Genomic DNA, 57083 nt, shown 5'->3' with positions numbered 1-57083 from the left:
TGTCGAGTGCAAGGTACGGCGACAGCGCCCCGCTCAGTCCCGGTCGTCGACGCGCAGCACCAATGCCACGAAGGCGTCGGTGCGACGCTCCTCGGGCGTGCGCGGCTCCCCGCCCTCGACCGTGACGAGCTCGGCATCGTGCAACAACAACTCTGCCTCGACCCGCATGACAGCTCGGATGAATGGCGGTGCCACCTCCGGGGGAAGATCGCCGTTGACGATGTACTCGCCGTCCGGCCCCGACTCGGTGGACACGTAGGACAGCGCATGTATCAGGTCAGCGCGCCGCTCCCCTGCCACTAGGTCGGAATCCGTGTCATCCGCCATTGCTATAGCTTAGCGGCCGTCGATCTTGACCGCCGTCCCGATCGTGCGTCGGCGCGCCGTGCCCGAGGCAAGGCGCGCGCAAGAAAGCCCAGGTCGCCCGGCCCACTGTCCGAAGCCGACCGCAAACCGCTGGCCACCAACGCCTTCCGATTGCGCGCGACGCGCCGGGTGGACGACGCGGAACTAGAGTGGCGAGGTGAGTGAAGCACCGGGCTGGGACGCCATCGACGGCGCCCTCGCACAGTTGTACGACGGCGCCGAACCCGCCCATTGGGCGTCGGAACTGCCCTGGTCGCTCGGCGGTCCCGATCCGCTCGACGGCATCAGCGTGTATCCGCGCACCGACCCGGTCCCACACTGGCACTACCTCAGCTATGGCATGAGCGAGCTGTACGAGAAGGAGTGGGACAACCCCGCCGAATCGGGCTGGGGATTCGAATTCACCTTCCGGCTGGTACGCCTGCCCACCGATACCGCGCCACCGGTGTGGCCCGGCGACTTCATGCAGAACCTCGCCCGCTACGTCTTCCAGTCGGGCAAGTGGTTCGAGACCGGCCACACCATCAAGTCGAACGGGCCCATTGCCGCAGACCGCACGGACTCGACCGTGCACGCCGTCGGATTCGCCGTCGACCCGGAACTCGGCGGCATCGACACCCCGAACGGCAGGCTCCAGTTCCTACAGATCGTAGGGCTGACCATGCCCGAGTACCGGGCCGCGCAGGGCGGGAACCTGCTCACCCTGCTTGCCGAGCTAGAGCCGCGGCTGCCGCTGTTCGTCACCGATATCGAACGCGAACCGCTGATCACCGAACCGCCGCCGAAGGTGGACTGGCCGCGTTGGGGCGGCGGGCTGCGCGGCAGGCAGTAGCCGCGGCCGGGGGTAGATTTCGCGGCGGAGCATGATCACGTTCGACTCGACCCCGAAGGGGGACGCGATGCCCGATCTGGCGTTCGAATCGCTCTACCGACACGGGTTCGCGCGGGTGGCGGTCGCGGTGCCGCGAGTGCGGGTCGCCGACCCTGCCTACAACGTCGACGAGACGCTGCTGCTCGCGCGCCGAGCAGCTGACACAGGCGCGGTGCTGACGGTGTTTCCCGAGCTCGGACTGTCCTCCTATACCTGCGACGACCTGTTCCATCAGGATGCGCTGACCGATGCGGTGGACACCGCGCTGGCTCGCCTGATCGCGGCGAGCGCGGACATCGACACGGTACTGGTGGTCGGGGCACCGGTCCGGACCCAGGGCAGGCTGTTCAACTGCGCGATCGCGGTGAGCGGGGGTGTTGTGCTCGGCGCGGCACCCAAGAGTTATCTGCCGAACTATCGCGAGTTCTACGAGAAGCGACAGTTCGCGGCGGCGCGGGAGAACTTGGCAGACCAGATCACGATCGCGGGTCGGCGGGTGCCGTTCGGAGCCGATCTACTGTTCGCCGCGACCAACCTCGACGGGTTCGTCTTTCATCTGGAGATCTGCGAGGACGGCTGGGTGCCGCTGCCGCCGAGCGGGTTCGCGGCACTGGCGGGTGCGACTGTGCTCGTCAACCTCTCGGCCAGCAATATCGTCATCGGCAAGGCGGACTATCGGCGAGCGCTGTGTACCTCGCACTCGGCGCGCTATCTGGCCGCCTACCTGTATTCGGCTGCGGGACACGGCGAATCGACAACCGATATGGCGTGGGACGGACAGGCACTGGTGTGCGAGAACGGCGATCTGCTTGCCGAAGGTGAGCGGTTCGCCGACCATCCGCAGTTGATCACCGCCGACCTCGACCTACCGCGGCTCACTGCGGATCGATTGCGCACCACCAGTTTCGCCGACAATGTGCACGACCATCGCGACCAGCTGGTTCGGCTACGGCGCATCGAAATCGAGGTGCCGGTGCCCACCACCGCCGTCGAGCTGCGACGCGAAATTCCACGCTTCCCCTACGTTCCCGCCGACCCGACCGCACGCAACGAGCGCTGCGCCGAGGTGCACCACATCCAGGTGGAGGGTCTGAGCACCCGCTTGCGGGCCACCGGAATTCAGCGTGTCGTCATCGGGGTCTCCGGCGGACTCGACTCCACTCAGGCGCTGATCGTGGCGGCCAAGACCATGGACCGACTCGGGTTGCCGCGGACCAATGTGCTCGCCTACACCATGCCCGGCTTCGCCACCGGGGCACGCACGCGCAACGACGCACACCGGCTGATGCGCGCACTCGGGGTGAGCGCGCAGGAGATCGACATCCGGCCCTCGGCCACCCAGATGCTGCGCGACCTCAATCACCCTGCCGCCGAAGGCGTTCCGCAGTACGACATCACCTATGAGAACGTGCAGGCAGGCGAGCGGACCGCACATCTGTTCCGCCTGGCCAATCAGCACAACGCGCTCGTTGTCGGCACCGGCGATCTCAGCGAGCTCGCGCTGGGCTGGTGCACTTTCGGCGTCGGCGATCATATGGCGCACTACAGCGTGAACGCCTCGGTGCCCAAGACGCTGATCAAATACCTGATCGCCTGGTCGGTGGACACCGATCAGTTCGGTGCCGAAGCGGGCGAGGTGCTCGCATCGATCCTGCAGACCGAGATCTCGCCGGAATTGATTCCCACCACCGATTCCGACGCGACCGGGCCCGGTCAGAGTTCCGAGGCCACCGTCGGCCCGTACGAATTGCAGGACCTCCACCTCTACAACCTGCTGCGCTTCGGCTACCGCCCGAGCCGCATCGCCTACCTGGCGTGGCAGGCCTGGTCGGACACCGCTCGCGGCAGCTGGCCCGATCTCATCCCCGCCGACCAGCGCAACGCCTACGACCTGCCGACCATCAAACACTGGCTCGCGGAATTCCTGCGCCGCTTCATCCAGACCAGCCAGTTCAAACGCTCGACGCTGCCGAACGCCCCCAAGGTCGGTTCGGGCGGCTCATTGTCCCCGCGCGGTGACTGGCGCGCTCCCAGCGATGCCTCGGCCGCCGCCTGGCTCGACGAACTCGCCCGCAACGTGCCCGACCGCTGATAACTTCAGCCGGCCCGCAGATATGTACCCGCGGTGTTGCCCCGAGGGACGTCCGGGAGACCGTTCGCCCGCCCTCGCCGCGATAGCTCGTGCCCGGCGGCCACTCGACGACGCCGAGCCGACGACTTACGCCGGACCCGTGCCTGCCCGGCACGGGCGCCGAAGGCCGCACGGAATCCCGTCAGCACCTGGCTGATTCGGCTGCGAGACCGAACCCGCACCGGACGGACGGTCATCCGGTCACCGTGGATGTCCGCCCATCCCCTTGTCATGGCTGCTCGGTGGCGATCACCGAAAGCAGTTCGACCAGATGGGTTTCCACCTGGGGCTTATAGACGCCGACACCGGCGAGCAGGCCGAGGCCGTTCTCCTGCTCCAGCAGTGCGAGCAGGATGTGCTCGGTGCCGACGTAGTTGTGGCCGAGCCGGAGTGCCTCACGGAAGGTCAGTTCGAGCACCTTCTTCGCGTCCGGGCCGAATGGGATCAGCACGGGCACCTCGTCCACCCGAGCCGGTAGGCCCGCCGTCGCGGCCTCGCGGACGGTCTCCAGCGAACCGCCGTGCACAAGGATCTCCTTCGCACCGAGCCCCTCGGGTTCCGACAGCAGCCCGAGAATCAGGTGTTCGATGCCGATCTGGTCATTGCCCGCCGCGCGTGCGGCTTCCTGCGAGCCCACCACCACCGCCCGCGCCCGCGGGGTGAATCTGGCGAAGCCGGCGCTGGGGTCCATGCCGGCAGCGTCCTCCGCCGCACCGGGCGCCTTGGGCACGAACCGCTTCTGGGCGGCCTGCTTGGTGACGCCCATGCTGGCGCCGATATCGGTCCACGACGCGCCGGAGCGACGGGCTTGGTCTACGAAGTGGCCGATCAGGTGATCGGCCACTTCGCCGAGGTGTCCCGCGGTGACCACCGCGTCGGAGAGTTGTTCCAGCACGTCGTCGGGCCGCGCCTTCTTGATGCCCTCGATCAGATCGTCGAGCCGTATGTTGTTCGCCATTCGTCAACCATAGGTTGACGAATGAGGATCGTCAACCCTTCGTTGACGATGTTGTCCGGTGGGTGACACGCCCACGCCGTACCGGAACATCTCGCGCGCGCCACCGATACGGCAGGTGTGGTCCAGTGACGTAAAAGTCCCTCCCAGCTTCACCGGGCCGATGACCGACACTGGCAGGCTGTGACGAGAGCCCCGACATCGCGGTGACGAACTCGCGGGACAGGCAACGCGCCGAAAATTCAACGAGACTGACCTAATGGCCTGTACAACAACATATTTCGAGTCGACTCAGGCGACGCTCTACTCGGATCTGAAAAAATCGACTGGCCAACTACGCTGCCCTCCGAGCGCGTCCGTCATCCACACATCCATAACGTCGGAGGCATACGAGCAGGCCGAATTGAGGGGGGTGACACCGGGTCCTAGGTAGTGCTATAGGACGCGCGAGGTGCGGCACCACTGTGCGTTTGGTCGGGTCCGGACACGCGTGCGCCCAGCTCGGGTTCGCTTCCTGAGCTGCGGGCTGAAATTCATTGTGCTGCAGTGCCGGTGAAGTGATCGAATGTCGCCATGGCCGGTATGAGTATCACGGTGTGTCTCCCAGCGCATGAGGCCGTGCGGGTGGAGGCGGCGGTTGCTGACGCGATGGCACCCTTCGAGATCGACTACACGCGTGGCGACGAGCTCGACATTTGGGATGCTTGGCGCATCACGGGCGGCACCGTGCACGGCGGCGGGTTCAACGTTCTGCCCGGCCATGAACGAGACTCCAGGCTGATCCATGAGTTTCCGAGCCGTTGGCTGACCGACTCCACGACGACTCCCAACGCCTTCGGATGGTGCGCGGGCGGGCCCCGCGAGCTTCTCGATTTCTCGGCGTCGCAGGAAGAAGCAGCCGAGTTGGCGGAAGCGGCCTGGCGACAGTGGCGAAAACTGGCCGCGGAACTGCCGGCGCCCCGACGATCGGAGTTCTACCACGCTCGCCAACAGGTTGATCCGGGGACATATTCGTCGGAGCAGGCATCAGCGGACTACTACGGCCAGCCTCTTGTTCGAGCTTTCGAGGACTACCGGCAGACGCTGCCTACCGACCGCTACTCGTGGGCGTTCTTGCGTACAGACCCCATCGTCACTGTCGGGTCCCTCGGCCGGGAGGAATTCGTCGCGAGCGCGGTGGAAGATGCCCTCCCCTCGCGCAACCTCCTGTCGTTGGAGGGCTGGTGGTACGAGGACGGATATTCGGGGATCCACGGCGCCTGTCACAGCCCTGCCGACTGCCCGCACAAGCCGGAGCTGACCGCCGGCTACGACCACATCGACCGCTACCTGACAGCCTTGCCTGGCGATACGCTCCTGGTCAACGTGCACTGCCACGTCTGACCACGAGCACCCGCTCAGCACAGTCGAAAGACCTTGGTAGACAGGACATGTTCTCCCGATGATGTCTTATCGGAGCCGCTCCGGCTCGACCACCTTGCGGCGGCCGTGCCGACACTCAGGGGCGAGCGGCTCGTCCGGCGCCACGCACGACCTGTTCCTTGAACCACGCGGCCGCACGACCTGTCAGCATGGTGCGTCCCGGAGTGTCGTCGGCGTGCAGGAACTGGATGAGTCCGTCGTGGCGGCCGAGGCTGAGGCACTGGAACACATACCGGAACCGCAGTTTTCGCGGGTCGCGACCCCGCATCCGCGCGACGACGGTATCCGCCGCGTACTTGCCGGTCGGCAATGCGGTCGCGCAGGCCATTCGCAGCTCCCGATCGCCGGGGCCGCCGACAACCGCGCTGTCACCTGCCGCATAGACATCAGGATGTGAGACCGAGCGCAGGGTCGGGTCGGTCAGAATTCGACCATCGGCGGCTACCGCGATGCCGGAACTTCGCGCGAGATCCGGCATACCGAACCCGGTGGTCCACACCGTCGCCGTGGACTCGATCAACTCACCATCGGCCAACCGGACTCCCTCGGCCGATACCTCGATCACCTTGGCATTCGACCGGATTTCGACCCCGAGCCGCTCGAGCACCCGCCGCACATGGGCCCGCGCGCGCTGCGACATCCACGCACCGGGTTCCTCCGAGCTGAGGAGCAGCACGCGCGAATCCGGTTCGGACTCCACCACTTCCGCGGCCAGCTCGATACCGGTCGCGCCGCCGCCGACCACGATCATCCGCGCCGTATCGGCCTGCTGGAACAGCTGGATCGCGTCCTCCGGAGTGCCTACCGAGAAGGCATATTCGGCGACACCTGGCACACCAGCCGCGTCGGCCTTGCTGCCGCGCGCGTAGACGAGCGTGTCGTAGTCGAGAGCGGGCGCGCCGTCCGAGATCACCCGCCGCGCGTCGGCGTCGATCGCCATCACCCAACCCTGAACGAATTGTATCCCCTTGGCGGCCAACAACTCTCGCAGATCCCATTCCGGAATTCGCTGCCCGGCGGCTTGCTGATGCAGTCGTACTCGCTCGACATAACTGGCGCGTCGGTCGACGACGGTGATCCGCGCGTCCCGCGCTGTGCTCGCGAAGCGGCGGGCCGCGGCCAACCCCGCGTATCCGGCGCCGAGTACGACAATTCGATGCTGTCCGGTCATGATGTGGCTCCTTTTCGACAGGCCGACACCCTTCAGACCAAACCGGCTACCGCTCCATGACAGTTGCCGGGCAAGAGCCGCATCACACCGACATTGTCCCTGGCTCGCGAGGCTCAACCACCGACGCGACCGAGGTAGGCCAGTTTCTCGGGATTCACGATCAACCGCAGCGCGGTCACCGTATCGCCCGCGGTGTCCATGTCGACGACGAGCAGCGGATTGCCCGCCACCCAGGCGACAACCGCGGGCGAACCGTTGAGCTCTCGCACCACGATCTCCACACCGGGCACCTCCCAGCGGAACAGACCGACCAGGTAGCGCGCGACATTGTTCGCGCCGACGATCGGACGCCGCGCGGTGTTGACGAGACCGCCGCCGTCGGCCGTCGAGGTGGCATCGGTGGCGAGCATCCGCTCCAGCGCCGCTACATCGCCGTTGCGCGCGGCCTTCAGGAATCGCTCGATCAGCTCGCGGGCATGATCGGAGGGCACATCGAAGCGCGATCGCCCTTCCCGCACCCGCAGGCCGGCCCGACGGAAGATCTGCTGCGAATTGGCCTCGGTCAGCGTGAGCATGTCGGCGATCTCCCGGTGGGCATAGCCGAACGCCTCGCGCAGTACGAAGACCGCCCGCTCGACCGGGCTCAACCGCTCCATTGCGGTCAACAACGCCAGCGAAACCAGCTCGCGCTCCTCGACCGACTCCAGCGGACCCAGCTCACCGGCCGCGGTCGGCACCGGCTCGGGCAGCCACGGCCCGACATAGCTCTCCCTGCGCGCTCGCGCCGAAAGCAGCCAGCTGCGACACAGATTCACGACCGCGGTGGTCAGCCAGGCTTCCGCGGACCGAATGACGCCGCGGTCGGTGCCATCCCAGCGCAGGTATATCTCCTGCACCGCGTCCTCGGCCTCACTCGCCGATCCGAGCATCCGATAGGCGAGCGCGAACAGCCGCGGTCGATGCGCCTGGAATCGGCGCAATCCATCCGGTTCCACCACACCTTCTTCCGCGCTCTGCCGCCCGGGGAAGACGCTACCGCTTGCGCTCGACCGGACCCGAGAACGCTCACCGCCAGTGGTGGGTGAGCGCCGCCGGGAACGCACGGGCCGAGCGTGGTTGCCGGTGGGCAGCGTGCGTGCTCATACCTCGGCAACCTGCTCGCCGAGGCTGGAGAAATCCTGGCGGGAAACCCGCGGACCGCCGGAACGATCAGATCAGCGTGGCATGTCGTCGTGCCGCTGCCTGCCGCCCGGCCTGCGCAGGCGCAAGCGGGCGCTGGACACCCGGATAGCCGGACGGCGGATCGCGGGCATGCGCCGCTGAGCACGGCGCTGAGCACGGCGTTCGGCGGGCTTGTGCTCCCAGGTCTCCGGTCGTGCGGCGACCCAGCGCTGCGAGTGCCAGGCGAACGGGATATGACCGAGGTACAGCGCGACCAACACCAGCAGCAGCACGATCGGATAGGTGACCAGCGCCGCCGCGGCGACCGCGACCAACACCAGCAGGCCCGCGGCGGCCTGCGGCGCCACCGACACCGACTTCATCGCCAACGTCGGGATCGTGCTGACCGACAGCGCGGCAGCGCACAGGGTCCACAGCGCGACCTCGTAGAAGCCGACCCACCAGCCGTCACCGAACTGCACGAACAACGCGATCGGCACCAGCGCGATGAGCGCGCCCGCGGGCGCGGGCACGCCGACGAAGTATTCGCGCGACCAATCCGGGCGAGTGTCGTCGTCCATCAGGGTGTTGAACCGGGCCAGCCGCAGCACGATGCTCACCGCGTACATCAGCGCGACGATCCAGCCTGCGCTGTTGCTGTCCAGTAGCGCGATGTACAGCACCAGGGCGGGCGCGACGCCGAAAGAGATGGCGTCCGACAGCGAATCGAGCTCCGCGCCCATCTTGCTGGTGGCGTCGAGCATGCGGGCCAGCCGCCCGTCGAGAGTGTCGAGCACCGCCGCGGCGCCGACCATGGCGAGCGAGGTGCTGAGCTTGCCGTCCAAGGCGAATTTCACCGCGGACAATCCGGCGCACAGCGCCAGGATCGTCACAATACTCGGCAGCAGCCGGATCGAGCGGCTACGCCGAGGTTTGACCACGGCGTGCTCCATCATGACTCGGCGACTGATGAGCCCAACACCGCCAGGACGGTCTCAGCCCCGATGGTGCGCTGTCCCGGCTCGACAAGTAACTCGGTGCCCGCCGGGAAGTAGGTGTCGACGCGCGAGCCGAAGCGGATCAGCCCGTAGGTGTCGCCGATGGTCAGCACGTCACCGACCTTCGCATCGCACACGATGCGGCGGGCGAGCAGGCCGGCGATCTGCACGACGACGACCTGCCTGCCGTCCGAGGTCTCCAGGACCATGCTGTTGCGCTCGTTCACCGAGCTGGCCTCTGGCAGATCGGCCGAGCGGAACTGACCGGGCTGATGCGAAACCGCGCGGACGATGCCGGAGACCGGCGTGCGCTGCACATGCACGTCGAGCACCGAGAGGAAGATGCTCACCCGGGGCAGCGGCTGGTCGCCGAGGCCCAACTCCGGTGGCGGAGCAGCGGTGTCGACGAGCGCGACCTCACCGTCGGCGGGCGCGACGACGACGCCCGCCCGATTCGGCGGCACCCGGTTCGGGTGCCGGAAGAATGTGGCGCAGGCCGCCGCGGCGAATAGTCCGCTCCGGCGCACCCATTTGCGACGCCCACCGAGGAGCGCCACCGCGAGCGGCGCGGCCACAAACGGCAGGCCGGCGGGGTGCAGCGGGGGAATCGCGGCCCGAACCAGATCGACGACATGGCCGACTCCGGTGGTTTCGGGCGTGCCGGGCGGGGTGGGGCGGCGGGCCACAGGCTCCTCTTTCGTGCTCGATACAGATGGAATGCGCCCCTCAACAATAGGTCGAGCGCAAGCGATCACACCCTAATCGACGTAGCCGGACAACGTCCGGCCACAGCCCGCACCGGGCCCAGCGAAGACGAGACACTTCCGAGCATAGGAGCCTGTGGCAGGTGTTGCCGGATTCAGGCCCGACGGCCGGTGACCAGCTTCACCAAGAACAACAGAATGGCCGCACCGCCGAGGCAGGTGAAGAAGCTGAACCAGAGGCCGCCGCCCTCGACGTCGACACCGAGCAGCTTCAGCAGGAATCCGCCCAGTAGCCCTCCCACGACACCGACCACGATGTTGAGGAGGATGCCCTGCTGTTCATCCGTCTTCATGATCTTGCTGGCGATCCAGCCGGCGAGTCCGCCGATGATGATCCAGCCGATAATCCCGAGTCCCAGCATGTTGTCCTCGAATCACTAGTTGGGGCATGCCGCCAACAGCAAAAGGCGTGCTCCGAGGGTATACCCGCCGAATGTGAGAATACGCACTAGCGCGTAGCGATCCTAGGGCTAATATGAGGGGGCCTCATGTCTACGGGCACGTAGGTAGTTTGCTGATGAGGAACTCATTTACATGCTTCGGGGTACAACCCGGCGGCGCCGCCGCAGGTACATAGGAGACGCATAATGGCTGCTCGAATCGCCCAGTACACCGGGGCAGAGCACACGGCGATCCTCGGGCTCGGCGTATACCGCCCGGCCAGGATCGTCACAAACGATGAGGTAGCGGGTCCGATCGACTCCAGCGACGAGTGGATCAGGACCAGGTCGGGCATCAAGACCCGACGGTTCGCTTCGGAAACGGAAACGATCCAGAGCATGAGCGTCGCGGCTGCCCGCGACGCGCTCGAATCCGCAGGGGTCGCGGTCGACCATGTCGACTGCGTGATCGTTGCTACGTCCACCCATCTGCTGCTCACCCCGGCGGCCGCGCCACGCATCGCTACCGAGCTCGGCATGAACGGCGCGGCGGCCTTCGACGTCTCCGCCGGTTGTGCGGGGTTCTGTCACGCGCTGGCGCTCGCCTCGGATCTGGTGCGCGGCGGCACCGCGAACCACGTGCTGGTGATCGGTGTCGAGAAACTGACCAACACTGTCAATCCGACCGACCGCTCCACCGCATTCCTGTTCGCCGACGGTGCGGGCGCCGTGGTGGTCGGACCGTCGGACACCGTCGGGATCGGTCCGACGGTGTGGGGTTCGGACGGCACCCAGCATCACGCGATCCGGCAGGACAAGGACTGGATGGAGTTCTTCGCCGAGATCGAGGAGAAGGGGCTGGACGCGGTCCGGCCCTACATGGCGATGGAAGGCACCGCGGTATTCCGCTGGGCGGCGCATTCCTTGGAGAAGGTCTGCCGTGACGCCATCGATCGGGCGGGGCTGTCCACCGACGATCTGGACGCGATGATTCCCCACCAGGCCAACGGCCGAATCATCGAGATCATGGCCCGCGTGCTGAAATTGCCGGAGAATTGCGCGCTGGCCAACGACATCGAAGAGACCGGGAATACCTCGGCGGCCTCGATCCCGCTCGCTATGGAGGCACTGCTGCGCACCGGTGAGTCGAAGCCGGGCGATACCGCGCTTCTCATCGCCTTCGGCGCGGGGCTTTCCTACGCGGCACAGGTGGTCACACTGCCGAAATGGCAGTAGTCACCGGGTAGTTCAGCCGAGGCCCCAGGTGACTTTCACCGTGAAAGTCACCGTCTGGGTGCCCGGCTCCAAGGCGAAGGACTCCGCGGCGCCGTCGCGCAGGGCCTTCGGGTTGTCGTCACGGCTGCTTGCCTCGGTGATGGTGATGACGTCCGTCAGTTTCAACCCGGCAAGCACCGCATAGTGTTCGGCCCGAGACTTCGCGTCGTCGAAGGCGCGCGAGCGCGCGTCGGCGAGCAATCGCGAATCGTCGTCGAGTGCGAAAGAGACTCCGCGCAGTCGGGTTTCGTTGCCGCCCGCCTTGACCCCGCTGTCCAGGATCGCCGAGGCCTTCGACAGGTCGCGGACCACAATGTGCAGGGAGTTGGTCGCCCGGTAGCCGACGATGGTCTGGTTGCCGTTCGGGCCGCCCGCATATTGCGGTTGGATGGAGACCTCGGTGGTGCGCGCGTCCTCGCGGGGCAGGCCTGCGGCCACCATGGTGTCGGTCATCGCCTTGGCTTTGTCGTTGGCACCGCCGATCGCCGCGGACACGTTGTCGGCGTTGACCTCCACCCCGAGATCGGCATTCAGGGTGTCCGGGGCGCCGCGCACCTGACCGGACCCGACCACGGTGACCTCGCGGTCGGGTCCCGAATCGGATCTGCCACAACCGGACAGCAGCACAGCCGTCCCCGCCGCAGCCGCAATAGCCGCGGTAACGCGCGTGTTTCGTCGCATACGACGAAAGTTACGCCTGCGCCTCGACCGCTGTCTTGATCTTGCCGAGCGTCTCGTTCATACCGCGCACGAGTTCCTCTTCGAACGGCTGCTCGCCTCCGAGCGCGGCGTTGATGGCTCTGCGGGAGAACCACGTGGTGCCGTTAGGGACATCGCGACGTTCGATCAGCCTGGTGCCGGTCGCGGTCGGCTCGAGCGTGTAGCTCCAGATGCTGCGGTTCTCGTTGATCCGGAACGCGAAAGCCTGGTTGGGTTCGTAGCGCACGATCCGCGCGGTGGTCGGCCAGTACTTCTTGCCGTCACGATTGAGGTTGAACGTCCAGGTGCCCGCCTTCGGCGTGCCGAGCGCGAGCATCCGCACGCACTGCGGGCTGAACTCCGGCATCCGCTTCAGGTCGCCGATAACGGCCCACACCTGTTCCGGGGGTGCGGAGATATCGATCGTGACTTCGAGGTTTTTCGGCAACACTGCCTCCGGGAGAACTGCGGCGACCGGACCTATTTCGGTTCCGGCCGGCACGATTTGACGATTACCTCGCATCTTAATATGCGCAGTCGGACGAAGTCCGGCAATAACCGCGCCGGGCCGAGCGCAGGCGAGGCAGCCGCCTAATACGCGCAGTCGGACGAAGTCCGGCAATAACCGCGCCGGGCCGAGCGCAGGCGAGGCAGCCGCACGGAAGGCGGCAGTTGGAAGACAAACACGTCACATTTTCGAGATTTGTTGACCGGCTCATGTAATGGCCAGCGCACAATGACGGATAGACGAAGCATCAGACACTGCCACCAACTTTTCCGTCCAGCGTGAGGTGATCGGCCGTGAAACTGCGCTCGCTTTTGCACCGTCGGCACGCGGAACAGCTTCCGCTGCTACCCGCTGTGGAACCCACCGACGGATCCGCGGCTCGCGGCTCACCGCCTTCACGCGCGGCCCGCAAGTTCGCTCAGGAGGAACTGCTCGAGCGCCTGCTTACACCGGTCGAACTCGATATGGTGCGCGAGCACCGGGTGTGACGACGGGCAAACGCCGACGACAGCGGCCCCGGCGAGGATCCATACTCGTAAGGTGACTTCACCCGCTGCTACGAAGCCGGCCATCCTCAGCGTCGACGACGATCCAGGGGTCTCCCGCGCGGTCGTACGCGACCTGCGCCGCCGCTATGGCGCCGAGTACCGGATTCTGCGCGCGGAATCGGGCGCCACCGCGCTCGACGCGCTTCGTGAAATGAAACTGCGCGGCCAGCCCGTCGCGGTACTGATCGCCGACTACCGGATGCCGGGCATGGACGGCATCGAATTCCTCGAGCAGGCGATGGACCTGCACCCCTATGCCCGCCGCGTGCTGCTGACGGCCTACGCCGACACCAGCGCCGCAATCGACGCGATCAATGTCGTCGATCTCGACCACTATCTGCTCAAGCCGTGGGATCCGCCGGAGGAGAAGTTGTACCCGGTGCTCGACGGACTGTTGGAAGCCTGGCGCAGCAGCGAGCAGCGACCGGTGACCGAAACCAAAGTGGTCGGCAACCGCTGGTCGCCACGGTCGTCGGAGGTGCGTGAGTTCCTCGCCCGCAACCAATTGCCCTACCGCTGGTACCTCGCCGACGAACCCGAAGGCGCGCGGCTGCTGGAGGCGGCCGGCGCCGATCCTGAGCGATGTCCGGTGGTCATCACCGAAGCCGGCCGGACGCTGGTACAGCCGAGCGACGGGGAGTTGGCCCAGAGCGTCGGGTTGAGCACGAATCCGACCGGCGACTTCTACGACCTCATCGTGGTAGGTGGCGGCCCCGCCGGTCTGGGCGCGGCGGTCTACGGCGCCTCCGAGGGTCTGCGCACGGTGCTGGTCGAGCGCACGGCAACCGGCGGCCAGGCCGGACAGAGTTCGCGCATCGAGAACTATCTCGGCTTCCCGGATGGCGTGTCCGGATCACAGCTCGCGGATCGGGCCCGGCGGCAGGCGGCCAAGTTCGGCGCCGAGGTGATCACCACCCGGGAGGTGGTCGGTCTCGAGGTGAACGGGTCCGCGCGCACCGTGCGGTTCGCCGACGGCGGACAGCTCTGTGCGCACACAGTGATCATCGCGACCGGCGTCGACTATCGCCGCCACACCGCTCCCGGCGTCGACGACTTCACCGGGCGGGGTGTCTACTACGGCTCGGCGATGACCGAGGCATCCGAATGCTCCGATCACGACGTCTACATCGTCGGCGGGGCGAATTCGGCGGGCCAGGCCGCGGTCTTCCTGTCCCGCAACGCCCGCACCGTGCACCTGGTCATCCGTGCGGACTCGCTGGAGAAGTCCATGTCGCACTATCTGATCCAGCAGATCGGGCAGATATCGAACATCAAGGTGCACACCCGCACCGAGGTGATCTCCGCCGACGGCGACGACCACCTGCAACAGATCGTGCTGCGTAATAACGAAACCGGCGCCGAAGAGAAGGCCGTGGCCGAGCGGCTGTTCCTGTTCATCGGCGCGGCGCCGCAGACCGATTGGCTCGACGGAGTGATCAAGCGAGATCAGGCCGGATACGTGCTGGCCGGACCCGATCTGCTCGTCGATGGGGCCAAACCGGCCGGTTGGGAATTACCGCGGCCCCCACACCACTTGGAAACAAGTGTGCCCGGCGTCTTCGTGGCCGGTGATGTGCATGCCGACTCGGCCAAACGCGTGGCTTCCGCAGTCGGTGAGGGTGCTATGGCTGTCATGCTCGTGCACCGGTATCTCGCGTAAGCAGGAGGCTGACATGAATTCGAAAGATACCGCCGCGCGCAGCAGCCGCCTGGTCTGTGATCCCGCGGAATTGCGCACTCTTTTTCTCTTCGAGAAGCTCGACGACGAACAGCTCGAATGGCTGTGCGCGGACGGGCGGGTGGAAACCATCGAACCCGGTGTGGTTTTCCGCGAGGGCGATCCGGCGACCTGCTTCTATATACTGATGGACGGCGAGGTGGTCCTCACCAAGCTCTCCAGCGGCACCGAGATCGAAATGGTCCGCACCGATCACAAGGGCGCGTATGCGGGCGCCTGGATGGCCTACATGGGCGACAAAGTCGACCAGATTTACAACGGCTCGATGTCGGTGCCGCGGCCGTCGCGGTTCTTCGTGCTCGACGCGGGCACCTTCGCGAGGATGATGCACGAGTGGTTCCCGATGGCGGTGCACATGTTGGAGGGCGCGTTCTTCGGCAACCGCAACTCCAATGAACGCATCGCTCAGCGGGAGCGGCTGCTCGCGCTCGGGTCGCTGTCGGCGGGCCTGACCCATGAGCTGAACAACCCCGCGGCCGCCGCGGTCCGCGCCACCTCGGGGCTGCGGGAACGGATCGCCGGGATGCGGCACAAGCTGGCGATGCTGGCCGAAGGCAAGTTCGACACGGAATCGCTCGTCTCGCTGGTGCGTCTACAGGAAGAGGCCGCCGCACAGGTCGCCAAAGCTCCGGAGTTGACGCCGATGGAAGCCGCCGATCGCGAGGACCTGCTCGGCGAATGGCTGGAGGACCACGGCATCGGCGACGCCTGGAATCTCGCGCCGAATTTCGTCCAGGCGGGCTTCGACGTCGATTGGCTCGAGCGCGTGGCCGCGACCCTCAATGGCTGCCCCGACCAGGTGTTCCAGGGCGCGATCCGGTGGTTGAACTACACCATCGAGACCGAGCTGCTGATGAACGAGATCGCCGACTCGACCACGCGAATCTCTTCGCTGGTCGGTGCGGCCAAACAGTATTCGCAGATGGACCGGGCGCCGTTCCAGGTCATCGACATCCACGAGCTGCTCGACAGCACGCTGGTCATGCTCAGTCGCAAAATCGGCGACGGGGTGCAGGTGGTCAAGGAGTACGACCGCACTTTGCCGCAAGTGCCCTGCTACGCAGCGGAATTGAATCAGGTGTGGACCAACCTGATCGACAACGCGGTGTATGCGATGAACGGCCAGGGCACCCTGACGATTCGCACCAAGCACGAAAATGACTGTGCCGTAGTCGAAATCGGCGATACCGGCCCCGGTGTCCCCGCCGAGGTACGCAGCCGAATCTTCGAACCGTTCTTCACCACCAAACCGGTCGGCGAGGGTACCGGCCTCGGCCTGGACATCTCCTTCCGGATCGTGGTCAACAAACACAACGGCGATATCCAGCTCGATTCCGCGCCGGGTAATACCCGCTTCACCGTCTGGTTGCCGCTGCACCGTGCCGAGGAAAACCCGGCCGAAGCGAACCCTGCCGACGACAATCAGGGCAAACCGGAATTCAACGCAGGAGGTCAACGATGACGAAGCAAGACCTGGAGGGAATCGACCCGAGCGTCGCACCGAGCGGAACCGGCTGCGTCGACTGCGATGCGGCACAGGGCTGGTGGGTGCATCTGCGCCGCTGCGCCCAATGCGGCCACGTCGGCTGTTGTGACACCTCGCCCGCGCAGCACGCGTCCAAGCACGCCGAGGAAACCGGCCACCCATTCATCCAGAGCTTCGAGCCGGGCGAGGACTGGTTCTGGAACTTCCGCACCGAGGAGATGTACAGCGGCGGACCAGAGCTGGCCGCGCCGACCAGTCATCCGGTCGACCAGCCCGTGCCGGGCCCGCACGGGCGTGTTCCTGCCGATTGGCAACAGCGCATTCACTGACATTCAGTGATCGATGGGGCGATCATAAGTTGCCCACCGCACAGTGGAGCGACAGTGCCGGAGCCAGACCCGGCGCCCGATCCGCTGCGGAGCCTCCCATGACGACGACCCGATCGCACCCGGTACGCTGCACCGAACGCGCCGGAGGCTCCGGCGCCTCTAGTCACCGGGAAAAGCACGTGATGAAGCGAACTTCCGCCATCGCCCTCGCCGCAGGGGCGGTGGTCGCACTACTGGCAGGCTGCGGCGGATCGGATGAATCCGCCGAGGCCAACGGCCTGCGTAAGGGCACGACCGGCACCAGTTCGTCGGTACCGCAGCCGACCGGCACCAGCGTCGACACCAGCAACCCGCCGACCACCGGTGGCAACGCTGCGACAACCCCCGCCAAGACAGTCGACCCATCGCTCGGCCCGGCGTCGCGCACCACCTGTGGTGAATTCAAAGCGCTCGACAGCACTGCCGAGAAGGCGCTGATCGAGCAGATACTGGCGGAGAACCCGGACAGCCCCTTCGCAGGCAGTCCGAACGTCGCGCTCGGTACCGCGAAGCTGGTCTGCCTCGCTTCGAGCAACGCCGATACCCCGGTCGCCACGGCCGCCGGGATCGTCAAGTAGGTCTCGCTGCGAGAGCGCGCGTGCGCAGCCCAGTGGCTACGCACGCGCGCGTTTTCATACCGTCACTGCTCAGGGCTGGCCGGTGGCGAGCGCCGTCAGAGCGTCGATGAACGGCTGACCGCCCATGGCCGCACCGCCCGCGAGCGCGCCGACGACGATCCCGGTCGGCCCGGTGATGAGGCTGAAGATGCCGAAGCCGAGCAGGCCACCGATGAATCCACCGAGCATGCCGCCGAGAATCATGCCGACAATGTTCTGGCTCGCTTGCTGCACGAAGTTGTCGAAGGCGCTGATGTCCTTCAGATCGGCGATGTCCTTCGGGCTCACGTCCGGTGTGAGTGTGAGGCTTCGGCCGTTGTCGTCGATCTTGTAGGCGACCGGAATAGCGTGCCCGGCGACCTCGAACGTCAACGGCACCTCGGCGACGACCGCGCCGTTGTCGGCCTGTACCGCCACCGCCGCGCCGTTCCCGCTGAGCGCGAATTTGCCCGCGTCGAGCGTGGTGGTCACCATCTTCGAATCACGGGAAAGCGCTGTGTTGTAGCCGATTCCCTGCTCGATGCCCGAGGTGGACACGGCTTGCTCGGCGGCCACCGGCTGCGCGTTCGCTGCGCCTGCGGTGATTCCCACCGCTGCGATGGCCAGAAATGCGGTCGCGCTGAACTTTCCGAACTTCATTGTTTGAATCCCCTCCAAAAGACGGCCGTCCGATCGGATCGACCGACGGCGACGTTACCGCGTCCGCAAGTGACTGGCACACAAGGGATTAGCGCCGACGTCTGCGGACTCCCCTGGTTGTTCTCCATCGAAATATCTGGTTCGCCGGAACATAACTGAAATGGAGTTCTCGCACCACGCCGGTGCCCGGCAACCACAAAATTGTCATTACGAACAGTGAAATAGATATATGCGCGACCGCGTGGAACACCGCCGTTCATTGATTGCTGCGACGACGGCCCGACCCGAGTGGGTCGGCGGGCGAGGGTCGGTGCGCGGCCACGATGCCGTCGACGACGAAACCCGGCCGCATCCGGTTCCGTGAAAACACTCACAATTATGTTTGCGGGCTGCGAATAGCAGAACGAGGCGCTCACGACGGTGTTTTTCGGCGAACGCGCCCGCACCCGGGCAGAATGGCACAGTGGCAGAACTGGCTCTCACCGCTCGCTTGAACCCGTCCGCCGCCGATGCCCGCCGTGGTGTGGTGCGGCTGCACCCGGAGGCGCTCACCGCGCTCGGGCTGCGTGAGTGGGACGGCATCGCGCTGGTCGGGTCGCGGCGAACCGCGGCCGTCGTCGGGGTGGCGCCCGCGGATACGCCGGCGGGAGTTGCACTGCTCGACGACGTCACACTGTCGAATGCGGGCCTGCGCGAGGACGCGACCGTGGTCGCCGCCCCCGCGACGGTCTACGGCGCAAAACAGATCTCGGTCAGCGGGTCGGTGCATGCCACCAGGACGATTCCCGCGGCGACCTTGCGGCAGGCCCTGCTCGGCAAGGTCGTGACCGTCGGTGACGCGGTCTCGCTGCTGCCGCGCGACCTCGGCCCCGACATCAGTTCTTCGGCAGCCACGCAGGCGCTGTCCCGCACATTCGGCATCGCGTGGACCACCGAGCTGCTCACAGTGACCGCGATCGATCCCGGGCGCGGCCCGGTCAGCGTGCAGCCGAACACCGCCGTCTTCTGGGGTGCGGGCGTGGTCGCCGCACGCGAGGCCGCCGACCGCGCGGCGGCCGGGGCGCCGATCCCGGTGGGTGAGCAATCGCAGGCGGCGGCCGCGGCGGGCGAGCTGGCGGCCATCGCCGCGACGAATGGCGAGGTAGCAGGCTGGGTTACCGGGAGCGGTAGCGCCGCGATCCCCGTCGAGGAGCTGGCGGGCGTGCACGGCCAGGCCGCGAAGCTCGGCGAGTGGCTCAGCCTCGCGCTCGACGAACCGGAGTTGCTCAAAACCCTTGGTGCCACACCACATCTCGGCGTACTGATCACCGGCCCCGCCGGTGTCGGGAAGGCGACCCTGGCTCGTTCGGTGACCGCGCCGCGACGCATCATCGAACTGGACGGCCCGACCGTCGGGGCAGCCGAGAGCGGCACCCGGTTGCGTGAGGTCGCCGCCGCGGTCGCGGAGACCGGCTCCGGTCGGGGCGGCATCCTGCTCATCACCGACATCGACGCACTGCTGCCCGCGCAGGCCGAACCGGTCGCCACCCTTATCCTCGACCAGTTGCGGGCCGCGGTCGCCGAACCCAGCGTCGCGTTCCTCGCGACCACCGCACATCCCGCCGATATCGACCCGCGCCTGCGCGCTCCCGATCTGTGCGATCGCGAACTCGCCCTCGCGCTGCCGACGGCCGCGGTGCGCAAAGCGCTGCTGGAACAACTGCTGCGCAAGGTGCCGACGGACGAACTGAAGTTGGACGACATCGCCACGCGGACACCGGGATTCGTGGTGTCGGACCTGGCGGCCCTGTGCCGGGAGGCGGCCTTGCGCGCGGCATCCCGTGCGAGCAAACAACACTCGGACCCAGTGCTGACCCAGATCGATCTCCTCGGCGCACTGGAGGTAATCCGGCCGCTCTCGCGTTCCGGCGTAGACGAACTCGCGATCGGCAGCCTCGGCCTCGACGACGTCGGCGACATGGTCGAGACCAAGCAGGCGCTCACCGAGACCGTGCTCTGGCCGCTGCGCCACCCGGATTCCTTCGCCCGCTTGGGCATCCATCCGCCGCGCGGGCTACTGCTCTACGGTCCCCCCGGCTGTGGCAAGACCTTCCTGGTGCGCGCGCTGGCAGGCACCGGCCAGCTCAGCGTGCACGCGGTGAAGGGTGCTGAGCTGATGGACAAGTGGGTCGGGGCCTCCGAACGGGCGGTGCGCGAATTATTCCAGCGCGCCCGCGATTCCGCGCCCTCGCTGATCTTCCTCGACGAGGTGGACGCACTCGCGCCACGACGCGGTCAGAGCGGCGACTCCGGCGTCGGCGACCGGGTGGTCGCCGCGCTGCTCACCGAACTCGACGGTGTCGAGCCACTGCGCGATGTGGTGGTGCTCGGCGCGACCAACCGCCCTGAGCTGATCGATCCCGCGCTGCTGCGCCCGGGCAGGCTCGAGCGCCTGGTGTTCGTGCCACCGCCGGACGCTGACGCCAGGCTGGAGATTCTGCGCACCGCGGGCCGGTCGGTGCCGCTGGCCGACGACGTCGACCTCGCCGCACTCGCCGCCGACCTGGATGGGTACTCCGCCGCGGATTGCGCGGCGCTGCTGCGTGAGGCAGCGTTGACGGCCATGCGGCGGGATATGGACGCGGCCGACGTCACGGCCGAGGACGTCACGGCGGCACGGACTGTGGTGCGGCCCTCCCTCGATCCCGATCAGGTCGAGTCGCTGCGTCGCTACGCCGACACCCGCGGTTAGCCAACGCAGCCACCGGGGCAAACATACCGCAATCCGGGCCTTACCGGCCTTTCGCCATGTTGCATCCGACCTGGCAATGTGTCAGTAATTGCCAGGTCAACCCTCACGCACAGGTATGTTCGCATCGTGCGAAGGATCGGCAATGCGGTCGACACGATCACGGCTTTCCTGGGGGCCGCGGTCGCCGGTGTCGCGATACTGCTACCGATCACCTTCACCTGGACGGGCCAGAGCACGCAGTACCGGCTGACCAGTCTCATCAACAGCGTGCCGCGCGGCGCCGCGATCGGTGTCATCGTCGCCGTCGCCGTCGCCGTGCTGGTGACCACCTTCACCCGTCCGGTGACGGCCTGGGCGACAGCGCTCGGCGGCGCGCTCGGCATGTTCGTCAATCACTTTGCCGGACGCCACGTTTCCTCACCCGACATGCTGACCACACAGAACTATCTGGACTCGGTGTGCGCGGGGGTCCTGCTCGGCGCTCTCGGCGCGGCAGTGCTGCGCAGACCGGGTCCCGCGATCGGATTCGCGCTGGGCGGCGCGGGCGCCTTCGTCGCCGGCGACCTCGGCGAACTACTGCATATCGCCGGTCACGACCCCCTGAAGATTTTGGAAACACCGCCACGGTGGTTGATCGCGGCGGCGGCGTGTTTCCTGATACTCAGCACTTACCGCAACCGGTTACGGCCGATGACCGAGCGGTCACCGCGGTTGACCGTCGAACTTCCGGTGACGCCGATTCTTGCGGCTATGGTGCTGGCCCTTGTCATCCTGATGGTCACCGAATGGTTGAACCGCCAATACCAGGACGCGCCCGACGTCACTCATGCGGTCGATATCGGACTCGCGGTCACCGCGACCGCGCTCGCCGCCTTGGCGGCGGCGATGCTGCTGCCGGGGCGCGACGGCGTCGGCGTGTATCTGGCGGTCAGTCTGGTTCCGGTCTTCACTGCCCTCGGTTACGCCCCGCGGCCGGGCTGGGGCGTGCTTGCGCTGCTGGCGATAACCGCCGCCGGACTGTTCGTCGGGATACGACTGCCGTCGGCGTTCATCGCGATCACGATGATCGCCGGACTCGCCGTTTTCGCCATGTACGCCGGAAGCAGCGAGGTCAACGTGGTGGATGCGGCAGGAAGCGCCGGCCTCGCATTGACGGCAGGCTATTGCTGTGGCACCGCCCGCCCCCGCTACGCCCCGAGCGGCGTGCTGGCGATCGCGGCCCTCTACCTGCCATCGATCATCACCGCGGTAGAAATCCGACCCGATGGCGCGACCAAGACATCCACACCGGGCGTGACCGCACTCGCGATCGCGGCCTGTTCGGCCGTCGGAGTGGCGGTGCTGTACTTCTTCCGGCCGCGCGGCCGGCCGCAACCGGACAAAGCGGCCGAGGGCGAAACAGTAGCGGACATATAGCCGATCCGCTCCGACATGGCCGACGCCATACTGGCTCCGACAACCGAAAACACGCGCTCCGCGTAGGATTTACCCGCATTACGCCGCCGCCCCGACCCGACGGAGTGCAGTTTGCTCGCAATCCTGCTCGCGCATGCCATCGCCGCGCTCGCGGCACCATTGTGCGTGCGGGGGTTGGGCCGCGATGCGTTCTATGTCCTTGCCCTGGTCCCGTTCGGCGGCCTCGGCTGGGTGATCGCGAATTGGGGGAGCACACAGCAGGTTCGGGTCGCGTGGGCACCGAGTATCGAGATGAACATCGATCTGCGTTTCGATTCGCTCGCCGCCGTCATGTCGGCGCTCGTCCTCGGCATCGGCACGCTGATCCTGACCTACTGCGCCAGATATTTCGAGAACGACGAGCCGCGGCTCGGAGTGTTCGCGGCCGAGATGGTCGGCTTTGCCGGGGCCATGTTCGGGCTGGTCACCAGCGACAACATGCTGCTGCTCTTCGTATTCTGGGAAACGACCACGGTGTTGTCGTTCCTGCTGGTCGGGCACAACGCGGAGCAGGCGGTCAGCCGGCGGGCGGCGATCCAGGCGCTGCTGGTGACCGGCGCGGGCGGGCTCGCGATGCTCGTCGGCATCATCATCCTCGGCGAAGCGAGCGGCAGTTACCTGCTGTCGGACCTGCTGGCGCGGGCGGACCCGCCTGCGGGCACCGCGGTGAATGTCGCTGTGGTGCTGTTGCTCGTCGGGGCGTTGAGCAAGTCGGCGATCGTGCCGCTGCACTTCTGGCTGCCCGGTGCGATGGCCGCGCCGACTCCGGTCAGCGCGTACCTGCACGCCGCCGCCATGGTGAAAGCGGGTGTCTATCTGGTAGCTCGGCTTGCGCCGGTGTTCGCGAGCAGCCCACCGTGGCACCCGTTGATCCTGACCCTCGGGGTGGCCTCTATGTTGCTGGCCGGATTGCGGTCGATCCAGGTACACGACCTCAAACTACTGCTGGCGTTCGGCACGGTGAGCCAGCTCGGCTTCCTGATCCTGATGGTCGGCCTCGGTACTGCGGACGCGGCGCTGGCCGGTGTCACGCTGATCGTCGCGCACGCGTTCTTCAAGGGCTGCCTGTTCATGGTGGTCGGCATCATCGACCACGGGGCAGGCACCCGGGATCTGCGGCGGCTCTCGGGCCTCGGCCGCCGTGCACCCGCGCTGTGCGCGGTCGCGGTGCTCGCCGCGCTCAGTATGGCCGGGATTGCGCCGCTGCTCGGCTTTGTCGGCAAGGAAAGCGCGCTGGCCGCCATCCTGGACACCGATACACTCGCCGGGCCCGCCAAGGCCGCCGTTGCCACCGGCGTGGTGCTCGGGTCGATGCTAACGGTCGGCTACAGCATCCGCTTCGTGTGGGGCGCGTTCGCGGACAAGCCGGGGCGCTCGACCGACGTGGAGGACAGCCAGTGGCGAAGCAGGCCGGATCGGAGCACGCCTGGTGCGGCGCAGGAGCACTGGCATGCGCCGGGTGCGTTGTTCCTCACCGCTCCCGCGGTGCTGGCCGTGGCGAGCTTGGCCGCTGGAGTCGCCGCCCCCTGGCTCGACGAGCTGCTGAGTCCTTACGCGAAAACCCTACCGGGGCGCCTCGATTCGCATCTGGCGCTGTGGCACGGATTCAATGACCCCCTCGCGCTGACCATTCTGATCATTGCGGTAGGCATCGCGCTGTTCCGACTGCGCGCCCGCATCGGCGAATCCCCACACCCCAGGCTCGGCAACGCCGACCGGGCCTACGACGCCACCCTCGCGGCTATGGATCGGCTGTCGTTACGGATGACCGCGGCCGTGCAGCGCGGTTCACTGCCGTTGAGCCAGGCGACCATCCTCGGCACCCTGATCATCCTGCCGACGGTATTGCTCGCGAGCGGCACTCGCACGGGAGTCGAACTGCGCCTGTGGGATTCGCCGTCGCAACTGGCCATCGGAGCGATCATGGCCGCGATGGCGCTGAGCGCGACGCTGCTGCGCAACCGATTGGCCAGTGTCCTGGTCGTCGGCGTCACCGGCTATGGATGTGGCGTGATCTTCGCGCTGCACGCCGCTCCGGATCTCGCCCTCACCCAATTCCTCGTCGAGACACTCACTTTGGTGATCTTCGTGTTGGTGTTGCGCGCCTTCCCCGCCGAGATCGAGGACAGCCGCACGGCCGCCTTCAAGATGCGCAGGGCGGTGCTCGCCACCGGAGTCGGCGCCACGGTCGCGACGCTCGCGGCCTTCGCCACCGCGGCCCGCGGCACCGAACCGATCTGGCACCTGATTCCCGATGCCGCCTACACATTCGGCGGCGGCAAGAACGCGGTCAACGTCCTGCTCGTGGACATCCGCGCGTGGGACACCCTCGGCGAGATCTCGGTACTCGTCGTCGCCGCGACCGGGGTGGCCTCACTGGTATTCCGCAGCAGGCGTTTCGGCAGCGCGCCGCGCGCCACCGACGCACCGAACTACGACCCGGACCTGGTGAGCTGGTTGCCCGCGGGCCGCCTCGTCGCGCGACGGGACCGATCGATGGTCCTGCAGATCACCACCCGCCTGGTCTTCCCGACCATCATGGTGCTGTCGGTGTACTTCTTCTTCTCCGGCCACAATGCGCCCGGCGGCGGTTTCGCAGGCGGGCTCACCGCCGGACTCGCGCTGACGCTGCGCTATCTCGCGGGCGGGCGATACGAACTCGGCGAGGCGCTCCCCCTCGACGCGGGCCACGTGCTCGGCGCCGGGCTGGCACTGGCCGCCGGGACGGCGGCAGGCTCACTACTGCTCGGCGCACCGCCGCTGTCCTCGGCGATCCTCGAGGTGACGCTGCCGGTGCTCGGGCACATCAAGCTGGTCACCGCCCTGTTCTTCGATCTCGGCGTCTATCTGATCGTGGTCGGGCTTGTCCTCGACGTGCTGCGCAGTCTCGGCGCGCGCCTGGACTACGAGTTGGCATCCGACAAAACCGGCTCGACGGAGGGTGGCGTCCCGTCATGACGGCAAACCTGACGCTGCTGGTCCTCATCGGGGTGCTTGTCGCCTGCGGGGTGTACCTGATCCTCGAACGCGCCGTGTCGAAAATGCTGCTGGGCATGATCCTGTTCGGCAACGCGGTGAATCTGCTGATCCTCACTGTCGGCGGCCCCGGTGGCAGGCCACCGATTCGCGGCGATACCGACCAAGCGGCCGACAACGCGCACGAACAGATGGCCGACCCGCTGTCCCAGGCTATGGTGCTCACCGCCATCGTGATCACCATGGGCCTCGCGGCATTCGTCCTCGCGCTCGCCTACCGGTCCTACAGCCTCACCACCACAGAGGACGTCCAGAACGACCGGGAAGATCTCGACATCGCCGCGCGCCGCGAGCGAGAGGACCCAGAGGATTGAGCCTGTCACCGGATCTGTTGCCCGCTCTAGCGCCGCTGCCGGTGCTGGTCCCGCTGCTCGGTGCCGCGGCGACTTTGGTGTTCGGCCGCAAGCCGAGCATCCAGCGTTCGATCATGGTGCTCGCGCTGGCGTCGGTCGTCGTGATCTGCGGACTGCTGTTGTATCTGGCAGACCGGAGCGGTACCTCCGCGGTCCAGGTCGGCGGCTGGGAAACCCCGATCGGCATCACCCTGGTGGTGGACCGGCTCTCCGCGGTAATGCTGCTGGTCTCGTCCATCGTGCTGCTCGTCGTCTCGCTCTACGGTGCGGGCCAGAACATTCGCGACGGCGACGACCGGCAGCCGACCTCGATCTACCGGCCCACCTATCTGGTGCTGACCGCGGGTGTCTCGGCGGCATTCCTCGCCGGCGACCTGTTCAATCTGTTCGTCGGCTTCGAGATCTTGCTCGCCGCCTCGTTCGTGCTGCTGACCGTCGGCGCGACCGCGGACCGGATCCGCGCGGGCGTCGCGTATGTGATGGTCTCGATGCTCTCGTCGGTGATATTCCTGACCGGCATCGGACTGGCCTATGCGGCCACCGGAACACTGAACCTGGCACAGCTGGCCGTCCGGATGGGCGAGGTGCCCCATGGCACACGCACCGCCATCTACGCGGTGCTGCTGGTGGCGTTCGGCATCAAGGCGGCGGTCTTTCCCCTGTCGAACTGGCTGCCGGACTCCTACCCCACCGCACCCGCACCGGTGACCGCGGTTTTCGCTGGACTGCTCACGAAAGTCGGTGTGTACGCGATCATTCGGACGCACACCTTGCTGTTTCCCGACGGTGGTTTCGATTCGGTGCTGCTGATCTGCGGTCTGCTCACGATGCTGGTCGGCATCTTCGGCGCGATCGCCCAGAACGATATTCGCCGCCTGCTGTCGTTCACGCTGGTCAGCCATATCGGCTACATGGTGTTCGGTGTCGGGCTCGCCACCACGGCCGGGCTGACGGGCGCGGTTTTCTACGTGGCGCACCACATCCTGGTGCAGACCACGCTGTTCCTGGTGGTCGGTCTGATCGAGCGACAGGCCGGTTCGGTGACGCTGCGCAGGCTCGGCGGCCTGGCTGCGGCGAGTCCACTACTTGCCGTGCTGTTCCTGGTCCCGGCACTCAACCTCGCCGGGATACCCCCGTTCTCAGGGTTCATCGGCAAGGTCACGCTGCTGCAGGCGGGTGCGGCCGACGGCAGCGTGCTGGCCTGGGTGCTGGTGGCGGGGTCGGTGGTCACCAGCCTGCTGACGCTCTATGTCGTCGCACGAGTGTGGAGCAAAGCCTTCTGGCGGCCGCGGTCGGAGGCTCCTGAGGGCCATCTCACGGCCGCCAAACCGCCGACGCTGATCGAGGATTCGACCGATGTGCTCTACGACGAACGGACCGACCCCGGCCGCATGCCGGCACTGATGGTGCTGTCGACGACGGCGCTTGTCGCGGTCGGCCTCAGCCTCACCGTGCTCGCCGGACCCATCCTCGGCATCGCCGAGCGCGCCGCAACGGATCTGCGTGATCCCGCGGTGTATATCCGTGCGGTGCTGGGCAATTCGCAGCTGGCAGCGCCGGGAGCAGTCCGATGAGCCTCGGTAGCGCGGCGATCAACCGGGAACGGGCCGTCCGCGTCGGCATTCTGGGGTGGCTGACCGCCGTCTACATGGCCCTATGGGGTGACCTGAGCGTCGCCAATCTGCTGGCCGGGCTCGCCGTCGCCGCACTGATCATGGTGACACTGCCGCTGCCCCGGGTGCCGGTCGCCGGACGACTGCACCCGCTGTCGCTGGCCGAACTCATCGTGGTGAGTGTGTACTACGCCCTCGAATCCAGCCTCCAGGTCGCCTGGTTCGCGATCCGGCCCGCACCGCCACCGGTCTCCGGTGTGCTGCGACTGCGCATGGAGATCAAATCCGATCTGGTCCTCGCATTGTGCGCGGACCTGCTCAATCTGATTCCGGGAACCATGCTGCTCGAGATCGAGAAAGAACGCCGCGTCGTCTTCGTGCACGTGCTCGACGTGGGCAGCGACGCGGCCGTCGACAAGTTCCATCGGACCACCCGGCGGCTGGAACGACTGCTGATCGCCTCGTTCGAGCGCCCCGCCGAATGGCATCTCACCGAACCACCGGAGGTCAATAGATGACCGTCGTCGCCATTGTCGCCGCGGCGCTTTTGACGGCAGCGGCCGTGATCACCAGCTACCGTGTCCTCGCCGGACCGAGCACCCTGGACCGAGTCGTCGGCATCGACTCACTGATGGCGATCGCCGCCTCGGGGCTCGCGGTCTGGGCGGCCTACAGCGACGACACCACAGTGCTCCCCGCAATCGTCGCGCTGGCGCTCGTCGGGTTCCTCGGCTCGGCGGCCGTCGCCCGATTCCGGGTCAGGGACGACCAGTGACGCGCGGCGAGGACGACCGATGACACTGTGGCACTGGATTTCCGCCGTCCTGATCCTGTCCGGGGCCGTGCTCGCACTGACCGCCGCGATCGCGATCGTGCGCTTCCCCGACACCATGACGCGCATGCACGCCGCCACCAAACCGCAGGTAATCGGGCTGATCCTGGTGCTGGAAGGCGCAGCGATCCCACTGCGCGGCCGCGGCAACGTCTGGCTGCTCGTCCTCGTCGGCTTGTTCACCCTGCTCACCGCACCGGTCATCGCCCACCTGATCGGCCGCACCGCCTATCGCGAACAGCGCCACCGCGACGGCTTGTTCCGGGTCAACGAGCTCGGCGACGACATCGACGCGCCCTGACGGCTCCGGATACACCGGGACGCCTGCGCCTGCCGCCTGGATGAGGTCGAGTGCCTCGCGGACGTCGTAGCCGCGCTCTCCAGCGAGCGCTTATCGTGCTGGGCCCCCGGCCTCGCCGGGAAATCACGCGATGGACGGCGCGGTGAGCGCCTGATCCTTCGCCGCGAATCCGGGACGGCGAGCGAACCAGGTGGCGTGGAAGGCAGCGGCCATTGCCGCGAGCAACGCAAGCACGACTGTGCCTGCCAACACCGGGTATTCGGCCATCGGGACCGCGAGGTAACGGTAGGAGACCAACAGCGTCGTCAGGATTGCCGCGCCGAAGGCGACCACCCGGACGCGGAACAGACCCCAGCCACGTTCGGGTTCACGCAGCACCGACTCCACCGTCAGACAGAGCACCGCGCCCGCGACCAGGTCGACGCCGTAGTGGTAGCCGAAGCCGAGTGTCGCGGTCAGGGTGGCGAGCAACCAGAACGTGCCGCCCCAGCGCAGCCAGAGCGGCGCGCGGGCACCGTTGGTATCGCGACGAGTGTGCAGGAACACCGACAGCGCCCACGCCGTGTGCATGGACGGCATGCAGTTGCGCGGGGTCGCGGCATCGAACGGCAAAGGCGCGGGACTGTGGTCGATCGGCGGCAGCACGCCCGGCCAGAAATTGCCGACCTGCAGCCCGTGACCGTCCGAACCGAACGCGAACATCGGGCCGACGACCGGGAAGATCACGTAGATGACCGGACCGAGCAGGCCGAGCACCAGGAACGTCCGCACCAGATAGTGGCTCGGCCACTGCCCGGTGGGGACCACCCGGCGCAGCTGCCACACCGCAACGACGATCGCCGCGATCGGCAATTCGATGTACACCCAGTGCAGTACCGCGTAGACCGCGGGGCCGAGTGTGTCGAGGACCCGGCCCATCACCCACGACGGGTCGCCGAGGGCATGGTCGGCCAGCATGACGTACTCATCGAGCACCGTCGGCCGGGTGATCACCGTGACGTGCAGCCACACATCGCCGACCTTGGTCGCCACGATGAGCAAGGCGCCCAACGCCGCGGCCCGCAGCGCATTGCGCCGTTCGACACCTCGCCAACGCAGCCACGCGAGCACGGCCAGCCCGGTGAGCACGATCACCGGCCCGTTGCCGACGGTCACCGGGTCGCCTGCGAGCAGACGCCAGCCCGCACCCATCAGGTCGATGGCGACGGCCGCGCCGAGCGCGACGACCCGACGCCGCATCGATACACCGACGAGAGCGAGCACCAGCCCGGCCCACGGCACCGACATGGATTTAGGTGTGCCGACATAGTCGTGCCACACGCTTTCCAGCGGACCCTCGAAGCCCTGCGTGACGGCCACGATCTGCAGGGCGATCAGCAGGATCGGCACGGCGGCGACAGCGGCCGCCACCCACACCCGGGCATACGGCGTGCGCACCCGCGCAGCCGCACTTCCCACTCTGGAACCCGGATCTTCGACAAGCACGTCGACCATAGTAAACGGGGGATGAACGCCACCCCACTGGCCGACTGAACGTCAGTCGACCGAAACAGTGAGCAGACCTACTGGTCCAGCTCTTTGACCAGCGAGTCGACCACCGCGATCAGATCACCCTGGGCAGCCGCGGCGACTTTGCGTTGCCGCTGATACGACGCGCCACGCTCCGGAATCTCGGCGACCGATCGCAGTTCGTCGGCACATCCGAGCCGCTTGGCCGTCGGCTCCAACCGGTTCAGCACATCCATCAGATCGTCGGTGACCAACCGCTCGTTGCTGGCGGCATCCACGATGACGATCGCGTCGAGGCCGTAGCGGGCGGCCCGCCACTTGTTCTCCTGCACATGCCACGGCGGCAGCGTCGGCAACTGTTCGCCGTTCTCGACTCGCTGGTCGAGATCCACGATCAAGCAGTGGATGAACGCGGCCAGCGCCGATAGCTCCGCGCGCGTGGAGATGCCGTCGCAGATACGCACCTCGATCGTGCCCCACTTGGGCGCGGGCCTGATATCCCAGTGCATGCCGCCGAGCTGCTCGAACACCCCGGTTTTCATCTGGTCGTGCACGAAATGCTCGAACTCCGTCCAGTTTTCGAACTGGAACGGCAACCCTGCGGTGGGCAGCTGCTGGAACATCAGCGTCCGATTGCTCGCGTATCCGGTGTCCGAACCGGCCCACATCGGCGAAGAGGCCGACAGCGCGAGCAGATGCGGATACGACAGCAGCATCGAGTTCAGAATCGGAAAGACCTTGTCGCGGTGGGAAACCCCGACGTGCACGTGCACGCCCCAGATCATCATCTGGCGGCCCCACCACTGGGTGCGCTCGATCAGCTCGTCGTAGTGCGCCGAACGGGTGAGCTGCTGTGCCGACCACTGGGCGAACGGATGGGTGCCCGCGCAGAACAGGTCGACACCCAACGGGTCGGCGACCCGGCGCACGGATTCCATGGTGCCACTCAGATCGTCGACGGCCTCAGCGACAGTGTTGTGCACCCCGGTGACCAACTCGACGGTATTGCGCAGCAACTCCTTGGTGACCTGTGGGGTGCCGTCGTGCGCACGCAGGTCGCCCACCGAATCGAACACTTCCGCAGCCGTATTCGACAGATCTCGAGTGACCTTGTCGACCAGCGCGATCTCCCACTCGACGCCGATCGTCGGCCGGGGCGAACCTTGGAAGGGAACTTGCTCGATTCCTGCCCCGACCATATCGAACCTTGCTACTGGATGACACCACAGGCAACACGGCCACCCGCGTCGCCGGTTGCCAGACTGGTGTCGTCCGGGCCGGCAACGCCGTCGGCTCGAACATATCGGTTGGGGATGTTGCCGAAGTTATCGGCGTCGGCGTGGACGATCAGGGCCTTGCCCTTGATCTCTTCCAGGGTCACCGCATCGGTGGTCGTGACCAGCTTCGCCATACCGTCTTCGCGGACCTCGAGCGAGGTCAGATCGCCGCTGGCCGGGTGCGCGTTCGCGCTGCCGACCTGCAGGTGGCCGCCCGCCGAGAGGAAGGCGCCTGCCGGGCCGCCGGTGGGCGCGACCGAGTTGGCCTCGCACTTGCCGACCTGGTGGATGTGCAGCCCGTGGAATCCGGGCTTGAGGCCGTGGCCCTCGACCGTGACCTGCAGGTGTTTGCCGTCCTTGACGAAGTTCGCGGTGCCGACGGAGGCGCCCGCGGGGTCCTTGAGCTCAACCTTCACGCCACCGTTGGCGTCGGCGTTGCCGTGCTCGGTGCCGGATTCGGCGGCCGGAGCGGACGCACCGGTCCACACCGGAGGCGTCGTGCCCTTGACATCACTCGACTCCTGGCTGTTGGAACAGGCAGCGAGGCCGAAGACCGCGACCGCAAGCACCGGGGTCACAGTCCGCCAGGACGGGCGACGAGTTGTGGACGGGGCCATCGGGGAACTCCTTTACGAGTACCGAGTTTACGAGTAAAGCTGGGTGGACACGTTCGTTACCGGACAAGATGATGCCACGCCCGCCGTGTCGCGGAAGTGACCGGGCCGTGTCGCGGCGGGCCTCGGACCTCAGCTACCGGTGACGACGACGGTCACGCCCGAACCCGAATCACCGGCTCCGGTACCACGCGGTACTGCGGTGGCGCCGATTTCCGCGGCGATCGCCGTGGCCGCTTCTCTCTCGCCCGGCGTATTGCCATAGAACACAGTCGTTTTCGAGACATTCTCACCGGGATAGTTACCGACTTCGGCAACGTTCCAGCCACTGGCGCCGAGTTGGGTCGCGGTGCGTGCGGCCAATCCGGGTATCAGGCTGTTGTTCAGAACCCGCACCGGCACCGCGCGACTCGCGGCGGGGGTCGTGGTCGGCGGGGTGGTCGTCGGCGGGGTGGTCGTGGCCGGTGGGGTGGTCGTGGCCGGTGGGGTGGTCGTAGTCGGCGTCGCGGTGGTGGTGGCCGCCTCCGACGTCGATATCGCGGCCGTGGTGCGAACGACGACGGAAGTCGCCTGAACCTGTGACGCGGGCGATACGGCCTCCGATTCGTCCGCGCTCGCGGTGTCGGAGTCGGAACTCGACAGCGACATCGCACCGAGACCTGCGAAAACAATGGCCAGCGCGATCAACACCATCGCCAGCGCGCGCAACGGCGGTCCCCCGGAGGTGGGATTCGGGTAGCTCACCTGCTCGACCCTAGTCGCAATTCACAGCAACGGGTCATACCTGGAAGCCGAGCCGCCGTGCGGCCCTGGCCTTCTGCCTGCTCGCCCGCAGCCTGCGCAGGCGCTTCACCAGCATCGGGTCGGCGGCGAGCGCCTCCTGACGGTCCACGACCGCGTTGAGGACCTGGTAGTACCTGGTCGGCGACATACCGAACAGTTCGCGGATAGCCTCTTCCTTGGCGCCCGCGTACTTCCACCATTTACGTTCGAAGTCCAGAATGTCGCGCTCACGACGGCTCAAACCGTCGCTGTCACCGCCGTCGGCCTGTGTCGAGACCTCAACCAGGACATCATCGCTCACAGAAGGGCCGTCCTGGATCGCGGAAAGATTCCGTGCCGCTGCGCCGTCCATCTCGCTCCCTCGCCGAGTAACCACCAGACGAAAAATGATGCTTGTACGTCGCGGATCATTCAACCACGGGCCGCTGGGAATGCCGCATCCTCGTCGCGGCGTGTTCGCTACTCCCCGGTAACGCGCGTCACTCGGGTGTTCGCACCCTCACGGCGCACCGCTGGGCCGCCCCCGCAATAATTGCCCCATGGCAATCCTCCCCATCGTGATCGTCGGCGACCCCGTTCTGCACAACCCGACCGAACGGGTCACCCAGACACCGGAGGAGCTCGCGGAGCTGATCGCGGACATGTACGAGACGCTGGACGCCGCCAACGGCGTCGGCCTGGCCGCCAATCAGGTGGGCGTGCCGCTGCGGCTGTTCATCTACGACTGCCCGGATATCGGCGCCGACGGCAAGACGACACGGCGCAAGGGGGCGGTCATCAACCCGGTGCTGGAGACCTCGGAGATCCCCGAGGTCATGCCCGACCCCGATGACGACGAAGAGGGCTGCCTCTCGGTGCCCGGCGAGCAATTCCCCACCGGTCGGGCCGAGTGGGCTCGGGTCACCGGCATCGATGAGCACGGTGCACCTGTCGACATCGAGGGCAAGGGTTTCTTCGCACGCATGCTGCAGCATGAGGTCGGTCATCTCGACGGGTTCCTGTACGTCGATGTGCTGATCGGGCGTAACGCCCGCGCCGCGAAGAAGGCGATCAAGCGCAACGGCTGGGGCGCGCCCGGGGCGAGCTGGATTCCTGGCACCGTGCCCGATCCGTTCGGCCACGATGACTGACGCTGCGCTGCCCGATATTCCGCTGGGCAGGCGCGTGGTATTTCGCTATCGGCTGCCCACCGGTTATCCACAATCACTGACCGATGTGATCGGCGAACTCGTCTCACTGGATCCGCCGACGGTGCGCGCCACGGACGGACAGCTGATCGCGGTGGCGCCGGACCGGGTCGTCGCACTGAAAGCGTTGGGGCCGCGCCCTATTCGCACCAAAGAGATCCGAGCGCTGGAGGCCGCCGCGGCCAACGGATGGCCGGGAATCGAGCACGCCTGGATCGACGGCTGGTTGGTGCGCGCCGGACGCGGATACACCGGTCGCGCCAATTCGGCAGTGCCGCTGGGCAATTCCGCGGGGCCGGCGGAACTGGGCGCGGAAACGCTACACCGAATCGGCGAATGGTTCACCGGGCACGGACTGCCGTTGCAACTCCAGCTGCCCGATCGCCTCGCTCCCGTGCCGCCGGGTTGGCGCACCTGGAACGAGACCTTGGTGCTCGGCATCGACATCGACACCCTCGTACTGCCACAGGGGCCTTCGATGGTCCGAGTTGCGCCCACGCCCGACCCTGCCTGGTTGGACCTGCACCGGTTCAAGGGTGAAGACCCCGCGGCACAGGGTTATTCGCGGCCGACGCCGGAGCTCGACGTGCTGACCGCGGTGCAGGACGGCGAGGTCGGGTTCGCGTCACTCGGTCTGCCGCAACCGATCGCGATCGGCCGCGTCGCGCTCACCACCGCGCCGGACGGGCGTCGCTGGGTGGGGCTGACCTGTGTCGCGGTCGCCGCAGCGCATCGCAGGCACGGGCTCGGTTCGCTGGTGTGCGCCGAGCTGATCCGCTGGGGACACACACGTGGCGCCACCCATGCCTACATTCAGGTCGAAGCCGACAATGCCGCGGCCATGGCGATGTACCGCGATATGGGCTTCGTCGAGCACCACGCGTACCGATACGCCGCGCCGGAGGGCACTCGCTGAACCGCGCGGCCTGCGGTAGAACGGTCCTACAACCCACTGCGTAAGGAAGGCATCCGTGCGTCTCGCGACCTGGAACGTCAATTCGATCCGCTCCCGTCTCGATCGGGTCGCGGATTTCCTCGACCGCCAGGACATCGACGTGCTCGCGATGCAGGAAACCAAGTGTCGCGACGACCAGTTCCCGTTCGAGCGCTTCGACGAACTCGGCTATGAGGTGGCCCACCTCGGCGTGAACCAGTGGAACGGTGTCGCGATCGCCTCCCGGGTCGGTCTGGAAAACGTGGAACTCGCCTTCCCCTCCCAGCCCGGCTTCGACAAGGACGCGGGCGAATCACTGATCAGCACCCCGGTGGTGGAATCGCGCGCGCTCGGCGCCACCTGCGGCGGCGTGCGGGTCTGGAGCCTGTACGTCCCCAACGGCCGCACCCTGACCGACCCGCATTACACCTACAAGCTGGAATGGCTCGCCGCCCTGCGTGACAACGGCGCCAAGTGGCTCACCGACGACCCCGAGGCCCAGATCGCCCTGGTCGGCGACTGGAATATCGCCCCGACCGACGACGACGTCTGGTCGGTCGAATACTTCGCCGACAAGACCCATATCTCCCAGCCCGAACGCGACGCCTTCACCGCCGTCCTCGACACCGGCTTCACCGACGTCATGCGCCCTTTCGCCCCCGGCCCCGGCGTCTACACCTACTGGGACTACACCCAGCTGCGCTTCCCCCGTAAAGAGGGCATGCGCATCGACTTCATCCTCGCCTCTCCCACCCTCGCCGCCCGCACCACGGACGCTGTAGTCGACCGTGAGGAACGAAAAGGCAAGGGCGCCAGCGACCACGCCCCCGTCATCGCCGAATTCACCGCCTGAGATATGGGCGCGTTCAGCGCACCCAGTCCTTCAATGGTTCGGTGTTCAGCTCCACATCCACCGGTTCGGGCAACCTGACGGTGGCCCCGAAAGGCACGGTAAGAATCCGTTCGTACCGGCTGCCGCGCGGCTCACTATGGACGGTCACCTCACACGAATCTCGATCGATCAGTAGATACACAGGTATGCCGGTGTCCGCGTAAGCCAGCGGCTTTTCCTGCCGATCGCGCCGGTCGGTGCCCTGGTCATCGGATGTCACTTCGACAACAAGCAGAACCGGGCCCGGATCGGCCCACTCCCCTTGCCCGACAAAGGCATCGGCTGCAGCGAGTGCACCGTCCGGCCGAGCGCGGCCTTTCCGGTAGCGGTCGACCCGCAGTCCTTGCTCCGGGGTCAGAAACAGTTCGGGACGGAACATCATGAATGTTCGGATCAACCACTGCATGATCCGGCCGTGATCCCCATCCGGCATTGCCTTGGCCCCCAGTTGTCCGTCGATGAACTCGAGTCGCACACCCTCTGCAATACGATCGGCAGCCCGGGCGAGTTCTTCGAACTCCTCGGTCGTCATGAATGACTCGTGCACGGCGGTCATGTCCTAACGATACGGGGCGCAATCGATCAAAGGCCGATCAGCGCAGGACAGCGTCAGGATATCGCCGCCGGAGCGGCGAGTCGGGCTCCGAACGGCGATCCGGCGAGCCTCAGCCTGCCGACGCCGCCTACTGAACGGCGCGGCCAAATCATAGCAATGATGCATTACCTTGGGGCGCCCTGAATCGGCCGCACCGGTTCAGCGTCGCATCCGCCGCCCATGAATCACCCAGCGCCACATACTGGGGAACCCGATCCTGGACCACAAAGGCGCACGTCCCGACGGCGGTGAACTACCGGTTCATGACATAAACCCCGGCGTGCGCCCGAGCCTGGCCGAGTACCTGCTCGAACCGCGCCCGATCGGCGACGGGACGACGGATGAGGTCGAGCGCGCGCGTCTGCTGGGCCTTGGTCGCGGCGGGCTTGGTGTGCAGCGTCAGTGCGTTTCTGGAGAATTCGCGCACGAAACCGTCGAAGATCTGGTCCAGCACATCCGCACCGGTGCCCTCGATCTCGGCTTGCTCCAGGATCAGCTGCGCGTAGGGCACCGCGGTGAACAGTTCGCCGAGCGCGAAGAGGAAGTCGACGTCGCGCTGTTGTGCGGCGGTCGGCGCGGCGGCGGCGAGCAGGGTCTGGAAGGCGAGGGCCTGGTCGAAGAAGACCGCGACATTCGGTATGTGCGTGAACTTTTCGAAGACCGGACGCCAATCACGGAATCGGATACGGCCGAGGCCGCTGCTCGGCCCCTGCCGGAACAGGAACTCGTCGTCGGCCGCGTCGCGCCGCGTCGGCACCGTCGGGTAGCTCGCGCCTGCGAGCTCCGTGCGCAGCTTCGGCACCGCCGCTGCAGCACGCGGCGCGAGCTGCCTGCTCGACCAGCTCAACGCCGTGGAGACCGCGCGCACCGTACTCTTGGGCACCACCCCCGCGCCGGGCAGCAAGCGCAGCGCGGCCAGCCCGGCATCGATGGGATGGAACATGTAGTTGGCCATGAACTTCAGCGACAACGCCATGTTCACATGCACCGTGCCCTCGAGACGTGGTAGCCCGAAGAGGCCGAGCATCGCCATCGGGAAGTACATGTCGTTCTCGAAACCACGGGCGGCGATCACATCCGCGAGGTCCTCGACGATCCGCTGACCCTGGCGGGTGACGGTCATCTTCTCGATCGCGTTGAACAACAGGTAGCGGCGGTCCTCCGGCGCGGCGCAGCGCAGGTAATCGATGGCCCGCTCGCTGTAGAGCTTCATGCCGATCAGTCGCGCGTAGGAGTCGGTCAGCAACGACCGCACCTGCGGGAACTCGGTTACCCGGTGACCGAACAGTATTCGGTCCTCCGCATGCGTAATCGCCTCGTAGTAGGCATGTTCGCACGCGCCTACCGCGCCGAAGCCGAGGTTGAACTTGCCGACGTTCACGGTGTTCATCGCGGCATGGAACGCGTCCTCACCGCGGTGCAGGATGTCCTCCTCGGCGACCGGATACTGCTCCAGATCGAAGGCGGCGACATACATCTGACTGTCGACGACATTGCGGCGCAGCTTGTAGTTCTTGTGCTTGCTGTCGGCAACGAAGAACAGATACCCCTCGTAATCTTCCTGCGTCGGCTTGCTGTCGAGCGCCTTGGCGCTGTCGATGATCGGTTTGTCCGCGCGGCGGCCGAACACCGACACCATGGCAGCCAGGTTGCCATTGCCGATGTAGTGCTTGCTGCCGGTGGCGGTGTATCCGCCGCCGGGGTGAGGCTCCAACACCGTGTCGGTGGAGTAGACGTCGGCGCCGTGCTCCTTCTCCGACAGACCGAAGGCGAAAATCTCGCCGGAATCCAGCAGTGCGGCGGCCTTCCGCTTGGCCGCTGTGTTGTCGCTCTGCCAGATCGGGCCGAGCCCGAGGATGGTGACCTGCCAGACGTACCAGTAGGACATGCCATAGAAGCCGAGGATCTTGCTCAGCATCGCGATCCGTGCGGTGTCCCAGCGCTTGTTCGGATCACCGTTCGCCTCGGCGGCGGGCGTGAGGAAGGTGGCGAACACTCGCTCGCGCTTGACGAAATCGAGGAAGTCGGCGTACCAGATCCGATCCCGATCATCGCTCTTGAGCGCTGCCTTGCCGCGGGATTCGAACCAATCGACCGTGGCGCGCAACAGCCTGCGGGTCTGCGCGTCGAACTCGGCGAACTCGCTGGTCTTCGGATTGAACAGGGTTGTGGTCATCGATGACTCCTCGGCGTGGTCGGCGATTTCATTCGCGACTGTAGCATTATTGTTCGTCAACGTAGGAACCTGATTTTACGCGCAAGACCAGGGATAACCGTGGCAATCGCACTGATATCGTTGCTCTTCATGGGTAGCGAGTCGGCCGTTCAGCGACGGCAGCGGGCACAGCATTTGGGCCCCGAGCGGCGCCGCCCTCAAGTGCTGGACACCGCGCTGGCGATCGCCGTGGACAACGGCATCGCGGCGGTCACCATGGCCGCCATCGCCGAGCGCATGAATGTGACGAGGCCCGTGGTCTACGCATGCTTCGCCGATCGCGTCGAACTGATCGAGGCCCTCATCCAACGGGAGGAGAGTTATCTCGTCGACGGACTGCTCGAGGTACTGCCGGCGCGCGATGTCGATGCGGGCGAGACCGTGTTCATCGAAGGCTTCCGCGCACTGCTCGAGCAGGCGGCCGATCGCCCCGATGCGTGGCGGCTGCTGTACGGCAATCCGGATCCCGCCGTTGCGGATTCGTTCGGACGTGGCCGCAAGCTCGCGGTCGAGCGCTGCACCACCCTGCTGCGCCCCACGCTGCGCGCCTGGGGCACCGAGGACGCCGACCGGAAGCTGGCTGCCCTGGTGGAGCTGTGGGTGTCGGCGGGCGAGGGCGCGGTACGCACCTTGCTCACGGGCGAGGGCGGCTGGGATCCGCAGAGCCTCGGCACCTTCGTCGGCGCCGCGGTGTATCGCGCGCTGCGCAACGCCTGAGGCGCATCGCGGCCCGCTCCCGCCGCACACCCCTGCCGCCGCCGGCCACTGCGCGGCTCAACAATTGTTCAGCAGGTAAGCGGCATCGCTAGGCTAAATGCTCGGCTACACGGTGATGTCCCGACAGAATGCGCACCAATCGGGCCAATTTTGCCACCGTTGGGCAACACCGCTCACTACCATGGGTGGTAAATATCGGACCAGCGGCCGGAGGTGCGGTCATGGCGTTCTATCGGCAGGTGGGATCGGTGCCGCCGAAGCGGCACACCCAGCACCGGGACGAGAGCGGGCGACTCTATTACGAGGAGCTGATGGGTGAGGAGGGCTTCTCCGGCGACTCGTCATTGCTCTATCACCGCGGCCTGCCGCCTGCGATCGTCGACTCCACGGTCTGGGAACTGCCCGACCAGTCCACGACACCGAATCATCCACTGCGCCATCGACACTTACGTCTGCACACCCTCTTCCCCGGTGATTCGCCCGCCGAGACCGATCCCGTCACCGGCCGGCGGCTGCTGCTCGGGAACGCCGATGTCCGCATCTCCTACGTGGTCGCCAAGGGCGGCTCGCCGCTGTACCGCAATGCCATCGGTGACGAATTGGTGTACGTGGAATCCGGTGCCGCAGTGCTGGAGACGGTCTTCGGCGCGATCGCCGCGCGACAGGGCGATCAGGTGCTCATTCCGAGGGCGACAACGCACCGCTGGCTGCCCAGCGGGCCCGATCCGCTGCGCGCGTACGTGATCGAGGCGTCCGGTCACATCACGCCACCCAAGCGCTACTTGTCGAAATTCGGCCAGCTGCTGGAACATTCGCCGTACTGCGAGCGCGATCTACACGGACCGACGGAGCCGTTGACCGCGACGGGTACCGAGATCGAGGTCTTGGTGAAGCACCGGCCGGGCGGCCGCGTCGTCGGCACCAGGATGATCTACGCGACGCACCCGTTCGACGTGGTCGGCTGGGACGGCTGCCTCTACCCGCTCACCTTCAACATCGCCGACTTCGAGCCGATCACCGGACGCGTGCACCAGCCGCCACCCGCCCATCAGGCGTTCGAGGGCATCAACTTCGTGGTGTGCAATTTCGTGCCGCGCAAGGTCGACTACCACCCGCTGTCGATCCCGGTGCCGTACTACCACTCGAATGTCGACTCCGACGAGATCATGTTCTACTGCGGCGGAAACTACGAGGCACGAAAGGGTTCCGGCATCGGCCAGGGCTCGGTGTCGGTGCATCCCGGCGGTTACGCGCACGGACCGCAGCCCGGAGCCTATGAGCGCAGTATCGGCCTCGACTTCTTCGACGAATTGGCCGTCATGGTCGACACCTTCCGGCCACTGGAACTCGGCGAGGGGGCGCTGGCGTGTGAGGATCCCGGATACGCCTGGACGTGGTCGAATCGAGGTCCACAGCAGTGAACAAGCGCATCGAGGTCCGCCCTCGCTCGCTCTACGGACCCGACAACCTGCCCTATTGTGTGTTCGCGCCCGCCGAGGGCGATTATCGCGTCGGCGCTCGACTGGCCGATTCGGTCATCGATCTCGCCGTGGCACTCGATGATCCGGTCTTCGCACAGCCGAGTCTCAATGCGTTCATGGCGCAGGGCCCGCGGCGCTGGCGCGAGGCGCGCGACCAGCTCCGCACGTTGGTCGATGGCGAAATCCGCGCCGAGGCGGTATATCTGCTGGCCGATGTCACCTTGGCGCTGCCGGTACAGATCGGCGACTACGTCGACTTCTACGCCAGCATCGATCACGCCAGCAACCTCGGTCGACTGTTCCGTCCGGATTCCGAACCGCTGCTGCCCAATTGGCGGCACCTACCGGTCGGATACCACGGCAGATCCGGCACCGTCGTCGCGTCTGGAACCGGCATCGCCCGCCCCCGCGGTCAGCGTCGAACCGATTCGGGCACAGCAGATTTCGGCCCGACAAGGCGGCTGGATATCGAAGCCGAGCTCGGCTTCGTGGTCGGCGTCGGCTCCGAACTCGGCGCATCGATCGAGACCACCGAGTTCGCCGACCACGTCTTCGGCGTTGCCCTCGTCAACGATTGGTCCGCCCGCGATATCCAGGCCTGGGAGTATCAGCCGCTGGGCCCGTTCCTCGGTAAATCGTTCGCCACCTCGCTCTCACCCTGGGTGACTCCACTGGCGGCGCTGGAGTCCGCCCGCATCCCACTGCCCGAACAAACCCCCGAGCCACTGCCCTACCTCCGGGAGACCGAGAAGTGGGGCCTCGATATCGATCTCACGGTCACCTGGAACGGCACGCCGGTCTCCTACCCGCCCTACAGCCGCATGTACTGGTCTCCGGCGCAGATGCTGGCCCACCTCACGGCGAACGGCGCCGCCACCCGCACGGGCGACCTCTACGCGTCGGGGACCATTTCCGGACCAGCACAGCAACAGCGCGGCTCGTTCATCGAATTGTCCTGGGGCGGTGCCGAACCGGTGTCGATCAACGGGCAACTGCGCACCTTCCTGGAAGACGGCGACGAGGTGGTCATCACCGCGACCGCCCCTGGACCAGCGGGCACTCGCCTCGGACTCGGCGAGGTCCGGGGCCGCATCCTGCCTGCCGCGCAGCGTTAGCCCCTGGAATCGAGGGCTACGGCGCGGCAATTCCGGTCGGTAGCGTGTGGACCGGAGGAGGCATCCGCCGGGGTACATAGAAGAGAAGGACTTGATGAAGCGTTCTATTGCCGGAGTCGTCGTCGCCGCAGCTTTGCTCGTTCCCGGCCAACTGGTCTCCGCAGCCTCGGCCTCCGCCGCGAGTGCGCCTACCGCGGTTGCGGATTCCGGATCCGGCGGATGCACCTCCAGCCAGCCCCCGACGTGCAGTTCGCCGGTGGTTGGCGTGATCATCGGCTTGCTCAGCGCGCTGTCCACCGGTTCGGCGAACGGCGGGACCAAGTAGGCGAATTCGCCATCATGCCGACCGGCGCCCATCCCCGCTCGCGGACGAGGTGGGCGCCGGCTGGGTCCTGAGCTGATCCGCTCACGAAATATCCACGGCCGCCGTGCAGTCCGACCTAGCCGACGGCCGTCCGGCCCGCGTCGACAACGGCGAGGAATGCCGTCAGGTCACCGGCCAAACTCTCTACTGCGTCCGGTACACCGCCATCGTCGTGATGATGCAGCCAGTCCGTGACCAACTCGAACATGCCGCCGATGGTGGCAAGCGCCAGCGCGAGTCGACGATGTTCGTCGGCGGCGTCCACGGCGGCCTTCGTCGACCATTGGTCGTCGAGGAAGGCCGCGGCCCAGCGCCGATTGATCCGCCGCTGCTTCTCGACGACCGTCGATATGCCGCCGGACTCGCCGAAGGTCACCCGCGCCAGCCGCGGATCATCGGCGATCGCATGCACGAACGCGGCGATGACAGCGGCGCCGCGCTGCGGCCAGTCCAGTCCGGCGGCCGCGGCGGCGCCCGCGATGACCCGTTGCTGGATCTGCTCGGTGAGCTTCACCAGCAGTGCGACGTAGCAGGCTTCCTTGCTGTCGAAATGATCGTAGAAGCCCTTTGTTCCGACATAGGCGTGCTGGCAGATCTGTTCGATCGATGTCCCCGAAAAGCTCTGCACAGCAAACAGTTCGGTGGCGGCGTCGAGCAACTGATTGCGTCGCTGCGTGCTGCGTTGTTCGGCATCGAGGCCGCGGATCCGACGCCGCACCGATTCCGGTTCGGGCCGCGCGGCAGAGGTGCTGCGGGTCATCTCTCGACCATAGCCGGAGCAATTTCAACAAGAGGTCTTGTTGGTAATTAGAGTTCATGTTGTAATCACTTGCACGTCGATGAGGGGAAGGACTGACGTGTCAGTGATCAATGGAGATCGGACCGCGGCACGCGTTGTGGCGATGGCAGTGACCTTGGCCGTCGTGCTGACAAGCGCACTACTGGCCGGCGGCCTCACCGCCACCCCGGCAGCTGCGGCGCCGCCACTGCCGCACCATGATTCGTTCTATCAACCGACCGAGGGATTCGAATCGCAGGAACCGGGCACCCTCTTGCGGTCGCGGGAGGTGCAGCTGTCTGTGCTGACCCTGCTCCCGCTGAATGTGCGCTCGTGGCAGCTGCTGTATCGCACCACCGACCTGTTCGGGAAGCCCACCGCGGCCGTCACGACGGTGGTACTGCCCGCGGGCGCCGATCCGAACCGGGCCCGACCGCTGGTCTCGCTGCAGTTCTACTACGACAGCGCGAGTCCCGACTGCGCACCGTCGTTCGTGCTGCGACAGGGCGGCGGACGCGCGGGCGCCGAGGGCATCCATTCGCAGAGCGAGCTGATCGCGCTGGCGGCGCTGATCAGCCAGGGTTGGGCGATCTCGATCCCGGACTACGAGGGCCTCGACGGCCATCTCGCCGTGGCCGAAGAACCCGGATATATGACCCTCGACGGGATTCGCGCCGCGGAACGATTCGAGCCGCTCGGCCTGGACGGCACGGACACGCCGGTAGCCATGTGGGGTTACTCGGGCGGCGGTATGGGCAGCGGGTGGGCGGCCGAAATGCAGCCGGGCTACGCGCCGGAGCTGAACGTCAAAGGTGTCGCGCTCGGTGCGCCGACCTCCGATGTGGTCTCGCTGCTGCACGTCAACGGGTCGATGTTCGCCAGCCTCATCGGCATCGGCATCTCCTCGCTGCGCAAGGCGTACCCGAGCTTCAAGGAAGCCGCCGACCGGTACCTGACCCCCGAAGGCCGGGCGCTGATGGACCGGACCGAGCGTCAGTGCCTGCCACGTAACGCACTGACCATGATGTTCATCGACTACCAGCGGCTACTGACAATTCCGATCGCGGATTTCCTCGCGGTTCCGGAAATCAAGGAGGTCTTCGACGCCACGGTGCTGGGCCGCAATATCCCCACCGCGCCGATCTTCCTCTACCAGGGCGTCTTCGACGAGGCGGTGCCGTGGTGGACCAATGACCGGCTGGCACGGCAGTACTGTGCGGGGGGCGCGTCGGTCATCTACACGCGCGATCATCTCAGCGAGCATCTGACACTGCCGACGCTGGGCATGGGACAGACCTTCAACTGGCTGAAGTCGCGGCTCGCGCCGAATGCCCCCGAGCAGGTCGGCTGCCGAACCGACAACGTCGTGTCCATGCTGGCCGACACCAATGCGCTGCTGTCCCAGATCGAGATCAATCTCAATGCCACCTTCGGCGCCCTCGGGTACCCTATCGGCCCGCGCGAGCGCTGATCGACTCTTCCTGACGCTCACCTTCGACCGGATACCGGACCGGTCGGGGGCGAGCTTTGTCGTCTGTCCACGATGAGTTCCTGTCCCCCGTACCGTCTGCATTGATGCACGCAACTTCACTCGGGAGGATCGCCATGCAGAAAATCGTCACCAACCTCTGGTACGACACCGAGGCCGAGCAGGCAGCCGAGTTCTACTGTTCACTGTTCGAGGACTCGAAGATCACCAATGTCGTGCCCTACACCGAGGCGGGTCCGCGCGAGGCGGGCACGACGATGCTCGTCGACTTCGAGCTCAACGGCCAGAAATTCACCGCCATCAACGGCGGCGGCGACTACCACTACACCCACGCCATGTCGCTGCTGGTCAATTGCGACAGCCAAGCAGAGGTCGACCGCCTCTGGACCGCACTGCTCGCCGACGGCGGCCACGAAATCGAATGCGGTTGGCTCAACGACAAATACGGCGTCCCATGGCAGATCTGGCCTTCGGAAGCCGACCAACTCCTGACCGGCTCCGACCCCGCCGCAGTCAACCGCGCGGTAGCCGCCATGCTCGGCATGAAAAAGATAGATCTCCAAGCAATGCGCGACGCCTACAACACCCCAGCTACCTGAGGGATTGTCGAACGCAGTCCGCCGACAGCGAGGCAGCCGCTACCGCGCCGGGCCGAGCGAAGGCCAGGCAGCCGCTACCGCGCCGGGCCGAGCGAAGGCCAGGCAGCCGCTACCGCGCCGGGCCGAGCGAAGGCGAGGCAGCCGCTACCGCGCCGGGCCGAGCGAAGGCGAGGCAGCCGCCCACCCGCGGCAGGCGAACGAGATCAACGGGACCTGGTCGCGCGGCTGCCCGCGCGATGCCGTTGATCTCGGGTGATCAGTCGATGCGCCAGGCCCCGACGAGGCGGTAGGCGGAGTTGTAGATGTCAGAGGATTCGCCTTCGACCATTTGGTAATGCCTCAAGTTTCCGCCCCAGTAGCGCAGGATGCGGCCCAGCTCCTCGGCCAGGTCGGCAGGTGCCGGCAGGCCGTCGGGCAGGGCATCCAGGTCCACTTCCAGGGTGAATTTCACGCTGGCGAATCTACCTGTGCCACGATGGCCCGGGGGTACGACCGATGATCACCTGGCCGACGGCACTGCGCAGTCGGCACCTCGGCTTCCTGGCCGCGCCCGCATCTCAGCGGGCAACTCGAGCTACCTCTGGCTGCTACGGCGGGAGCGAAATCCCGGCGTGCGCATGCATATCCCGGAAATAATTCTTCAAATGCCTGGCGACGTCGGATGAGTTGGAAAATTCCGCAGCATCCGGGTTGTGGTAGAACCAGGCCAACCCCGAGGCGAATAGTTCGTCTTTGCCGCCAGGGTTGCTCGGACCAAAATATCTGGCTCCGTCCGGATCCAATGCATCGATGATCGGCATGACCTGGGCGTAAATTCTGCTGAATCCCCTCTTATGACTCGGGCTGCCGAGTGCATGATCGACGGCATGACCAAATTCGTGCAGCGCGGCTTCTTCCTTGAATCGTTGATCGGTTTTGCCTACCAAGAGAGCCCTATCCATGTGGCTGTACACAGCCGGGACATCACTCCATGTTTGACCTTCATGCCATCCTTCGGGCGTGCCTTTGAACTTGATCGTTGGGTGCCCGAATTCCGTAACAGCGGTGTCTCCGAGCCATATCCCACCCGATTTTCTGCCGTTCATATGCGCCGCCACGAGAAGGTGCATTTGCTCCGGAACCAGGGTCAATGAGTCGGCATATTTCCGGGCCGGTTCCGAATCATTCGTATGGAACCGGTCACCGTAAATACTCGTCAGATATGTTCGACTGGTCGGCGCATCCTGCTCCAGCCGTGTCGCATACATCGAAGGAGCGTCGCGGTCGGCTCGCAGTTCATCGGCAATGTGAATGTTCTGGACCGCGAGCGCTTTGCGTGTGTCCGCCGCTTCGCTTGTCAGGCCGTCCGATTTATCATGCAGTGACTTCGTGCCACGCAGGAGGCCGCCCGTCAGGCGCTCGACGATTCCCTTGAATTCACGGGCAGGGCCGCCTCCACTCACCGCCGCAACCCCGAGATACCCTTGCAGACCACACGCGTCTCCCGCTCACCCGACTTGGTGGCTATCAAGCCTCGATAGCACCGGCCCGACCTTTCATTACCGCCACGGACTCAGGCTAAATAATCTCCGCGACAAGCCTTCCCGCCTCCGGGAAGGCGTCGCGGCGTGCCGGGCGCACGCTCACTCCGGCCCGCCATCGGTGCGGAGATCCACGGGTGTCGGCTGCGGCCGCCCGGGAATTCGCGAGTCGTCCAGCGTCGACGACGGGATGTTTGGAGGTTCGTCCGATCAGCACGCCGGACATCGGGGTGTATGGTCGGCCGGGGAAAAATTCACATCGCCAACGGGGGCTCGCACCAGCGGGCTGAGAGGACAGCTAGCCCATTCGGGCGTCAGGGCTGTCGACCGTATGAACCTGACCGGATAATGCCGGCGTAGGGAGGAATTCTATGACGACAACACCTGTCGAGACCGTGACAACAGGTCCGATCGAGGGCAGCGTCAAGCATTACCACGAGGTCGACGACCTGCGCATTCCGGTGCGTCGCATCAACCTGACCAACGGCGAACATTTCGACGTCTACGACACCTCGGGCCCGTATACCGATGACGCGGCCACCATCGACGTCGAGGCCGGTCTACCGAAGTTGCGCGACGGCTGGACCAAGCCGGACGTCGCCGGTCCGCCCACCCAGCTCGCGTGGGCGCGCCAGGGCATCGTCACCCCGGAAATGCGATTCATCGCGGCCCGCGAGGGCGTGGCGCCCGAACTGGTGCGCGACGAGGTGGCCGCGGGCCGCGCGGTAATCCCGGCCAACCACCAGCACCCGGAACTGGAGCCGACGATCATCGGCAAGAAGTTCCTGGTGAAGATCAACGCGAATATCGGCAACTCGGCCGTGTCCTCTTCCATCGCGGAGGAAGTCGAGAAGATGGTGTGGGCCACCCGCTGGGGCGCCGACACCATCATGGATCTGTCCACAGGCAAGAACATCCACGAGACCCGCGAGTGGATCCTACGCAATTCCCCGGTCCCGGTCGGTACCGTCCCGATCTACCAGGCGCTGGAAAAGGTGAACGGCGACCCGACCGCGCTCACCTGGGAGATCTACCGCGACACCGTGATCGAGCAGTGCGAGCAGGGCGTCGACTACATGACCGTGCACGCGGGCGTGCTGCTGCGTTATGTGCCGCTGACCGCCAAGCGAGTCACCGGCATTGTCTCGCGTGGCGGTTCCATCATGGCCGCCTGGTGTCTGGCTCACCACCAGGAATCATTCCTGTACACCAACTTTGCCGAGCTCTGCGAGATCCTGGCGCGCTACGACGTCACCTTCTCCCTCGGCGACGGTCTGCGGCCCGGCTCCATCGCCGACGCGAATGACGAGGCCCAGTTCGCCGAGCTGCGCACCCTCGGCGAACTGACGAAGATCGCGAAATCCTATGGCGTGCAGGTGATGATCGAGGGCCCGGGCCATGTGCCGATGCACAAGATCGTGGAGAACGTGAAGCTCGAAGAGGAGCTGTGCGAGGAGGCGCCGTTCTACACCCTCGGCCCGCTCGCCACCGATATCGCGCCTGCCTATGACCACATCACCTCGGCCATCGGCGCCGCGATCATCGCGCAGGCGGGCACCGCGATGCTCTGCTACGTGACCCCCAAGGAGCACCTCGGTCTGCCCAACCGTGACGACGTCAAGGTCGGCGTGATCACCTACAAGATCGCCGCCCACGCCGCCGATCTCGCCAAGGGCCACCCGCACGCCCAGGACCGGGACAACGAATTGTCCAAGGCCCGTTTCGAATTCCGCTGGCGCGACCAGTTCGCCCTCTCGCTGGACCCCGATACCGCCCGCGAGTACCACGACGAAACCCTGCCCGCCGAACCTGCCAAGACCGCGCACTTCTGCTCGATGTGTGGGCCGAAGTTCTGCTCCATGCGGATCTCGGCAGATGTCAGGGAGTACGCGGCGCGTCAGGGGCTCGACGAAGCCGCGGCATTGGAGGCGGGCATGGCGGAGAAGTCCGCAGAGTTCGCCGATGCGGGCGGCAAGGTCTACTTGCCGGTCGTCTCCTAGCCGCCTCCGCCTCGTCTGCCGGGTCCGACTGCGGACCCGGCAGGCCACAGCGGGACCTGTGACCGAGGGCCGCCAGTCACCGGCCGAGGGAGGTCAGCCGTGCGGGTTCTGGTGACAGGAGCGAACGGCTACCTCGGCGCTGCCGTCGCGGACGTATTGCGCGAAAGCGGATATGACGTTGTCGGACTTATCCACAACGATCGTTCACGGGTGCCCGACGGCGTGCCGGTTCGGTGCGCCGATCTCCTGGACCCGCGCTCGCTGCGTGCGGCGGTGCAAGACATCGATGTGGTGTGCCATCTCGCCGGGCTCACCCGCGTTCGTGAGTCCTACACCGATCCCGAGCGCTACTTCGATGTCAATGCGGTAGGGACAGCCGCATTGCTGCGTGCCATGGAGTCGGCGGGTGTCGCCGCGATGGTTTTCGCGTCTACCGCCGCGATCTACGGCGCACCGGAGCAGCAGCCGATGGCCGAAGACCTACCCGACAACCCGCCGCATCCATACGCCGCGAGTAAGCGGGCCGCCGAGCAGAGCATCGAAGCCGAGGCCGACCGTGGAAAACTCGCCGCAGTCATCTTGCGACTGTTCAACGTCGCGGGCGGGCCGGACCCGGACAGCAGCCGAATCCTGCCGCGCATCCTCTCAGCAGCCGCGGGTAGGAGCGCCCTGACCGTGCACGGCGACGGCAGCTCCATCCGCGACTACGTGCATATCACCGATGCCGCAAGTGCTTTCAGCACCGCAATCTCGTGCATGCCGGAACCGGGAAAGTGCGTGCGCTACAACATCGGCAGCGGAGTCGGCATCAGCGTGCGGCAATTGATCGACGTCGTCTCGCAGGTGACGGGGCGCGACATCCCGATCGAACACCGTCCGGCGGTCGCGCAACCACCACGACTCGTCAGCGACAGTGACCGGGCGCGGCGTGAACTCTGCTGGACTGCAACAAATTCCGATATCAGAAGCATTGTCCGAGAAGCATGGTCGTGCCGATCGACGCCACACGAACGGCCGGAGTGAGATTCCACTCCGGCCGCCTCGAATCGAATCAGGATGTGGTCTCGGGCTCCGCCTCAGCGGTAGTTCCCGCCCGCACGGCCGGTTCGGGCGCTTTGCCGCGCAGCGGGACCTCCTCGATGAACCACGAGACAACCAATCCCAAGGCGCAGACGATGGTCGCGGCCAGGAATATGTCGCCGGTGCCCCCAGCGAACGCCTCGAGGTAGCCATCACCGTCGGCGGGCACATGCCCATACAACGCCCTGGTGAACAGCGAACCGAAGGCGGCCACACCGAGAGAACCACCGAGGGTGCGGAACAGAGTGGTTGCGCCGGAAGCAGCGCCGATATGCTTCATATCCACGCTGTTCTGGGCGATCGCGGTGGACAGCTGCATCGCGAAACCGAGTCCGGCACCGATCGACGCCATCGCGAAACCTGTTGCCAAATGTCCTGTTCCGGCATCCACGATGGTCAGCAGCGCCGTCCCCGCGGTGAGAAATCCGCTGCCGAGGATGAAGTAGATCTTGTATCTACCGGTGGTGCTCATCCGCTTGCCGACGATCTGGGAAACGATCAGCAGCGGAATCATCATCGGCAGCAACAACAAGCCGGAATTCGCGGCGGAAGCGCCTTGGACCGTCTGCTGGAACAGCGGCAGATAGAGGATTGCTCCGAACATCACCACACCGCCGACCAGTGCCGTCAGCGCGGAGACGACGAGATTGCGGCTGCGGAAGATCTCCAAGGGAATCACCGGATCGACAGCTTTCCGTTCGATGCCGAGAAAAGCACTCACCGCCGCGACGGCCAGTGCGATAAGTCCGAGGATCGGCACCGAGAGCCAGGAGTACTCGACGCCACCCCACGTCGCGACCAGCACCAGGGCGGCGATAGCGGTCGCGAGGGCGAGGATGCCCGCGTAGTCGATGGTGACCTTCTTGCGGGCGACAGGGAGGTCGAGCAGCCAGTACGACCAGGCGAAGGCCAGCAGGCCGAGTGGAATGTTGAGGTAGAACGCCCATCGCCAGTCGAGCCCGTCGGTGATCACACCACCGAGCAGTGGTCCGCCGATGGTGCCGATCGCCATGGTTGTCGCGGTCATACCCTGGTATTTGCCGCGTTCGCGCGGCGGGACCAACGCGCCGATGAGCGCGAGGGCGCTGACCGCGATACCGCCCGCACCAAGGCCCTGTAGCGCACGGAACCCGATCAGCGCGGGCATCGACCAGGCTGCGCCCGCGAGCACCGACCCGACGATGAACACCCCGATGGCCGTCAGGAACACCCGCTTGCGGCTGAACAGGTCGCCGAGCTTCGCCCACACGGGTGTCGATATCGCCGACAGCAGCGCATAGGCGGTCACCACCCAGGCGACCTGGCTCAGGCCGCCGAGTTCACCGACGATCGTCGGCATCGCGGTGCCGACGATCGCGTTGTCGAGCATTGCCAACAGCATCGCGAGCATCACTCCGGCCAGGACCAGCCGGATCGACCGCTGCGGCGCGGTCTGCGTCTCGATCTTTATTGCGGACATGGCCGCTCACCTCCTCGATTTTCGAACACGACCAGAAAAACATATCGACTACAAAAGTACAACTGATTTGACTTTGAAGTCGATAGCTAATCGGAGTAAAGTCGCCGACATGACCGCGACGACAGGGCGCCGCGAGCGCAAGAAGGCCCAGACCCGGCAGACGCTCGCGGACGCCGCGACGCGACTGTTCCTGGAGCACGGCTACGACAACGTCGGCGTCCGCGACGTCGCCGAAGCAGCGGACGTCTCGCTCAGCACGCTGTTCAAGCACTTTCCCAGCAAAGAGGCGCTGGTCTTCGATCTGGACGAGGAACTGGAGACCGCCGTGGTTGCCGCGGTCCGCGACCGCGCACCGGGCCAGTCGGTGCTGCACGCCATCCGCGACTATTTGGTGCTCAACCGCACCAGATCCGGTACCGACCCCGACATCGCGGCCTTCCACGACCTGGTGAACTCGACACCCGCACTGCGCGAGTACGCGCACCGAATGTGGCTACGGCACGAGACCGCGCTTGCCGCCGCGATCGCCGAGGCGACCGGCGCACCCGAAGACGACCTCGCCGCCGCCGGGCTGGCCCATTTCGCCCTGGAGAGCACCCAAATCGCCGGCGACCGCGAGGACCCGCCGCGCGCCCTGCGCGAGCTCTTCGACCTTCTCGAACATGGCTGGGGCAGCGCTCGGTAACTACCCGCCACCCGAAACCGCTCGGCACCAACCACACCGCCGATACCATGCTGGCGGCGTCGCCAACGATGCCGCCAGCAGCGCAACAGCCGAAGGCGGTGTGAAGACCGCTTGCGTGGGCGAGTAGCCATGGACGCATTGCCGCCGCAGCGAGATCAGCAATAGCGCCGCGCCGATTGCGAGCAGTGCTCTACCAACCAGTCGAGCGAGCCGGACTGCGGCGCTCGATATTCCGGTAGCAGCCAACTGCCGATCGCTACCGTCACCGGTACGACCGGCCCGTTCAGCCGGCAGGCGGACGCCCACCCGAAGCGTCCGGCCGGCAAGCCGTCGCGGCGCCCCTCCACAGCAGTCGTGCTCCCTTGTTTGGCCGAACGAGCCACAGCCGACATCCGCCGCCCACGCGCAAGTAGCAAGCCACGCGCGCGACCTTGTCGAATCTTCCACTTGCTTCTGAATCTAGCTGTGCTAGATTCTCTATCACAGCTATAACAAGAGAACGGAAAGTCACCATGCTCACCACGGTCATCCAGCTCCTCGCCATCGTCGCGGTCCTCGCCAACGCGATCGTCTACGGCACCGACACCCTCGCCGCTATGGTCATGCGGTCGGTCCACGCCGAACTGGATGACCGCACCATGACCATCACGGCGGGATGGGGCCACTACTACGCCGACAAGCGAATGCCGATTGTCGGTATCAGCGGCGTAGTGACCGCGGTGGCGACCACCCTCATCGCGGCCATCGGCGGACATTTCGCGGCCGCCATCGCAGCCGGGATCGCCGTGCTGGCCCTGGTGTCGTGGCTCGGCATCTATGTGCGGGTCGCCAAGCCGATCAATGCCGTGCAGACCACCGCCGCGCAGACCGGGATCATCCCGCCGAATGCCCGTGCCCTGCAGGAGAAGTGGGACAGCGTCGTCAATGGTCGCGTCGCCCTGCAGTTCGCCGCCATCGCCGCCCTGTGCGCCGCCATCGCCCTTGCATGACAGCATCTCGACCACACCTACGCGTGAGCCGTGCAACCTCTATCGGGTGCACGGCTCACACTCGTTCGCTATAGCAACCAGCCCAGGTGGCCGCCGGCCCAGTTCCGCTCGACGAGGTGCGATTCGTCAGCGATCCGAATCCGCAACAAGAAGCCAGAGTCTAGAGTCCGGGCAGCAATGTGCTGTCGCACAGGCGATTTCACACCGAGCCAATCGACGTTCCCACGTGCAACTTCGACGTTCCGGGCCGGAAACCGAAAGCACAGCAACAATGTCCACACCGCTGGAGCAAACCCTGCCGATGAACGGTCAACGCAGATTCTGCTCGATCAAGCGGTGGGCCGCACGGTCGGCGCGGTCGATGTCGCCGGTGATCAGGCGGTCTTGGATGACGCCGCGCAGGCCGGAAATCAATAGCGTGGCAACGGCTTCCGGGTCTTCGATCGATGCGATTCGACGGAGGGCGTCGGTGAGGGCCGCGACGAAGGTGGCGATCGCGGCATTGGCGTAGGCGGCGTACGGGCTGCGCGGGGCACAGGCCGTGCCGAGCACCTGCAACAGGACGCGCACGCTGGTCGCACCCGCGCCCGACAGGCTCGCCGTATAGAAACCACTCAGTCGCTGCCGGAGTTCGGCGGCGTCGCCGACGTCCGCGAACAGTGCCGCGATGTCGGGGCGCTGGGTGGTGAGCGCCTGGACGAGCATCTCCTCTTTGGTGTCGAAGTAGTAGATCAGCATGCGAGAGCTGGTGCCGAGTTCGGCCGCGAGCGGGCGCAGCGACAAGTCCGCCAGGCCGTGATCGGCGATGTATTGCACCACGTCGGCGAGGAGTTCGGCGCGTTTTGCTTGGTCGAGTGGGCGAGCCATGAGTTGACTGTAGCGAGTGGTACAGGTATTCATGACCTCGTGACTGTAACAAGCGCTTCAGAAACTCTCGGTACGGCTCGCGACTCTGTCGTGGTCACCGCCTACGCCGCGACCACCTCGCTCGCCGACGACGCCGACACCACCTGGTCCGAGCTGCTGGCCTGCCACAGCGGCATCGGGATGCTCGAGGACGATTTCGTCACCGAATACGATCTGCCGGTGTGGATCGGCGGCAAGCTGAAATCACAACCCGGCGAACAGTTGACTCGGATCGAGCAGCGGCGGCTGTCCTATGTCGAGCAGATGGCGCTGGTGCTCGGCCGCCGTGCGTGGAGCAACGCGGGCGCGCCTGCGGTGGATCGTGAACGGCTGGCCGTCGCGATCGGCACCGGCCTCGGCGGCGGCGACGCGCTCATCAACGCGGTGGACGCCATGCGCGAGGGCGGCTACCGGAAGGTGTCGCCGATGTCGGTGCCGATGGTGATGCCCAATGGGCCCGCCGCTACCGTCGGCCTCGAAATTGGTGCCCAGGCAGGCGTTTTCGCGCCGGTCTCGGCATGTTCATCGGGCTCGGAGGCGATCGCGCATGCCTGGCGGCTGATCCGCGCCGGCGAGGCCGACATGGTCGTCGCGGGCGGCGTCGAAGGCCACATCCACGCGGTACCCATCGCGAGCTTCGCCATGATGCGCGCGATGAGCACGCGCAACGATGAACCGCAGCGCGCGTCGCGGCCGTTCGACCGGGATCGTGACGGCTTCGTCTTCGGCGAGGCCGGGGCCCTGCTCGTGCTCGAGTCCGAGCGCCATGCGCGGGCTCGGGGCGCACAGATCCACGGCAGGGTGCTCGGCGCGGGAATCACTTCGGACGCCTACCACATCGTCGCATCGGATCCCGGCGGCATCGGCGCGGCGCGTGCCATGCGCAAGGCGATCAGCACCGCGGGACTACAGGTTTCGGACATCCACCATGTCAACGCACACGCTACGTCGACCTCGATCGGTGACGCATCGGAGGCCAACGCGATCGCGGCCGTGGTACCCGACGCCTCGGTCTACGCACCGAAATCCGCACTGGGACACTCGATCGGCGCGGTCGGCGCGCTCGAATCCATCCTGACCATGCTGACCCTGCGCGACCAGATCGTGCCGCCCACACTGAATCTCGATCACCGCGACCCCGATATCGACCTCGATATCGTCGCGGGCGCGCCACGCGGACAACGGATCGACTACGCGCTCAACAACTCGTTCGGCTTCGGCGGCCACAACGTCACCCTCGCCTTCGGCCGGGCCTAGAGCCGGCACCTACGACCGCCGGAGTACCGTCCGAAAAGGAATCGTCAACCGACAATTGCCTCGCCGACCGGCAATGCCGCCGGCCCGATGGGACGGACAACGACGTGGCCGACGCCTTCTACCTACCCGATCCCGCGGACCCTGATCGGTTCATCTCGACCGAGCTCACCCGCGGTCCGTGGTCGCCGGACGCCCAGCACGCCGGGCCACCGTCCGCGCTGCTCGGCTACGCGATCGAACGCTGTGCACCGCGGGAGGGTTTCCAGGTCGGCAGGGTCGCAGTCGAGATTCTCGGCCCGGTTCCGCTCGAGCCGCTGACTGTCACGGCGCGCATCACACGGCCCGGCCGCAGCGTCGAGCTCATCGAGGCGACGCTCTCGACCGATCGCGGACCGGTCATGACGGCCAACGCCTGGCGCTTCGCACTGGCCGACCCCGAACTGGATCTGCCCGCGCAGATCATCCCCTCCGGTGTCCGGCCGGGGCCCGAGCAGACGATTCCGTCGGCGTTTCCGGCCAGTCAGCCGGTCGGTTTCCACACCGGTATCGAATACCGTTTCATCACAGGATCATTCGCCGAACCCGGCCCCGCGATCTGCTGGATCCGGCTGAAGTATCCGATCGTGGCAGGCACCACCCCGAGCCCGCTGGAGCGCACCCTGGCGGCCGCCGACTCCGGTAACGGCGTGAGCTCGGTGCTGGACTGGTCGCGCTACCTGTTCATCAACACCGACCTCACCGTCACCCTGCACCGCATGCCCGTTGGCGAATGGATCTGCCTCGACGCCGCCACTTACCCCCAACCACACGGCATCGGCCTGGCCGAATCCGCCCTCTTCGACGAGAAAGGCCCTCTCGGCCGCAGCACCCAGGCCCTGCTCCTCGCCTCGCGGAAAGCGTCGAGTGGCACCTGACGGGTGCGGCGCTCGGCCCGCGCCACCCTCAGGTGGGCACGGATCCTCGGCCAGGCCGTGTTCCGAAGTGGGTTGAGGGCGGGTTGTGGCCTGCTCTCAGTTGGCTCGGAGCCATCGGTCGATGGCGGCGGTGGGCCTGGTCGGCGGGGACCGCAGGCCACGTCTGGGTGGTCCATGAGCCACGGGACCCGCTTTCGGGGGCTTCCTCGGGTCGAAGTCGGACCAGCGTTCGCGCACGGCTGCGTCGGTCGAGCCGTCGGTCACGGACGCCGCTGCCAACGCCACGCGAATTCACCGGCCTCCGGCGGCGGCCCCGGCAGTTCGCCCTCGACTGTCAGGCCCGCGATGAGCAGCGCGAGAACGCGACGCCGCAGCTCGGCGGTGCGCTTCGCGTCGGGCATCGAGATAGCGGCGCACGCTTCCAGGACGAGGCCGAGATCCTGGCTGGTGACGTCAGGACGCAGTCGCCCGGAGGCGTGGGCGCGGCGCACCAACTCCTCGGCCACCTCGCCCGCGTGCAACACGTCGGGCAACATCGATTCCTCCGGCGTGAAGGTGCCCGCCAGATGCACCGTCAGCGAGTGCACGTCGGCGTCGACTACCCGCTCCAGGAATCCGACGAAGCCCTGCCAGCCGTCGGGGTCCTCCAGCGCGGCATCGGCTTCCACGTTGTAGCGACGCAGGCCCTGGTGGCACAGGGTGCGCAAGAGGTCTTCCTTGCTCGGATAGCGGCGATAGAGCGCGCTGATCCCGACTCCGGCGCGCTCGGCTACGGCGGCGATCGGGGCGTTGGGGTCGGCGAGGAAGACCGCCCGCGCGGCCGCCATGATCAGCCCGTCGTTGCGGGCGGCCTGGGCCTTGCGGCCGGGCAGAGCCTTCGGAGCTGGGGTCTCGGATGTTTTCGGCATGCCTTCAGCGTAGCACTTGAAACGGAATGATCCGTTCTGCTATGGTCTAAACAGAACAAAGCATTCCGTTTCAAAAGGAGATCGTCATGACCGCCATCCGCCCCTTCACCATCGACATCCCGCAGTCCCGGCTCAACGACCTGGCCAACCGGCTGCAGCGGACCATCTGGCCCAACGAGCTGCGCGGCGTCGCCGACTCCTATGGCGTTCCGAACGGGCGGGTGCGCGCCCTCGCCGAATACTGGCTCGACAGTTTCGACTGGCGGGCGCTGGAGGCCAAGCTGAACTCCTACCCGCAGTTCGTCACCGATACCTGACGATTGATGAGGATTTGGCTCCATCAGGGCATCCATGCCAGGTTCGGAGGATCTCTCGGCCCACCATGGTCCCGGCGGGAT

The 57083-nt window shown here is 66.3% G+C and carries 56 protein-coding genes and 1 riboswitch; of the genes, 33 read left to right on the top strand and 23 right to left on the bottom strand.

Translation table 11 applies throughout. The annotated features are described in order from the left end of the window. Positions 1–33 precede the first annotated feature (33 nt). Positions 34–327, bottom strand: a complete 294-nt coding sequence (locus AB0M74_RS25755; protein WP_328406807.1) for a hypothetical protein — start codon at positions 325–327, stop codon at positions 34–36. 196 nt (positions 328–523) lie between these two features. Here AB0M74_RS25755 and AB0M74_RS25750 point away from each other — a divergent pair, with 196 nt between their 5' ends. Both AB0M74_RS25750 and AB0M74_RS25745 read left to right on the top strand, forming a co-directional pair. Beyond that, the gene (locus AB0M74_RS25750) at positions 524–1198 is read left to right on the top strand and encodes a suppressor of fused domain protein (RefSeq protein ID WP_366528856.1); all 675 of its coding nucleotides are present in this window, start codon (positions 524–526) and stop codon (positions 1196–1198) included. 31 nt (positions 1199–1229) lie between these two features. Further along, on the top strand, positions 1230–3329 hold the full coding sequence (locus AB0M74_RS25745; RefSeq protein ID WP_366528855.1) for an NAD(+) synthase: 2100 nt from the start codon (positions 1230–1232) through the stop codon (positions 3327–3329). A 268-nt stretch (positions 3330–3597) separates the two neighbouring features. Here the strand turns inward: AB0M74_RS25745 and AB0M74_RS25740 are convergent, their stop codons facing one another. Then, positions 3598–4326: a Clp protease N-terminal domain-containing protein gene (locus AB0M74_RS25740; protein ID WP_366528854.1), complete on the bottom strand. Its 729-nt coding sequence runs from the start codon at positions 4324–4326 to the stop codon at positions 3598–3600. A 570-nt stretch (positions 4327–4896) separates the two neighbouring features. On the opposite strand from AB0M74_RS25740, the gene AB0M74_RS25735 reads away from it, so the two are divergent. Continuing rightward, positions 4897–5706 (top strand): hypothetical protein, encoded by an 810-nt coding sequence (locus AB0M74_RS25735; protein WP_366528853.1) that lies wholly within the window; start codon positions 4897–4899, stop codon positions 5704–5706. Between the two features lie 115 nt (positions 5707–5821). Here the strand turns inward: AB0M74_RS25735 and AB0M74_RS25730 are convergent, their stop codons facing one another. From AB0M74_RS25730 to AB0M74_RS25710, 5 genes are all read right to left on the bottom strand, one after another. Then, positions 5822–6916 carry an FAD-dependent oxidoreductase gene (locus AB0M74_RS25730; RefSeq protein ID WP_366528852.1) on the bottom strand — a complete coding sequence of 365 codons (1095 nt, stop codon included), beginning with the start codon at positions 6914–6916 and terminating at the stop codon, positions 5822–5824. Between the two features lie 113 nt (positions 6917–7029). Next, positions 7030–7914, bottom strand: coding sequence for an RNA polymerase sigma-70 factor (locus AB0M74_RS25725; RefSeq protein ID WP_366528851.1), 885 nt, complete (start codon positions 7912–7914; stop codon positions 7030–7032). 216 nt (positions 7915–8130) lie between these two features. Then, positions 8131–9033: a phosphatidylcholine/phosphatidylserine synthase gene (locus AB0M74_RS25720; protein WP_366528850.1), complete on the bottom strand. Its 903-nt coding sequence runs from the start codon at positions 9031–9033 to the stop codon at positions 8131–8133. After that, complete coding sequence (locus AB0M74_RS25715; protein ID WP_366528849.1) at positions 9030–9761, bottom strand: phosphatidylserine decarboxylase; 732 nt, start codon at positions 9759–9761, stop codon at positions 9030–9032. The genes AB0M74_RS25720 and AB0M74_RS25715 overlap by 4 nt, the downstream gene beginning before the upstream one ends. 173 nt (positions 9762–9934) lie before the next feature. Continuing rightward, positions 9935–10201, bottom strand: coding sequence for a GlsB/YeaQ/YmgE family stress response membrane protein (locus tag AB0M74_RS25710; RefSeq protein WP_366528848.1), 267 nt, complete (start codon positions 10199–10201; stop codon positions 9935–9937). Between the two features lie 225 nt (positions 10202–10426). Here AB0M74_RS25710 and AB0M74_RS25705 point away from each other — a divergent pair, with 225 nt between their 5' ends. Further along, positions 10427–11455 carry a beta-ketoacyl-ACP synthase III gene (locus AB0M74_RS25705; RefSeq protein WP_366528847.1) on the top strand — a complete coding sequence of 343 codons (1029 nt, stop codon included), beginning with the start codon at positions 10427–10429 and terminating at the stop codon, positions 11453–11455. A gap of 12 nt (positions 11456–11467) precedes the next feature. Here the strand turns inward: AB0M74_RS25705 and AB0M74_RS25700 are convergent, their stop codons facing one another. Beyond that, positions 11468–12175: an SIMPL domain-containing protein gene (locus tag AB0M74_RS25700; protein WP_366528846.1), complete on the bottom strand. Its 708-nt coding sequence runs from the start codon at positions 12173–12175 to the stop codon at positions 11468–11470. A gap of 10 nt (positions 12176–12185) precedes the next feature. Continuing rightward, positions 12186–12641 carry an SRPBCC family protein gene (locus tag AB0M74_RS25695; protein WP_366528919.1) on the bottom strand — a complete coding sequence of 152 codons (456 nt, stop codon included), beginning with the start codon at positions 12639–12641 and terminating at the stop codon, positions 12186–12188. Between the two features lie 353 nt (positions 12642–12994). On the opposite strand from AB0M74_RS25695, the gene AB0M74_RS25690 reads away from it, so the two are divergent. From AB0M74_RS25690 to AB0M74_RS25670, 5 genes are all read left to right on the top strand, one after another. Beyond that, positions 12995–13189: a hypothetical protein gene (locus AB0M74_RS25690; RefSeq protein ID WP_366528845.1), complete on the top strand. Its 195-nt coding sequence runs from the start codon at positions 12995–12997 to the stop codon at positions 13187–13189. Between the two features lie 52 nt (positions 13190–13241). Then, positions 13242–14909, top strand: coding sequence for an FAD-dependent oxidoreductase (locus AB0M74_RS25685; RefSeq protein ID WP_366528844.1), 1668 nt, complete (start codon positions 13242–13244; stop codon positions 14907–14909). 13 nt (positions 14910–14922) lie between these two features. Continuing rightward, entirely contained in the window at positions 14923–16449 is a 1527-nt protein-coding gene (locus tag AB0M74_RS25680) for an ATP-binding protein (protein WP_366528843.1), read from the top strand. After that, positions 16446–16802 (top strand): UBP-type zinc finger domain-containing protein, encoded by a 357-nt coding sequence (locus AB0M74_RS25675; RefSeq protein ID WP_366528842.1) that lies wholly within the window; start codon positions 16446–16448, stop codon positions 16800–16802. Before AB0M74_RS25680 ends, AB0M74_RS25675 begins: the two co-directional genes overlap by 4 nt. A gap of 182 nt (positions 16803–16984) precedes the next feature. Continuing rightward, positions 16985–17419, top strand: a complete 435-nt coding sequence (locus AB0M74_RS25670; protein ID WP_366528841.1) for a hypothetical protein — start codon at positions 16985–16987, stop codon at positions 17417–17419. Positions 17420–17488: 69 nt separating this feature from the next. Here AB0M74_RS25670 and AB0M74_RS25665 read toward each other — a convergent pair whose 3' ends face one another. Next, positions 17489–18097 (bottom strand): hypothetical protein, encoded by a 609-nt coding sequence (locus AB0M74_RS25665; protein WP_366528840.1) that lies wholly within the window; start codon positions 18095–18097, stop codon positions 17489–17491. Between the two features lie 463 nt (positions 18098–18560). On the opposite strand from AB0M74_RS25665, the gene AB0M74_RS25660 reads away from it, so the two are divergent. The 8 genes from AB0M74_RS25660 to mnhG all read left to right on the top strand — a co-directional run bounded on the left by AB0M74_RS25660 (position 18561) and on the right by mnhG (position 28418). Beyond that, positions 18561–20828: an AAA family ATPase gene (locus tag AB0M74_RS25660; RefSeq protein WP_366528839.1), complete on the top strand. Its 2268-nt coding sequence runs from the start codon at positions 18561–18563 to the stop codon at positions 20826–20828. Positions 20829–20954: 126 nt separating this feature from the next. After that, on the top strand, positions 20955–22244 hold the full coding sequence (locus tag AB0M74_RS25655; protein WP_366528838.1) for a hypothetical protein: 1290 nt from the start codon (positions 20955–20957) through the stop codon (positions 22242–22244). A gap of 111 nt (positions 22245–22355) precedes the next feature. Beyond that, positions 22356–25241, top strand: coding sequence for a Na+/H+ antiporter subunit A (locus tag AB0M74_RS25650; protein ID WP_366528837.1), 2886 nt, complete (start codon positions 22356–22358; stop codon positions 25239–25241). Further along, positions 25238–25633, top strand: coding sequence for a Na(+)/H(+) antiporter subunit C (locus AB0M74_RS25645; protein ID WP_366528836.1), 396 nt, complete (start codon positions 25238–25240; stop codon positions 25631–25633). Before AB0M74_RS25650 ends, AB0M74_RS25645 begins: the two co-directional genes overlap by 4 nt. Beyond that, positions 25630–27246 (top strand): Na+/H+ antiporter subunit D, encoded by a 1617-nt coding sequence (locus AB0M74_RS25640; protein WP_366528835.1) that lies wholly within the window; start codon positions 25630–25632, stop codon positions 27244–27246. The genes AB0M74_RS25645 and AB0M74_RS25640 overlap by 4 nt, the downstream gene beginning before the upstream one ends. A gap of 17 nt (positions 27247–27263) precedes the next feature. Further along, positions 27264–27803: a Na+/H+ antiporter subunit E gene (locus AB0M74_RS25635; RefSeq protein ID WP_366528918.1), complete on the top strand. Its 540-nt coding sequence runs from the start codon at positions 27264–27266 to the stop codon at positions 27801–27803. Next, positions 27800–28060, top strand: a complete 261-nt coding sequence (locus AB0M74_RS25630; protein ID WP_366528834.1) for a monovalent cation/H+ antiporter complex subunit F — start codon at positions 27800–27802, stop codon at positions 28058–28060. Before AB0M74_RS25635 ends, AB0M74_RS25630 begins: the two co-directional genes overlap by 4 nt. A 19-nt stretch (positions 28061–28079) precedes the next feature. Continuing rightward, positions 28080–28418, top strand: a complete 339-nt coding sequence (mnhG, locus tag AB0M74_RS25625; RefSeq protein ID WP_366528833.1) for a monovalent cation/H(+) antiporter subunit G — start codon at positions 28080–28082, stop codon at positions 28416–28418. A gap of 123 nt (positions 28419–28541) precedes the next feature. Here mnhG and AB0M74_RS25620 read toward each other — a convergent pair whose 3' ends face one another. The 5 genes from AB0M74_RS25620 to AB0M74_RS25600 form a co-directional block, all read right to left on the bottom strand. Then, a complete protein-coding gene (locus AB0M74_RS25620) occupies positions 28542–29912 on the bottom strand; it encodes a DUF5933 domain-containing protein (protein WP_366528832.1) in 1371 nt (456 codons plus the stop codon). A gap of 68 nt (positions 29913–29980) precedes the next feature. After that, positions 29981–31126, bottom strand: a complete 1146-nt coding sequence (locus AB0M74_RS25615; protein ID WP_366528831.1) for a glutamate--cysteine ligase — start codon at positions 31124–31126, stop codon at positions 29981–29983. A gap of 11 nt (positions 31127–31137) precedes the next feature. Next, positions 31138–31821 (bottom strand): superoxide dismutase family protein, encoded by a 684-nt coding sequence (locus AB0M74_RS25610; RefSeq protein WP_366528830.1) that lies wholly within the window; start codon positions 31819–31821, stop codon positions 31138–31140. 129 nt (positions 31822–31950) lie between these two features. Then, positions 31951–32562 (bottom strand): LytR C-terminal domain-containing protein, encoded by a 612-nt coding sequence (locus tag AB0M74_RS25605; RefSeq protein WP_366528829.1) that lies wholly within the window; start codon positions 32560–32562, stop codon positions 31951–31953. Between the two features lie 34 nt (positions 32563–32596). Further along, positions 32597–32953, bottom strand: coding sequence for a DUF3263 domain-containing protein (locus AB0M74_RS25600; RefSeq protein ID WP_366528828.1), 357 nt, complete (start codon positions 32951–32953; stop codon positions 32597–32599). Positions 32954–33140: 187 nt separating this feature from the next. Here AB0M74_RS25600 and AB0M74_RS25595 point away from each other — a divergent pair, with 187 nt between their 5' ends. Genes AB0M74_RS25595 through AB0M74_RS25585 form a run of 3 tightly spaced genes read left to right on the top strand, consistent with a single transcriptional unit; the run spans position 33141 to position 35575 of the window. Further along, complete coding sequence (locus tag AB0M74_RS25595; RefSeq protein ID WP_366528827.1) at positions 33141–33731, top strand: peptide deformylase; 591 nt, start codon at positions 33141–33143, stop codon at positions 33729–33731. Next, a complete protein-coding gene (locus AB0M74_RS25590) occupies positions 33724–34704 on the top strand; it encodes a GNAT family N-acetyltransferase (RefSeq protein WP_366528826.1) in 981 nt (326 codons plus the stop codon). Before AB0M74_RS25595 ends, AB0M74_RS25590 begins: the two co-directional genes overlap by 8 nt. A gap of 55 nt (positions 34705–34759) precedes the next feature. Then, a complete protein-coding gene (locus AB0M74_RS25585; RefSeq protein WP_366528825.1) occupies positions 34760–35575 on the top strand; it encodes an exodeoxyribonuclease III in 816 nt (271 codons plus the stop codon). Between the two features lie 13 nt (positions 35576–35588). Here the strand turns inward: AB0M74_RS25585 and AB0M74_RS25580 are convergent, their stop codons facing one another. Continuing rightward, positions 35589–36170 carry a Uma2 family endonuclease gene (locus AB0M74_RS25580; protein ID WP_366528824.1) on the bottom strand — a complete coding sequence of 194 codons (582 nt, stop codon included), beginning with the start codon at positions 36168–36170 and terminating at the stop codon, positions 35589–35591. A gap of 292 nt (positions 36171–36462) precedes the next feature. Beyond that, on the bottom strand, positions 36463–38385 hold the full coding sequence (locus AB0M74_RS25575; RefSeq protein ID WP_366528823.1) for an acyl-CoA dehydrogenase family protein: 1923 nt from the start codon (positions 38383–38385) through the stop codon (positions 36463–36465). A gap of 129 nt (positions 38386–38514) precedes the next feature. Here AB0M74_RS25575 and AB0M74_RS25570 point away from each other — a divergent pair, with 129 nt between their 5' ends. The 4 genes from AB0M74_RS25570 to AB0M74_RS25555 all read left to right on the top strand — a co-directional run bounded on the left by AB0M74_RS25570 (position 38515) and on the right by AB0M74_RS25555 (position 42062). After that, positions 38515–39141 carry a TetR/AcrR family transcriptional regulator gene (locus AB0M74_RS25570; protein ID WP_366528822.1) on the top strand — a complete coding sequence of 209 codons (627 nt, stop codon included), beginning with the start codon at positions 38515–38517 and terminating at the stop codon, positions 39139–39141. Between the two features lie 221 nt (positions 39142–39362). Beyond that, a complete protein-coding gene (locus tag AB0M74_RS25565; protein WP_366528821.1) occupies positions 39363–40562 on the top strand; it encodes a homogentisate 1,2-dioxygenase domain-containing protein in 1200 nt (399 codons plus the stop codon). Next, on the top strand, positions 40559–41737 hold the full coding sequence (fahA, locus tag AB0M74_RS25560; RefSeq protein ID WP_366528820.1) for a fumarylacetoacetase: 1179 nt from the start codon (positions 40559–40561) through the stop codon (positions 41735–41737). Before AB0M74_RS25565 ends, fahA begins: the two co-directional genes overlap by 4 nt. A 94-nt stretch (positions 41738–41831) precedes the next feature. Continuing rightward, positions 41832–42062, top strand: coding sequence for a hypothetical protein (locus tag AB0M74_RS25555; RefSeq protein ID WP_366528819.1), 231 nt, complete (start codon positions 41832–41834; stop codon positions 42060–42062). A 115-nt stretch (positions 42063–42177) separates the two neighbouring features. On the opposite strand, the gene AB0M74_RS25550 is transcribed toward AB0M74_RS25555, so the two are convergent. Then, positions 42178–42861 carry a TetR/AcrR family transcriptional regulator gene (locus AB0M74_RS25550; protein WP_366528818.1) on the bottom strand — a complete coding sequence of 228 codons (684 nt, stop codon included), beginning with the start codon at positions 42859–42861 and terminating at the stop codon, positions 42178–42180. 97 nt (positions 42862–42958) lie between these two features. Here AB0M74_RS25550 and AB0M74_RS25545 point away from each other — a divergent pair, with 97 nt between their 5' ends. Both AB0M74_RS25545 and AB0M74_RS25540 read left to right on the top strand, forming a co-directional pair. Beyond that, positions 42959–44350 carry a lipase family protein gene (locus AB0M74_RS25545; RefSeq protein ID WP_366528817.1) on the top strand — a complete coding sequence of 464 codons (1392 nt, stop codon included), beginning with the start codon at positions 42959–42961 and terminating at the stop codon, positions 44348–44350. A gap of 134 nt (positions 44351–44484) precedes the next feature. Then, a complete protein-coding gene (locus AB0M74_RS25540) occupies positions 44485–44967 on the top strand; it encodes a VOC family protein (protein WP_366528816.1) in 483 nt (160 codons plus the stop codon). A gap of 256 nt (positions 44968–45223) precedes the next feature. Here AB0M74_RS25540 and AB0M74_RS25535 read toward each other — a convergent pair whose 3' ends face one another. Together AB0M74_RS25535 and AB0M74_RS25530 are read right to left on the bottom strand one after the other, a co-directional pair. Then, the gene (locus AB0M74_RS25535) at positions 45224–45418 is read right to left on the bottom strand and encodes a hypothetical protein (protein ID WP_366528815.1); all 195 of its coding nucleotides are present in this window, start codon (positions 45416–45418) and stop codon (positions 45224–45226) included. A gap of 136 nt (positions 45419–45554) precedes the next feature. Beyond that, entirely contained in the window at positions 45555–46409 is an 855-nt protein-coding gene (locus AB0M74_RS25530) for a hypothetical protein (protein WP_366528814.1), read from the bottom strand. 333 nt (positions 46410–46742) lie between these two features. Beyond that, positions 46743–46867, top strand: a riboswitch (TPP riboswitch). On the opposite strand from AB0M74_RS25530, the gene thiC reads away from it, so the two are divergent. Together thiC and AB0M74_RS25520 are read left to right on the top strand one after the other, a co-directional pair. Next, the gene (thiC, locus tag AB0M74_RS25525; protein ID WP_366528813.1) at positions 46859–48487 is read left to right on the top strand and encodes a phosphomethylpyrimidine synthase ThiC; all 1629 of its coding nucleotides are present in this window, start codon (positions 46859–46861) and stop codon (positions 48485–48487) included. It overlaps the preceding riboswitch by 9 nt. A gap of 99 nt (positions 48488–48586) precedes the next feature. After that, positions 48587–49510 carry an NAD-dependent epimerase/dehydratase family protein gene (locus tag AB0M74_RS25520; RefSeq protein ID WP_366528812.1) on the top strand — a complete coding sequence of 308 codons (924 nt, stop codon included), beginning with the start codon at positions 48587–48589 and terminating at the stop codon, positions 49508–49510. Between the two features lie 28 nt (positions 49511–49538). On the opposite strand, the gene AB0M74_RS25515 is transcribed toward AB0M74_RS25520, so the two are convergent. Then, positions 49539–51026 (bottom strand): MDR family MFS transporter, encoded by a 1488-nt coding sequence (locus AB0M74_RS25515; protein ID WP_366528811.1) that lies wholly within the window; start codon positions 51024–51026, stop codon positions 49539–49541. Positions 51027–51135: 109 nt separating this feature from the next. On the opposite strand from AB0M74_RS25515, the gene AB0M74_RS25510 reads away from it, so the two are divergent. Both AB0M74_RS25510 and AB0M74_RS25505 read left to right on the top strand, forming a co-directional pair. Then, positions 51136–51711, top strand: coding sequence for a helix-turn-helix domain-containing protein (locus AB0M74_RS25510; protein WP_366528810.1), 576 nt, complete (start codon positions 51136–51138; stop codon positions 51709–51711). A 512-nt stretch (positions 51712–52223) separates the two neighbouring features. Then, positions 52224–52700 carry a DUF1772 domain-containing protein gene (locus AB0M74_RS25505; RefSeq protein WP_366528809.1) on the top strand — a complete coding sequence of 159 codons (477 nt, stop codon included), beginning with the start codon at positions 52224–52226 and terminating at the stop codon, positions 52698–52700. Positions 52701–53009: 309 nt separating this feature from the next. On the opposite strand, the gene AB0M74_RS25500 is transcribed toward AB0M74_RS25505, so the two are convergent. Next, a complete protein-coding gene (locus tag AB0M74_RS25500; protein ID WP_366528808.1) occupies positions 53010–53567 on the bottom strand; it encodes a TetR/AcrR family transcriptional regulator in 558 nt (185 codons plus the stop codon). A 39-nt stretch (positions 53568–53606) separates the two neighbouring features. Between AB0M74_RS25500 and AB0M74_RS25495 the strand changes: the two genes are divergently transcribed. Both AB0M74_RS25495 and AB0M74_RS25490 read left to right on the top strand, forming a co-directional pair. Next, the gene (locus AB0M74_RS25495) at positions 53607–54863 is read left to right on the top strand and encodes a KasA/KasB family beta-ketoacyl-ACP synthase (RefSeq protein WP_366528807.1); all 1257 of its coding nucleotides are present in this window, start codon (positions 53607–53609) and stop codon (positions 54861–54863) included. 104 nt (positions 54864–54967) lie between these two features. After that, positions 54968–55777 carry a thioesterase family protein gene (locus AB0M74_RS25490; RefSeq protein ID WP_366528806.1) on the top strand — a complete coding sequence of 270 codons (810 nt, stop codon included), beginning with the start codon at positions 54968–54970 and terminating at the stop codon, positions 55775–55777. A 260-nt stretch (positions 55778–56037) separates the two neighbouring features. Here AB0M74_RS25490 and AB0M74_RS25485 read toward each other — a convergent pair whose 3' ends face one another. Then, positions 56038–56685, bottom strand: a complete 648-nt coding sequence (locus AB0M74_RS25485; protein WP_366528805.1) for a TetR/AcrR family transcriptional regulator — start codon at positions 56683–56685, stop codon at positions 56038–56040. An 86-nt stretch (positions 56686–56771) separates the two neighbouring features. Between AB0M74_RS25485 and AB0M74_RS25480 the strand changes: the two genes are divergently transcribed. After that, positions 56772–57002, top strand: a complete 231-nt coding sequence (locus AB0M74_RS25480; protein ID WP_366528804.1) for an epoxide hydrolase N-terminal domain-containing protein — start codon at positions 56772–56774, stop codon at positions 57000–57002. The last annotated feature ends 81 nt before the right edge of the window (positions 57003–57083 follow it).

The sequence above is a fragment of the Nocardia sp. NPDC051463 genome, from assembly GCF_040681975.1.
Taxonomy (GTDB): domain Bacteria; phylum Actinomycetota; class Actinomycetes; order Mycobacteriales; family Mycobacteriaceae; genus Nocardia.
Note: the sequence above shows the minus strand (reverse complement) of the source record. Positions and strands in the feature narration are given on the sequence as shown.

Bases quoted from the DNA above. Each gene is read 5' to 3' on its own strand.
- AB0M74_RS25515 (WP_366528811.1), bottom strand. From the start codon at position 51,026: ATGTCCGCAATAAAGATCGAGACGCAGACCGCGCCGCAGCGGTCGATC.
- AB0M74_RS25740 (WP_366528854.1), bottom strand. From the start codon at position 4,326: ATGGCGAACAACATACGGCTCGACGATCTGATCGAGGGCATCAAGAAG.
- AB0M74_RS25730 (WP_366528852.1), bottom strand. From the start codon at position 6,916: ATGACCGGACAGCATCGAATTGTCGTACTCGGCGCCGGATACGCGGGG.
- AB0M74_RS25500 (WP_366528808.1), bottom strand. From the start codon at position 53,567: ATGGCTCGCCCACTCGACCAAGCAAAACGCGCCGAACTCCTCGCCGAC.
- AB0M74_RS25670 (WP_366528841.1), top strand. From the start codon at position 16,985: ATGAAGCGAACTTCCGCCATCGCCCTCGCCGCAGGGGCGGTGGTCGCA.
- AB0M74_RS25755 (WP_328406807.1), bottom strand. From the start codon at position 327: ATGGCGGATGACACGGATTCCGACCTAGTGGCAGGGGAGCGGCGCGCT.
- AB0M74_RS25570 (WP_366528822.1), top strand. From the start codon at position 38,515: ATGGGTAGCGAGTCGGCCGTTCAGCGACGGCAGCGGGCACAGCATTTG.
- AB0M74_RS25580 (WP_366528824.1), bottom strand. From the start codon at position 36,170: ATGACCGCCGTGCACGAGTCATTCATGACGACCGAGGAGTTCGAAGAA.
- AB0M74_RS25540 (WP_366528816.1), top strand. From the start codon at position 44,485: ATGCAGAAAATCGTCACCAACCTCTGGTACGACACCGAGGCCGAGCAG.
- AB0M74_RS25510 (WP_366528810.1), top strand. From the start codon at position 51,136: ATGACCGCGACGACAGGGCGCCGCGAGCGCAAGAAGGCCCAGACCCGG.
- AB0M74_RS25680 (WP_366528843.1), top strand. From the start codon at position 14,923: ATGAATTCGAAAGATACCGCCGCGCGCAGCAGCCGCCTGGTCTGTGAT.
- mnhG (WP_366528833.1), top strand. From the start codon at position 28,080: ATGACACTGTGGCACTGGATTTCCGCCGTCCTGATCCTGTCCGGGGCC.
- thiC (WP_366528813.1), top strand. From the start codon at position 46,859: ATGACGACAACACCTGTCGAGACCGTGACAACAGGTCCGATCGAGGGC.
- AB0M74_RS25505 (WP_366528809.1), top strand. From the start codon at position 52,224: ATGCTCACCACGGTCATCCAGCTCCTCGCCATCGTCGCGGTCCTCGCC.
- AB0M74_RS25595 (WP_366528827.1), top strand. From the start codon at position 33,141: ATGGCAATCCTCCCCATCGTGATCGTCGGCGACCCCGTTCTGCACAAC.
- AB0M74_RS25550 (WP_366528818.1), bottom strand. From the start codon at position 42,861: ATGACCCGCAGCACCTCTGCCGCGCGGCCCGAACCGGAATCGGTGCGG.
- AB0M74_RS25630 (WP_366528834.1), top strand. From the start codon at position 27,800: ATGACCGTCGTCGCCATTGTCGCCGCGGCGCTTTTGACGGCAGCGGCC.
- AB0M74_RS25555 (WP_366528819.1), top strand. From the start codon at position 41,832: ATGAAGCGTTCTATTGCCGGAGTCGTCGTCGCCGCAGCTTTGCTCGTT.
- AB0M74_RS25710 (WP_366528848.1), bottom strand. From the start codon at position 10,201: ATGCTGGGACTCGGGATTATCGGCTGGATCATCATCGGCGGACTCGCC.
- AB0M74_RS25590 (WP_366528826.1), top strand. From the start codon at position 33,724: ATGACTGACGCTGCGCTGCCCGATATTCCGCTGGGCAGGCGCGTGGTA.
- AB0M74_RS25610 (WP_366528830.1), bottom strand. From the start codon at position 31,821: ATGGCCCCGTCCACAACTCGTCGCCCGTCCTGGCGGACTGTGACCCCG.
- AB0M74_RS25720 (WP_366528850.1), bottom strand. From the start codon at position 9,033: ATGATGGAGCACGCCGTGGTCAAACCTCGGCGTAGCCGCTCGATCCGG.
- AB0M74_RS25665 (WP_366528840.1), bottom strand. From the start codon at position 18,097: ATGAAGTTCGGAAAGTTCAGCGCGACCGCATTTCTGGCCATCGCAGCG.
- AB0M74_RS25705 (WP_366528847.1), top strand. From the start codon at position 10,427: ATGGCTGCTCGAATCGCCCAGTACACCGGGGCAGAGCACACGGCGATC.
- AB0M74_RS25565 (WP_366528821.1), top strand. From the start codon at position 39,363: ATGGCGTTCTATCGGCAGGTGGGATCGGTGCCGCCGAAGCGGCACACC.
- AB0M74_RS25485 (WP_366528805.1), bottom strand. From the start codon at position 56,685: ATGCCGAAAACATCCGAGACCCCAGCTCCGAAGGCTCTGCCCGGCCGC.
- AB0M74_RS25480 (WP_366528804.1), top strand. From the start codon at position 56,772: ATGACCGCCATCCGCCCCTTCACCATCGACATCCCGCAGTCCCGGCTC.
- AB0M74_RS25620 (WP_366528832.1), bottom strand. From the start codon at position 29,912: ATGGTCGACGTGCTTGTCGAAGATCCGGGTTCCAGAGTGGGAAGTGCG.
- AB0M74_RS25735 (WP_366528853.1), top strand. From the start codon at position 4,897: ATGGCCGGTATGAGTATCACGGTGTGTCTCCCAGCGCATGAGGCCGTG.
- AB0M74_RS25675 (WP_366528842.1), top strand. From the start codon at position 16,446: ATGACGAAGCAAGACCTGGAGGGAATCGACCCGAGCGTCGCACCGAGC.
- AB0M74_RS25615 (WP_366528831.1), bottom strand. From the start codon at position 31,126: ATGGTCGGGGCAGGAATCGAGCAAGTTCCCTTCCAAGGTTCGCCCCGG.
- AB0M74_RS25745 (WP_366528855.1), top strand. From the start codon at position 1,230: ATGATCACGTTCGACTCGACCCCGAAGGGGGACGCGATGCCCGATCTG.
- AB0M74_RS25575 (WP_366528823.1), bottom strand. From the start codon at position 38,385: ATGACCACAACCCTGTTCAATCCGAAGACCAGCGAGTTCGCCGAGTTC.
- AB0M74_RS25645 (WP_366528836.1), top strand. From the start codon at position 25,238: ATGACGGCAAACCTGACGCTGCTGGTCCTCATCGGGGTGCTTGTCGCC.
- AB0M74_RS25600 (WP_366528828.1), bottom strand. From the start codon at position 32,953: ATGGACGGCGCAGCGGCACGGAATCTTTCCGCGATCCAGGACGGCCCT.
- AB0M74_RS25700 (WP_366528846.1), bottom strand. From the start codon at position 12,175: ATGCGACGAAACACGCGCGTTACCGCGGCTATTGCGGCTGCGGCGGGG.